The sequence below is a fragment of the Bacillus sp. 7705b genome (assembly GCF_002289525.1).
GTDB classification, from domain to species: domain Bacteria; phylum Bacillota; class Bacilli; order Bacillales; family Bacillaceae; genus Bacillus; species Bacillus halotolerans.
In genome coordinates, this window is sequence record NZ_NSDH01000020.1 from 1 (window position 1) to 55,421 (window position 55,421).

The following is a 55,421-nucleotide window of genomic DNA, read 5'->3' on the forward strand; positions in this document are numbered from 1 at the left end:
TCGTCTCCGGACTGAACTTCTCAGCTAGTGCAGTCATTTTAGATGTAATGGATTCTGTGTATGATTCTAATTTTGAGGTGATCGATTCGGGTGTAAAATGTTCAAATTCCTTCAAAAAGGTATTTTTTAATTCCTCAATTGCATTGCTGATACCGGCTGTACCTTCACTGATAAACGAATCTAAAAGGCCTCCGCCTCCTGATTCTGCGGCTCCTCCAGATCCTGGATTCAACCCGTTGCAGCAACAGCCTGCATTTTCTGCCGGTGTTTTTTCTTCGGGACCGAACACTTTATCCAATAAAGCATAAAACTTATCATCAAGTATTTTTTCTGGATTAAACTTTTCAAATTTTTGGGTAACACGATCAATAACGGCTTCTTTATATTCAGTTACTTTTTCATCTAGCTTTTCTTTGATCTTCTTTTTGCCTTCTTCAACGAGGTTTCCCCAGAAGGAATCGCCTTCTTTTCCCTCTCCCTTTTTGCTCTCTGCTTTCTTAGCTGATGGGGGAGCTGTTTTCTCAGCTGTCTTTAGTTTCCCAAAGCTATCCATTTTCTTCTGAAGTTCATCCAGCTTTTTTGATACCTGATCATTCAAAGTGAGCTGAATTTGATTATCTTTTTGTGTAAGTGCATCAATGCCTGCTGAAATGCGGCCGACTGTTTTCATGACGTGATCAATCACACGTATCGTAACAGTGTAACCATTTTGAAGTGCGGTTTCCATATAACGCTGTATTTTTTGCACAGCCGGAGAAACTTGATCTTCTGCACTCAGCATAATCGTAAAACCTTTAAAACCCGCAACAAGCTCTCTTAATCGTTCAAACTTTTCTGTCGCTTGATCATTAGCGCCAATTTTAATAGATACCGATGACGGCAATCCCTGCAATTGAGTTTGAACCTTCTGAATGACAGTGCTGGCGTTATCCTCAGCTGAAATGGAAATCATTTGGGCACCAAGCTTTTTCTTTATAGATTTTTGTATGCGGTCAATTGTCCTTAACACCGTTTTGCTTTCTTTTCGTATATCTATAGAGCTATTTCGCTGCGCCATTTTTCTATACTTTTCAAGCGCTCTAAACCCATTTTGTATCTTTCTTAACTTTTTGCTTACACGGTCTTCCATTTCAAATCTTGCTGTCAGCTTTGCCAATTACGATGCCCCTCCTTTCTTTGCTTGTTTTTCAAGGATATCCAGCTTATACCCAATCAGCCCATACAACAGCGCCTTAAAGTTTCTGGGCGCTTCATACAGTTCTAATAAATCTGATGGAGAATAATGAAGCTCGTGCATCGCATAATAGAGATACACGGCTTCTTTATGCCCATCTTTTATTAGTTTTTTGCTTCTTCTTCCAGGTCTTCTAATTCATCTTCGAATCCATTAATCTCAATCGCTTTGTTGAGCCAGTTTGCGTATTCGCCTCCTACAGACAGGACACGTTTCGCTACTTCTACCGGGTCGGCCGTTTTGTAAGCTTCTCGAAGATCTTTTGAACGGAAGTCCGGATAGACTGTCGATTCCACTGCGATTCGGGCATAAAAGCGCTGGCTGTCTAAATCTTTTACACGGCCTCTGCCTTTTACATTTTTATAAGTTGTTGTTTCTTTCTCCAGTTCGTCAATGCGCTCTGTCGTGATCGCTTTGAAAATAAATGGTACGATATTTCCTTTTTTATCAACAAAACGTTTAGAGATCGGCACTTTGATTTCTTCGGCTTCGATTGTTTTTCCCGGCATAAAAAAGGAAAGATCATATACGTTTTCGTTCTTCTCGCTCATGTAAAAAACTCCCTTATCTTTAAATTGATTTCATCATTTACAAACAGACCTTTCTCAGAAAGGTCTGTTTATGGCTTGTTCAGTTTTGATTAAAACGTGTCAGAAAGCTTTTCAGGCACGTCGAAGTCTTCAAATGTAAACGGAACTTCTTCCTCTAATGCTTCTGAATCGACATCGAGGCTGGCGATTTTTGCGGAGTCGAAGTTTACGTCGTAAAGCGTGACTCTTTCTGTTCCTCTTCCGGAAGATTTATCATCTAACACAGCCTGCAGGGTGAAATAAGGATCGCTGCCTTTTTTGACGTAATCCATCATAAGTATCACAAATTTTGATGTGACTTTGTAAAACGTCGCTGTGCCTGTTCCGTTTGCGCCTGTTGTTTTATGGCCTGTCATGCGGCGGCCCATAATATTTACTTCAGACTTGTTTTTCTCCACATTTGCTTCAAATGTTTTGATATGCGCCATTTCTTCGCCATCGAGAAATAAGCGTCCTTCTTTACCTGAAATCGTGTTTTGTGCTTTTAATGCCATATTAGTTTACCTCCACATTAAAGTAGAATTTTTCTGCCGCGTCGACAGGCTGTACAGCAAGGTCAATCAAGAAGCCGTCACGGTCTTCATTCATTGAAATTGTGATATCTTGATCAGAATCAAAACCGGTAATACCGCCCGCATCCTGAAGCGTTGTCATGTATTGCGTAATCATCGTTTTCACATACTGAAGCCCGTCTTCAGAGGCCGGGATGTCGCTTCCGCTTCCCTTTCTTGATTTGATTAATGCTTTCAGCTCGCGTGTTAAATCGTTATTGACTGCGTCGAGTACACGGACGATTTTGTTTTTCGCAAACTTCTTGTTTTTCTCAGCCGTAAACGTGACAAGTGAGTTAATGTCTTTTTCTACGCTTACCGATTTATCGCGGGCGTCAAATGTGAATAAAAATTCGCCTTTGGCTAAGCGTTCCACAATCGCGTCGTGGTCAAGGCGGTTTAAGACATCAACGGCACCTTCATACTCCACAAATGTGAGAGATTGGTTAAAGGTTGCTCCCGCACTTGCGCCGGCTACCCACGCCGTCGCTTTGTCCGGTGTCACTTCTGTTCCGTCTTCCAGCAGCACACCTTCTGTCACGTTGATGATGCCTTCATAGTCACCGCTGTAGTTGGCTGTTACCCCTTGGACTTTTTGCCCTTGCCCGTCACGCAGACGCTTAATGAATGCGGCAAAGGTCGCCTTCAGCTGATCTCCTTCTGCAACCGGCAAAGCGATGACATCAAAGCTCTCTGTTTCAGCCGCAGCCAAGAAATCAGTATAGTCTGAGTTGACCGGCGCTTTATCTGTACCGCCGGATAAACGGATACCCGCAGATGCGTTCAGCGTCTCGGCAGCCGTGTCTCCCTCTGATCCAGTCAGCGGAATTGAAGAGGAAAGATCTCCTGTTCCGGTAAATGTCACATAGCCGTTTGCTGTTAATTCTTCAGCTTTTTTGACAGTCTGTTTATCCACTTCTGATTCATCCATATACGTTGTGACATCAAATGACGCTGCATCCAGTACATTTTCATTAATGCGGATGATGATGTCATTCCCTTTTGATCCGCCGTATAGAGCAGTCGCTTTAACGCCTTCGGCAATATCAGCAGATGCTCTGACGCCTTCAGTGAGGCGGTACATCAATACCGTTTTCGCGTTTTTCTTCGCTTCACGCAACAGTAATAAAGATGGATCGTCGATGCTGAGACCCACTTTTTTGTTTAAATCCTCCACGCTTGAAATGGAGACGAATGTTTTCGCTTCGCCCCAGCTTGATGCGACCGGAAGTGCGACCGTCCCCCGTTCACCAAGTGACACCCGTTCCTGTGCCGTCGTTTTAAAATTGAAATAAATGCCTGCACGGTCCTTTTCTTTTCCTGCTGTAAATGTTCCGCCATTCATTATTGCATGACCTCCTTAGTTAAAAATGTTTGTATCAATTGACTTGCCTCTGATTTCGTCAGGCGTGTTTTGTCCACGCCAAATAAAGCCCCCTGAAGGATCTCCGGCTTAACGCCGAACAGTTCCTTTGCGTGCTTGATCAAATCCGCTGTATCAAAAAGAGCTTCCCGGCTCTCTGTATGTACAGCCTTCGCTTGTTTCTGCTTTGCCACCGCTATTTCACCCCGCTGTTCATATCGATATCCTGTAAGACAGGCTGTTCTGTTTTGTGATAATAATATCGGCTGCTCCACCTGATCACCATGGCCGCCTCGCCCCTGTCTCCCACCCTCGTCTCAATTCGGGTGATGCGAAGCATATCTCCTGTCTCGTCACCGGATTCACTGAGCAGCGGAACTATATTTCTCGCTTCTCTGATGGCATCCGCGAGCCTGTCCGCTTCATCCAGCGCCTGCACGGAGTCAAGATGAAACAGCTTCACATTGAGACTGTAGGTTTTTTTAAATGTGGAGACTGTATCTGTTTCTTCAAAAACAGATGGCGCAGAGACATATAAAGACGGCACTTGAAACTGATCAGGCAGCTCGCTTTCATAAATGGGAACAGACCACTGGCTGTACAAAAAAGCCATGATCGATCCTGTTTCGCTGTTCATCCCGTCCCTCCTTTACATCTTTTTCAGCCACTGGCGCAATTTATGTTCCATTGATTTTGCAAACAGCTGTTCATATAGAAGCAGTGCATGCTCCCAATAGCTCGTGCCGGGTATCCATTTTTTCTTGAGTGCCATGCCTGTGGAAGAAGCCGGATCATAGATAAACCGTGAGCCTTGAAAATGCCCCGGCACCCATCTCACATCGTCCGCTTTCGACGTCCAGTGGCCGTCATTGAGAAAAGAAGCATATTCAAGCTGTGTCCCGACCTCAAGTGAGAGTCCGCCGCTTTGTACCTTCCAGAGGTTGTCCTCTGAGCCTTTCTGAAAGGAGCTGAGCAGTTTTTCTGTATCTATCGTTTGCGTGCTGATGAGTTCAGATTGTACGATCTCCAGAAAATCTTGCCCGCACTCTTCAAGCCACCGGGATGCCTCGCGGGAAAAACCGCCGGATGCCGCTTCTTTTAACGATGCGTTCAGCTTTTTAAGTCCCGCTATCTTCATAGACTTTCATCTCTGACAGCGATGACTTCCCAATGATGGTGTCTGATCTTTTTTGGCAGCTTCAGAATATAGCTGTTGTGTTGCCAAATGATTTTGTCGTTCATCCGGATATCCGCAGAGAATGGAAAATGGACAAGCAAGCTGTGATACACGGTTTGATCAGGCTCCTCCTGAATCAGCTGCTGCGTTTTTTCTGTAAAGTAGCAAGGGACATTTTCTTCATCAGGTGTATTCGGATATGAAAAGACCGGCTGAAGCTTGTCCGCCGGAATTCCGAATCGTCCCGCCGGCGGCGGCTGCGCTGTTTCATGATAAATATCACAGCGATGGATCAGCATCTGCTGATAACTCATAACGACCGCACCTTCAATCTGGCAGACTCCGGAACATAGTCCGGTGCGATAAACTCTTCCAGTAAATGATATACATCGGGCTTTTGAATGCCGGCTTCACCGGAAACCGTGTAGGAGTAATCCCCCATTTTCTCAGACTGATAGCTTGATGCGGCTGATTCGTCGCTGTTTACTAGCGCAAAGTATTGGGCGAGCTTCAGCAAAGCTAATCTCGCCTTTTCAGGGAGCGGGTCGTAGATGCTGTCTGTAAAGCTGTGCCCTGTAATGAGGGCCGCTTCCGATTCCGCCTCGATGATATCCTGCGCCAGCAGTTCTTCCGGCCTGTTTTTCACCTGGTCATAGACCGAATAGGCGGCAACGTCCGTCGGTTCGATGAGCATATAAGCTGGCCACCCCATTTCGATTATTCTTTTACGTTAATTAATTTAGCGCAGGCATCCTCTTCCTCGAACTTGCTGTCCAGCTTCGCCGTTAAGACAATGATGAACTTACGGGAGCGGATATCCTTGTCGACTTCAATTCGAATATTGCGTGAGAAGCCGAGAATGATATTTTTCGGATGTGTCAGAATGATATCGGACGCATCATATTGCGCGTCTCCCTCTCCGACTGCGTACGGCTGGATATTGGATACCCCTTTTACCGGTACGCCGAATGCTGTGGACAAGCCGCCCTGAACAGCCTGGTCCCCAAGATTTGTCTGGCGGTCCGCCACACGGTCCTTCCATTCAACTTCTAAGCCGTGCGATGTATAGAATCTGAATTCCTGAGGGATGCGCAAATATTTTGGCGGAACAGCCTTTAAGCCTTTTTTAAATGTCGCTCTGGACAGTTCTTCACCATTCATATCGACGATGTGGGACACTGCTTGTTTACGGATGCCGTCCAGCTGCGCCAGGTATGGATCTGCTGATGCAGTATCTCCGTTTACGATCAGCTCTTCAATATCAACTGCCGCCCGCTCTGCTAAAATTTGCATGATCGTTTGCTGCAGTCCGCCTTTTTCAATATTGTTTTCGAGCGTGTCGTACGTAATGTTAATTTCCGCAATGACTTCCTTTGTGTTCAGCTGGACAGTGCTTGTCGTCGGAACCGTCAGTTCGTCTGCTGTCAGCGCCTTTCCTTCTTGAGCCGCGCGCAAAATACGCTGGCCGAAACCGATTTTCTCAAATTTTTGCGAATCGTTTTCCATTTGAATCACACGGGATTCACTGAAAATCGTCGGCGTGTTTTGCACCATGCGGATAAAAGCTGATGCTTGTGCAGGGTTCATGAGCCCGCCGCTTTTTAAAGCAGAAAGCGACATTTCCGCTTTCCGAATGATCTCTTGATTTCTCAATTGATTTCCTCCTCTTTGACTGGTTTACAGCAGTCCGCTCCAGATTGATTTTTTGACTTGCTCTGTATTGCCGGCCGCATCGTCCGCCGTCTGTTTAGAGGCTCCCCGAGCTTTTTCCAGGGCCTCAATGCGTTCGATCAGCGGGGCAATCATGTCCTCAACGAGCTTCTTCAGGCGCTCGTCATCTCCCGTCTGCTCCGGTTTTTCCTCTGTTTCTGTGTTTTTTTCAATTGTCTCCAGCCGTTTGAGCAACGGATACAGCGCATGCTCGATTGATTCCCTCATGTCTTCTTTCCTCATTTCTTCAGTCTCCTTTCCTGTTTTGTCGGCCAGCAGCTGCTTAAACACGCTTAGAAATCCGGCTTTTTCAACCGATTCTTCTTCATATACATCAGCAGTGCCCGCCATGCTGTAGCCGGTGATGATGCCGGCTTTGATTTGTTCCCACACCTCATCTGACGCTCTTGTCACAAGCACCCACGAGCCCTTTGTAATCCGTTTTGTTCCGATGATAAAATCATCGGGCGCCACATAGGATTCAACGACCACACCTGTGCCGCCTTCAAAGCTGTGATTGATATCAATCTCCCGCGCGTCTGCAAGAAAGCCATGCGCCGCTTTTTCAATTTCTTCTGCGGTCATATAGTCGCCGTGGGCATCTGGAACATCAGGCTCATACACAATTCCGTATACGAGCTTTTGTTCATCCTGCTCGCTTTTCGTAAACAGCCGAACTTTTTTTTCAAATGACGGAGGTTCGGCTGACTTCGTAAAGAAAAATTCTGTCTGGTTTGCCGCCTTGTCCACATAGCTGACAAAGCTGATTTTGGCATTTTTCAATTCCCGCGCCACCTGCTTGATTCACCTCCCTTCAGGACGTTTTGATATCTTCGATGCTGTCCTTCAGCTCCTGCATAAGTGCTGTCAGATTTGTCTTTTCAGCATCCTGTCCGGCAGGGCGTTTGTAAATGTCCTCCGGCCACTCCTCAAGCGTTTTGCCGAGCACCCGTCCGGCAAGGTCTCGCAAATCATTCGGCGAAACGGCTCCAGCTGTAATAAAAGGACCGAGCACTTTCGCAATCTCAAGCGGATCACGAAAGTCCGGTCCTTTTAATGTCAGCCTCACATCATGAAGATTCAGCTCCGGCAAAAGCAGTGTGTTCAATTTGTTGACAAGCGTTTTCCGCTCTGGCTGAAACACCTGCTCCTCCGTAATTTTTCTCGCTGTATCAGCCGTAGCCCGGTTGTATTCCTGAGCTTCTCCCGTATAAAGCGGCGGCAGACGGAAAGCAGAGCGCAGCTTATTTCTGCTTTTTTCATCATATTCAAGAAACAAGGCGTCGTTTTGCAGGATTTCCGCAAGGGATTTGATTTCCACAGAAACCGGCGTGATATCTTCACCGCCGTGAAGGTCCTTCTCCTTCGCGATGCCTTCCGCCTCAATCAGAAGAAATTTATGGGCATTTTCCACACCTTCAAGGTCATTCATATACTCCTGCAGTTCCCGGTAAGAAGCTTCAGACAGCATCCCGTTTTCCACCGTAATCGCAGCGGGTACGTGACGCCCCTGCTTAAAATACATAAAATTGAGCTCTTCCGCTTTCCGGGCGCCGTATAAATTGACGATATTGCCTACCCAGCGGGGCACGCCGTATACGCCGCTTCCGATTTTAAGATGGATCACTTCGTTTGCTTGGTGCTTTTCAGCCAGTGTGCTGACATATTCGCCCGTGCGCATGTCCAGTTTTCGAGGATCGCCGTATTCTTTGAAAAATACTTTTTTTCCATTGATCATCTGCACAAATTTCCGAAACCGTTTTTGCCTTTTGATTCTCTTCACTTTTCCGTTTTCTTCATACATAAAAGATACTTCGACAGGCTCGCCGGCTCCGCATACGCGCATATATTTCACATCCAAATATTCAATGCCGGCCGGTTTTCCCATCCCGTCGCGAAGTACTTCCATAAAGCCGTTTCCGGTTTTTTCCCTGTCTTCAATGGCATAGCCTAAAATCATTTCAGCAGATTCATCAAAGTGAAGGCATTTGTAAAAGGCTTCAAGTCTGGCCCAGTCTTTTTCTGCTTTTTTCTTTTTCTCCTGGTCGACATCCGTGGCGTTGACATCAAACGTGTACTCCACATCAAAACCAAAACCAGTAATATTCACTCTGTACGCATCAATGCATTGCTGAAGAATGGTTGAGTATTCAGCAATTGTTTTGAGCTCGGTGATATTGTAGGGCGGAGCGATGATATCCTCTCCGTACAAATCAGAAAAGTCGTCTTCATAAATTTGCTTTGTCTGAGGAGCAGATGTATTGGCTTTTAAAACCGTTGCTCTGACTGTTTGATTGTGCGGCATTTATGACCTCCTCCTTTCTCGGTTCGGACGGATTCGTTTTTGCGCTGTTTCCTTCACATCTGCGACCTCATAATCATCGAGCGCATACCAAATAGCAGAAAGCGTATGCGGGTCAATCGTGAATTCATCCTCAATCAGCGTACCGTTTTTATCTTTGGCATACGTCAGTGTCTTGAGCTCATAGATGACATTTTCACAGCGGTCCGAACAGAAAATTTTTTTGAAGCGTTTGACCTTTTTGGTGTATTGAAGCCTGGAGCCGGGAAACTTCCTGGCGCCGACCATCCGAAAACCCTGCTGGCGGAAATATTGAATGCTTTTCGGCTCAGCGGAGTCGGCTTTGATCATTTCCTGTGTTTCAACCAATTCCCGCAGCTCCTCAGCCGTCTTGTCATCTGTCATTTTGTTTTTATAATACTCCCAATAAATGTAGAGATATTTCTTATCAGGATCGACGGCGAGACGGACGACAGCATTGTAGGATTCTTCAAAACCAAAATCCATGCCTGTGCGAAGGATCGGCTGGCTGATGGCGGCAATACGTTCTTCGATACGGTCGTGCGGGAGCACCTCAAACTGCGGCAGCACCCTGATCCCATTGACGCCGAACCTGCCTTTACGGGCAATTCGGTATAAGTCAGGATCATATTCCTTCAGTCCGTCAAGCTGCTTGATATAGCTTTCGGGGAGGAAGAGGTTGTCGTTTGCTGTGGAATGATGGTAATACGTATCTCTCCTGACAAGTGTCCGCTTTTCGTAAAGCTCGCTGTCATCCAGCACAAACCGCTGATTGCGTTCATCCCGAAAAAAATGCCGGTACGTCCAATTGGAGGTGCCGACGGGATTGGTGGTGCAAATCATGTGCAGCTTCAGCTCAGGGTGGCGCAGACGGCCGATTAATTCCTTAAAGCCTTCATACTTCACCTCAGAGCACTCTTCAATCCATATTAATGAAATGTTGTGAACAGATTTCAGCTTCGCCGGGTTGTCCATTCCTTTAAACATGATTCGGCTGCCGTTTTGAAACCGCAGCTGAAGCGGGGAAGAAAGTGCTGCGGCTGCCTTCGTAAGACCAAGCTCTTCCATCACCTCTTCAAATAAAGCGAAGGTCGAATCCCGGTGGGTATCGAACACCTCGCGTACGACGAGCGCCGTCCGCTTTTCCTTCAACAGCTTTAACACGATTTTCAGCGCCGTATGATAGCTTTTTGATGAGCCGTAGCCGCCGACGAGAAACTGGTACGTCTGCTCCCAATTGAACACGTAATCTTCAAAATGAGGATTGATTTCTTTTACAATCATGCCTTGTCCTCTTTTCGTTTGATCATGATTTCAATTGGCTCGCGGCCGTCATCAGTTTTTTCCGCTTTTTGTTTCGCGAGCTTTAACTTCTCATTTTCTATTTTTTGTTTAAATTGATCCGGAAACAAATCAAAGTATAATGATAGCTTTTCAAGTGCTTTCATCTTATCGGCAAGCTTAATGGCGATGCCTTCCTTGCCGAGCTTTGCCTCCGTGACAATGGTGCCGTCAACGAGACCGGAGTCTTTGACGTCGACAAAGCTGATTTCCTTCATGATCGGGTTATCATCTTCATCAAACAGCGGTCCCGACTTTCCGACGGCCTGCACCTCTTTTTTGCCAAAGGTCACATAATCCGTGATATCGGCGAACGCGATTTTGACATATACCTGCAAAACGTCCATCGCTTCAATAAACACTTCATTCACCATTTCTTTTTTTATCCGCCTGATTTCAGCGGCAACCTTTTCATTCTTTAACAACCGGCAGCCCGTCACATGGGCGCTGTCCGGAGAATAGCCCGCCTTGATCGCTGATTGTGTCGCATTGAAGCTTTTTACGTAGTACAGGCAGAACAGCCGCTGCCGTTCATTTAATTCATCGTTTTCTATGCGGCGCTGCTTATGTCCGTTTTCAGAAAACAAGGCTTCTTTCCATCCGTCCTGTTTTTTCCAGATGCCGATTGTTTTCGCCGAAACGCCGATTGTGTCTGCAATGGCCCTGTTTGTGATATTTCCCTGATGGTGCTGATAGATTGCTAATGCTTGTTCTCTCTGTTGTGTTTTCATGCTACGGCATCACCGCCACCTCCAGCATGGATTTCTATTCATAAAAGCGGCTGGTTATGCCGTCCGCTTATGTGTCATGCTCTTTTCACTTATAGGTGGCAAACGTATGACAAGCATTCAGGCAAGCGATCGGTTTATTTCCTCCTGCTGTCTTTGCATCTTTAATAAAGCCCGTTTGATTGTTGTCTGCACAGTTGATTTTTTGACGCCAAGAAGATCGGCAATGCGTTCATAAGAAAAGCATTCCACCTTGTGCAGCAAAAACATTTCTTTCTCCCTGTCCGTTAAAAGGGATAAAGCTTCTCGGATTCTCTCCCTGTCTTCCTCAGATACCTGTCCGTCCGGCTCAAACATCATATCGCAAGAAAATGATTCTATGATTCTTGGATCTTTGATCATCAGCCGCTGATACGCATCACGCCGGTCAATCGCCCGTCTGATGCCGGGCTGTCTTCCTTTTTCAAGCCATTCTGTTACATATTCAAGGTCTGTGATGATGTTTCTGATAATCTTTTTATCCTTCATGTCCTCAGCTGAGAGCACTGATTCATCTGCTTCAGCGAGCGGTTTATATTGTGTTCTTGTTTGTTTTAATGTGCGTTTATATTCAAATAATAAGTCTTGCATTCTATGATTCCTCCTCATTTGTGCAATAAAAAAGCGGACACCAATCAACGCACAAATGCTGTGCATGTTGATCAGTGTCCGCAGGCTTTCCGTCTTGGACGTATTCTTTTTTCGCTTTAATTTAATTTGTAGCCGATTTCAAATTCTACGCGGGCAAGGTCTCCCTTTCTCGTTTCAACAAGCGTTTTCCCGTGCTCCGGAGCTTCTGTGATCCAGGCTTCTTGCTTTATGCCGTCGACTATAATAACGCGGATTTTCCCATCCTCAAGCTGGCTGTCGAGCGTGATGGAATCAATATTTACGAGTTTTTTAGGGTTGATCATATGTAATTTCCTTCCTTTCGGGTTCAGCGCTTTTGTTGGCTGCTTCTAATACCTTTATGATGTGCTCCTTTGAATGAGCGGAATTCCCGTTCAGAAAATCCAGCGCCGCTTTAGCCGCTTCCTTCAGCTCAGGTGCGGCTGCCATCAAGTTGGCATTGCTTATTTGCGAAAAAGAGCTGAGGTCAAATACAGCGGCGATCAGCCGGCCGTTTGAATAAGGGAATCTCTCTTTTTCTTCTTCACTGTAAGCAGAATAGATATAAATTGGCTTCTCATCCCCGCATGCGACAGCACGCCACGGCGCAGGACTCATTTCAAATTGTTTTGTTTCCGGCATCTGCTTCACTTCCCGTCATCCTTGTACCATTGTTCGATGTTTTTTTCTGTCCGCTTCGCCCGAAACAGCAACGCGAACAGAGCAGCCAGCTGTTTAATCACGGGCATTCAGCCCCGCTTTTCCGGCTGTCAGCATTTGTTCCAGCTTTTGAATAACCGGCGTTAAATCATTGCCCGACCGGCAGTTCGGACATGGATGAAAAACCGCTCCGATCCCGGTATGTTCAACAATTACTTTCTTTGTCTTACAGAGCTTGCACATTATCTGATGCCCTCCAATCTATGATTCAGGTCATACGCTGTTCCTTTGATAATCACTAAATAATCACTGCACATTTCATAGATTCTCGTGCCGATCGCTTCATCAACCCGGACGAGCGTTTCAATCGTAAGCTCGCTTGAAAGCAGAATCGGTTTATGATTTAAGTAGCGGTAGTTCAAAACGGAATACATTTGTTCCAGCTGCCAATCAGTGGCGCGCGGTTTGCCGTTTACCGGTTTAAAGAGATCATCAATGAACAGCACGTCTGCCTGCTTTATTCGGTTCAGCTTGGCTTCCAAAAGATCAAAATCATTTTTTAAATCAGTAAAACCTTCGACGAACGGAAAATAAATGACCGGCACATGGCGCTTTCTCATCAGGTCATTGGCCGCAGCGGTAAGAAGATGTGTTTTCCCGGAACCGGGCTGACCCAAAAGGGCGATACTGTTTTTCCGGCTGTCCTTGATTTGTTCATAATCCGCCACAAACTCTCTGGCGCATTCAAACGCGTCCTTGACGGCCTGCGGCTTCCCTTGGGTGCGGAATTCATGAAAGCCAAGCTGTCTGAAGGCAGGAGTAATTTCACTGGCGCCAAGCAGCCGTTTCACTTTTCGTTCTGCCATACAGCTGCACATTGTCCATACTTCCAGACCGTCTTGCCGGCTGAGATATCCTCCCTGATCCTTGCATCGCTGGCAATCATACCGGCTTGCGTCTGATTCGGCCGGTTTGTCCGCCAGTAATGGACGTCTCCCTTTTCTCAACTCGTCTAAAATCTGCTCGATTGTATGTTTTGTCATTACTTTCATTCCTCTCATGGTGTATTGCGGCGGTCTTTTTGGCTTGCTGCGCGAAAAATCGGTCTTCGATGAATTTCGAACAGTAGCGAAAGGCCTTTATCGTTTCTGAAGCAGCGGTTCGCCGGTTTTCAAAAGCTTGAAAACATTCCTCAAGCCATTTGATTGTTTGCGTTACGGGAACGCCGATGGCGACAATACGGGCGATGGCTTGATAATCTCTGGAGGAAGGATACACGGTGCGTCCTTCTTGAGCCGACCGTAATTGTGTAAACCGCTTTGCAATGTGATCCACTGCATCATCAGCAGCAGTATATGTTTTTGTTTTATCTATATTAGAGCGATCTTCTTTGTCCTGTGCCAGCGGCGAAAATGACCGCTCATTATCGCTGCGGTGTGCAGTTTTGTCCGATCTGAAGCTGAATTTTTTAGAGTGCTTCACAGAAATCATGAGTCCGTATGGCGCGCGGGCAGCCTTTATGTATCCATGTCTTTCAAGAAGCTCCAGCCATCTTCTGACTGTTTTTTCACTTACACCGAATACGGCCGCCATCTCTCTTGCTTTTAATGGCTTATGGCCGAGCACAATTCCCCAGCTCACGCCGTCCTTTTCATTTTCTTTTGTCGTTGAGCTGATAAACCAGAGAAACAGCCACAGGGCCGAGCCTATTTTGTCATAATGTTCTGAATTCAACAGCCCTGAATACATGGGAAAAGGATAGCTTTTATCCATTTTCATTGCGTTTCACCTCTTCTTTTAACAACAAGTACGCTTGAAATTGTTCTCGATTTTCAAATTGGAATACCGGAAGGCCGCATGCCGTAAAAGAAATGGAGCCGCCGGATTGTCCGAGATGGCGCTGATCTATCGGATGTTCACTAAAAACGATTTGAATCGGATGCATGTGATCACTCCCCCGATTTGTTTTCGATACAATTCGTATCAACTGTTACCAAGTATAAACGATACGTTCCGTATCATCAAGTTATTTTTGATACTTTTTTTATCATAACTTTATTTTGATACAGATTGTATCTATAATCATAAGTAACTTAGGGAGTTTAAAAAAGAGAGGTCATAGTATGATAGGCGGCAGATTGAAGAGTCTCAGAGGGAAAAGGACACAGGAAGAAATCGCATCTCACATCGGTGTATCGCGCGCACGATATTCTCATTATGAAAACGGGCGAAGCGAACCTGATTACGACACACTGCAAAAGCTGGCTGATTACTTCCAAGTGACAACGGATTACTTATTAACAGGAAAAGAAAAAAAATCTGATGATGATATGTTTTCTGATCCGGACTTGCAGCTCGCATACCGGGATATGCAGGATTTTTCCCCTGAAAGCAAACAGCAGGCCATCGAATTTATCAACTATTTAAAAGAAAAAGAGAAAAACCGGAAACCGAAAAACAAATAAATATTTCTCTGTTCTCTAAAACATATAAAAAATAGACCGATATAAAGAAAAAGTGTTTATTTTTTAAAGAAAAGGGAAAGATTTCAACACACTTTTTAGTCCTAAACGGGCTTTTCTTTCTCGCTACAAACAGAACGTATGTTCGAAAGGGAGTATTCAATTGGGCGATTACTTATCACATCTGGAGGAATACGTAAAAAATTTATACAGCCGGCTGGGCATCACCTCTCCCCATCACATTGACATGCTGAAAATCGCAAACGATCTTGATATATGGGTTCATTTCGAGGATATGGGAAGCATGATGGTGAAATACGACGGCATGTACAGTATCATATTGAACCAAAGAAAGTCCCAGGAAGAGCAATGGGAGGATTTTGGCCATGAACTGTGCCACGTATTAAAGCATGCAGGCAATCATTTTCAGATGAACAAGCTCTTCAGGGAGCTGCAGGAATTTCAGGCGAACCAATTTATGTACCACTTCTGTGTGCCAACCTTTATGCTGTTGCAGATGGAACTGCCGCAATGGAGAAGTCAGGCTCTTGCAACCATTGCGACGGTATTCCGGGTGACAAAGGACTTTGCTGAGAAAAGACTTGAAATGTTTGAACGGCGTAAAGCAGGTATTCAATTTCAGAAGCGGCTTGCTTATTTATTATCTGATAAGCGGCCAAAAGCGGAATATGAGGAAGATCAGCCCCCATTACAGGTAGCGGAAGCAAAAGCACTGTACAATATCAGAAGGCGCGGCTGACATGAAAACGGTCTGGGGACATATGTCCTCAGACCGCAGAGAAACTAGCATTTTGACATGGGAGGCATCGTATCATGCAACCACTTCGGTGCCGGTTTAAGATGAGGTTCCGGACCAAATGCAATCGGAGCCGGTATATATCTGAATTCTCCCCGGCCGTCAAATGATTCGCCATGAGCCCACCTTCCCTGTGAGCTTTCATCCCCTCTGGAAAAGTTAAACAGATCATAGGATACTTCCTGCTTTTCTAGCTCACGCGGAAATGTCGTGGGAACGACAATATCCCGTTCTCTTTCTTCCAGCTCTTTAATCGCTGCATACCACATATTTTGATGATAAGTATCCCTTGCAATCAAAAATGACAGCATATCTCTTACCCCGGGATCATCAGTCATGGCGTAAAGCCGTGTCACCTGAAGGCGCCCCTGGGCTTCCGCATTTAAGTTTGCACGGAAATCCGCCAGCAGATTTCCGCTTGAGATAATGTATTTTGCATTCCACGGATAACCCTCACTATCTGATGCCATCGCACCTAAGCCGGACACAATAGCGTGCTGAGGATTCATCCCTGACATCACTGCTGCAATAGCGGGATTGCTTTTATAAGCATTTTCCTGTACATCAGCGGGGGCATCATCCAGAAGCCTGGAAATCATCGTAGCCAACATTTCCACATGTCCGATCTCTTCCGTCCCCACATCACATAGCAAATCTTTATACTTGGCATCCGCCCTGCAGTTAAAACCCTGAAACAAATATTGCATCATCACACTAATTTCACCAAATTGGCCGCCCAGCACCTCTTGGAGCTTTTTCGCATAAACAGGATCCGGATGGGAAGGCTTTGCCTGATACTGAAGCTCTTTAATATGATAAAACATCGTTTATTCCTCCCTGCGCATTCAAACAATCACAGCATATGAAGGAATAGGCAGTTATTGCAGGTCCTGCTTGCTTCTTCCATAAAAACCAAGCTTAACGGCATTCACATATCGAGAAAAAAGATTGTTTTCTATGTATTGTCCCTTACGGCAGCCAAAATTGTGAAACAGCGCGCTCCGCTGCGCCGTACTCAATTCCAGCTGCAGCCCCATCTCCCTTTTCGTCCGATTGACGATATTTTGCGGATGAACACCTGCCAGCCGGTCTTTTTCACTGACCAGTTCCGCACTGAAACCTGCCTCATTCAGCAACTCGCAAATGGCTTCTGCTTTTATCCGATCCGCGCCCCCGACCAATGTATGCGGCTTTTTCAGATCATGATAGCCGTGAAATGCCAGCGCGAATCGGTGGGCGTTTACTTTTTCTATGGCAAGCGGTTCATCAAAACGAGTGCTTGTCAGGTGGAGCGAACGGTTGTTGCGCTGCTTCAATCCTTCAAAGATATAAATGGAACTTTGATCAGCAAATGCCCGCACCAGTTCGCTGACGCCCGGCTCAATTCTTCCGCCGTGAGGGCCGATGACAATATGCTCGCTCCCGCTGTTCTCTTCATAAATAATCCGGTATTCCGATTCAGACGCAGAAAGAGATAAAAAACTGTCATACATATCTTTCATGTTAAGCGCTCTCCTTTATCAGTCAGCACCAGTTTACTCTACTCATCTATGAATGAAAACCTTTTTATCGTATTTCCATATCAGGAGATATATGAAGGGATTTATCGATATCTTGCTGGAATGTGTCAACTCTTTCAACAGCTGAGGCGATAGAAAAGTAAGCACTTATTTTACTAGAAAGAAAAACTGCGGCGTTTAAATGGGGGCCTTATGCGGTCGATCTACAGGTGGATTAAGTATAAATGTTATAAATCATTCTTTTAAAAGGCTTATGTAAGCTGGCACGCTATCCATTTTTATCAGTTTGTTTTTGAAAACAGCCTTTTTTTGATAACGAATACATTTGACCATACCATCTCTTTTTTAATCCATATAATAAAACTGATCAAACATTAAAGGAGGCGTTAGTATGGGTTATTATAAAAAATATAAAGAAGAGTATTACACTTACAAAAAGAAGTACTACAAGAAGTATTACGACCACGATAAAAAGTATTATGATGATCATGAGAAAGATTATGATTGCGACAAAAAATACTATGACCATGACAAAAAATATTATGACCACGGCAAAAAGTGTTATGATCATGACAAGCATGACTATGATTACAAAGTAGAATATAAAAAGTATTACTAAACCTTTAACGTTCTATTTCTTTTCCCCGGTGATCACCGGGTCTTTTTATTTTCTATTTTATTGCTCGAAGGTTTTTTGCTTTTCTAGATTTCTTGTTAACTTTATGCCTAGCAAATTGTTCATAACTCTTAACATCCTATTGTGGCACGGCGCTCTCCTGCTGTGCCAAATCAGTCAAAAGGTTCTTGCTGCCGTTTGTATGTAAGGGAAAAAAGGAAGCTCCATCCAAGTGAAGCTTCCTTTTTTCATTATAGTTTTTGTTCAATTTTAGCTTTCGTTTTCGGCCCATAAATGCCGTCTGCCGTTAATCCGCTGACAGATTGAAAGCGTTTGACAGCATTTGCTGTTTTTGGCCCATATACACCGTCCACCCCATGATTCTTCGCCCCTTTATCAGGATAAAAATAAAGAGCTGCCAGCGCGGTCTGAACCTGCTTTACTTTTGTGCCTTTTGTCAGCGGGCTCGTTACTTTGATTACCCCCGATGGCAGCGGATAAGAGGATGCGGCATGGCTTTTAGAGGAAGAGGCAGTCCCGGAAAGCTTGATCTCCTGTCCGACTTTAATGTAATTTGGATCAGTGATGTGATTTAAGCTTTGCAGAGTTTTCACACTGATACCGTGTGATGCTGCAATGCCGGACAGCGTATCTCCTTTTTTCACATGATACACTTGCGCAGAAGGAGAAACCTTTTTCGCTGAGGCGCTGCCGTTTAATTCCGCTTCAATTGCCGCCTTGACTTGCTCCCAGCGCCCCTCTGATAAAATGCGGTGCGGGCAGTATTTTCCGTTCCAGTCTTGGTGCTTTCTGACTCGATCAATTCCCCAGCCCCGCTCCTTCAAAAGCTGTGCCACAAAAGAGATCGCCAATGCCTCGGCTGCCTCGTACTTTGGGCCTCCCGATTTGCTGTAGCAAATTTCAACGCCAATCGACTTGCGGTTGCCTGTACCGTTTGTGCCGTCACCAGTATGCCAAGCGTTACGGTTAAGCGGCAATCCTTGAATCACCTCTTTATCGTCAACCGCGAAATGAAAGCTTGTAGAGCTGGTGTTCCCGATCATGTAGCTAATTTCGTTGGCAGCGGACGCGTCGTTTGCCGTGTTGTGAATGGTAATATATTCAGCGGACATCGCATTCGGGCATTTCAGCGCATACTTTTCCTCAGAAACCAAATTTTTCTTCACTTGAATGCTCACCTATCATCTCTCCTTTTTCTTTTTTCATCAATAGGTGGCATTCGTAGGACGAAAAGCACCGCTATATGGATAATTGTGCTAAGCTAAAGTTCAAAAGGAGGAGACATTCTTGAATACGTACTTAATGCTGACTACGAGAACAGATCAATTCAATCAGAAGCATGCAGCTGGACACTATGAATTTTTGGACCGTCTGCAGGTAGAAAAACGCTTAAAAATGTTCGGGCCTTTCAGCGACGCCACAGGCGGAGCCTACGTCATCAAAGCGGGCTCACTGGAAGAGGCGCGCGAAATCGGACAAGCTGATCCATTGGTGTTCAGCGGGTCCTCTGAGCTGACCATTAAGGAATGGAAGCTGAAATAAAAAAGACCCTTCCGCAACCGGAGGGTCTTTTTTTGTCATCATCATGTTTGATTGCGTGCCGCGATATGAAATGTTTTTCCCTCTGTATCTGCTGTTTCTCCTGCATGGACCATCACCTGAGTAAAGCTGAACCCGACCGCAACGAGCAACAAACCTGTCATCCATTTAGATTTCATATAAACAATCTCCTCTCTGGATTTGTTTTTGTGCGTGCACCATTTTCTCATAAAAGGAAAGTGCTTTTTCAGGCTGTCCATTCTCTATATAGTATTGGGCAGCATCATGCGCCAGCTCTTCAATGTAAGGATACAGCATATGCTCTTCAAGAAATTGAAAGGTGTGTGAGACTGATTCTGTGTCAATGTTTTTTCCGTATAACGCATGTAAAAATTGAAAAAGCTCCACGAATAATTCATCACTATACTGACGAGCGATTTCCAATCCTTGACGATATTGCTTTTGCGCTTCGGCATCATTTTTTTGTTTATACAGAACTTGTGTTAATGAGTAGATAGAATGCGGAAGATTATCGAACTTTTCCGACTTGCAAATAGAAACAGATTTCTCAAAGTATTCGGCTGCCTTCTGCAGTTCACCCATTTTCTCGTAACAGTTTCCGAGATTGTAAAGGGCCGAACTGATCAGGCGGGGATTGCCTTCTTTCTTTGCAAGATCTAAAGCCAGTTCTAAATGGGGCAATGCTCTTTCTGGATACTGCATATCATCATAATTACCTGCAATAACGAATTCACATTGGATTCTGCGGACAGTGTACGTTTCATACATCTGATACGTTTCTAACGCCTGAACGGCATAGCTCATAGAGACATAAGTCTGCTTTAAATTGTAAAAGATCTCAGCCATTTTAAAAGCAAATTCAGCTTTTTCAATGTCGTCTGACACAAGGGCAAGGTTCTTTTCTGCCCTCTTATAGTACATCATGGCACTGACAAACATTTTCTGCTTAAATTCATACATCCCGCGAAAAAAGTTAAAGTAGTATTCGAGCAGTCCTGTCAGCTTGTACTGATTCCCCTCGATGTCTTCTAATAATTCTGAAAACTCTAGCTGCGAGGTGTCCTCTCCCAAAGGCTTAATGTAATCCAGCATAACACGGTGCCTAAATTCCATTAAAGAATAATACAGCAGCAAATCTTGATCTTCTTCCATATCCTCGATTTCTCTTTCTACTTCGAGCTTGACCCGTTCGGCTTCAGCTACGTGAAACTGCCGGATATGGGTATACCATTCATTAATTTTAAGCCCGACATAAGAGGACGGAATAGTCTGCTTCATCCTCAATTAATCCCCCCTTTTATATACCCGAGATATGTCATATTTTATCATATTTACAAGAAAAAGAAGAACGCAAAAAGACCGCAATTGTCGAATTTCGGCTAACCGCAAAAAAATACAATCACTTCTCAGCATATTGCTTGTTAATTTATGCCCATTGATATAGGATTTCATTGCACCATTTATTTTTACATATGGAGGAGATTCTATTGAGCCAATCCACTCAAATTGTGAGTCACTTTTTGTCACATCGCAATGTGACGATTGAGCTGACAGAAAAAATCAGCAAAAATCATTACAGCTACAAACCGACGGAAACATCAATGTCAGCAGAAGAGCTTGTCAAGCACATCCTGACGACTTTCCATCTGTTCGCAAATGTCATTAAAGAAGGCAATGCCTCACCTTTTCAAAACCAGCAGGAAGAAACGGAAACAGATCTCAATGTTTTGGCTAAAACGTTTACAGAAAAAACGGCTGCCATCCTTGAGCAGCTCACTGAGGAACACCTTGACAGAGAAATTGACCTGACAGCCACTTTCGGAAGAAAAGTCACTGGCAGCGCATTGCTTCAGCTTGCGATGGAGCATGAAATTCACCATAAAGGCAACCTGTTTGTTTATGTAAGGGAAATGGGCCATACGGAGCTGCCGTTTTATCAGCAGCGCATGTAACCTAAAAAAAGATACCTGATCTAAAGGTATCTTTTTTATTGCCTTCAGTTCACTAACGTATCCAATATACCCCGATTCCCAGTGACAGCCAGTATTTGCATATAGCTGACTGGTTGACCTCATTCAGCCAAATACCGACCGGAATTACCTGTTTTAACCAGTCAAACTCAATCCCATCTCGTCCTGACACTCATTATAGGGCAAATGAATAAAGATATTGAGCATACAAAAATCAAAGAAACATCCGTACAAATATTCAAAAAATTTAATTGATTAAAGCGACCTAATCATATATAATCTGATAAAAATAGTCGGGTTTTCAGGAGGCCTTTATCATGAGTGTTAGCATCATTTTGATGGGTTTGTTAGTCGGTGTCTTAGTCGGATTGACAGGTGTAGGCGGAGCTGCGCTTTTAACTCCTCTTTTAATAGTGCTTGGAATCAATCCTTCCATTGCAGTCGGTACGGACCTTGTCTATAACTCGATCACCAAGCTGTTTGGTGTTGCGTCCCATTGGCGGCAGAAAACAATCAATTTTAAATTGGTAAAATACTTAGCCATCGGCAGTATTCCGAGTGCTTCTATAGCCATTGGCATACTTCATTTGTTCCCCGCCTTCCACCAGCATCAGGAAGAGATTATTAAACACGCTCTTGGTTATGTGTTGACCCTAGTTGCCATTTCGATCATCGTCCGCCTGTTTCTGGACAAAAAACTTCGCCCGAACCGCTGGCAGCTGATGCCGCTAGAAGACAAGCGGATGCTTACGATTCTTATCGGGGTCGTGTTTGGATTTATCGTTGGCTTAACGTCGATCGGTTCCGGCTCGTTGTTTGCGATTGCTATGCTGTACTTATTTAAAATGAAAACATCCGACATTGTCGGAACAGATATTGCACATGCTTTTCTGCTCGTTACTGCGGCAGGTATTTTAAACGCAAGCTTCGGGAGCGTTGATTATTTGTTAGCGGCCAATTTGCTTATCGGTTCCATTCCGGGGGTGCTGGTTGGCAGTCATCTTTCACCTAGATTTTCACCCCGTCCGCTGCAATTTATTATGGCATCCATTATCTTAATCAGCGGTTTGAAGCTGATTTAACCAAGAAGGCTATCCTGAACAGGATAGCCTTTCTTGGTTTATAGCGTCACACCCGATTTAAAAATGGCAAGCTCTCTGAAGTCGTTTTTTTCGTGATTCACGAGCTCTCCGCTTGCAACCTTCGTGATATAATCGATAAACTCACGAAGCACAAATTCCTCATGAACATCATCCTCTGCTAAGAGACCTGCGTTAAAATCAATCCAGTGCGGCTTCGTCTCGTACAGCTGTGTATTCGTCGCCACCTTTACCGTTGGAACAAAAGTGCCGAACGGCGTGCCTCGTCCTGTTGTAAACAGAACAATGTGGCAGCCGGCAGCAGCCAATGCGGAGGAGGCGATTAAATCATTGCCGGGCGCGCTCAATAGCGTCAGTCCGTTTGTCTTAAGCACTTCACCGTATTTTAATACATCCGAGACAGGAGAAATCCCCGCCTTTTGCGTGCAGCCCAGCGATTTATCCTCAAGGGTGGAAATGCCGCCTGCTTTGTTGCCTGGCGAAGGGTTTTCGTACACCGGCTGATCATGCTTTATAAAATATTGTTTAAAATCATTGATTAAATCGACAATTTTATGGAATACCTCTTCATTGGCAGCCCGCTGCATCAGCAGCGTTTCCGCACCGAACATCTCCGGCACCTCCGTCAGCACCGTGCTGCCTCCCTGCGCAATGATATAATCAGAAAATCGTCCGAGCAATGGGTTCGCTGTGATGCCGGAAAAACCGTCAGACCCCCCGCATTTCAACCCTATTTTCAGTTCAGAAAGCGGGATGTCTTCCCGTTTATCCCCTTTGGCCGCTTCATGGATGTCCTTCAGCAATGCGACACCTGCCTCCATTTCGTCTGTCACCGACTGGGATTCGAGAAACTTCACCCGATCCTTGTTGACATCCTGAAGCGCTTTTTTCATTGCTGCCAGCTCGTTATTTTCACAGCCGAGCCCCAGCACCAAGACACCGCCGGCATTTGGATGGCGAATGGTGTTCAGCAGGATTTGCCTAGTATTTTCGTGATCATCGCCAAGCTGTGAGCATCCGTATTGATGTTTTAGCACTAATACGTTGTCAAATGGGGCAATATCCCCCGTTTCTCTGACAAACCGCTGAAGCATTTTTTCGGCTATTCCATTGACACAGCCGACGGTTGGCACGATCCACAATTCATTGCGAACACCGGCATTGTCGTTTTCTCTTCTATATCCTTTAAATGTCCGCTCCTCATGTGTGTATGGATTTTGTTCAAATCTCGGTGTATAACTGTACGTTTGGATATCAGATAAATTTGTTTTTGTATTATGAACATGAATATGCTCCCCAATAAAAATATCTTTTAACGCATGCCCGATCGGAAACCCGTATTTGATGATGCTGCCGTTTTCCTTTATATGCTGCAATGCAATCTTATGGCCTCTTTTAATATCATCTTTTACTTCAATCGACACGCCGTCCGCGTTCAGTTGCTCTCCCTTCTGAATATCACGCAGAGCAAGCAAGACATTATCCTGTCTATGAATTTTTATAAATGATTTCACAGCACTTTCCCCCTTTGCAGACAGCATTGTTCAAGAGCACGCTCCATTCCCAGTTCTTGAATATCATTCAAGTAATCAGCGACTCTCTCAGTCAGCTTCGGAATTTCATTCAGATTTGCTCCCCACAGCCATTGTTCTCCTAATAAGGCTGAAGCGATACGGAGCATATCTCCGGTCTCCTGATTCCAAACCTCTTGGAAAAATTGAAGAACAGCCGGGTCATCCTGCATTTCCTTATTTCGATAAACATACAGAAGCGCGCTGAATGAAAACACTAAACGTGCAGGAAGCTGACCCTTTTGTTCAACATATTCCTGAAGGGTCGGCAGGTTTCTCGTTTTGAACTTTGACACTGAATTCAGTGCAATGCTTTCCACATAATGTTTGATGTACGGGTTTTTAAAGCGATTCAGCACATCCTCCGCATATTGAGCAAGCCCTTCCATTTTCAAAACAGGAAGTATTTCATCATGAATCAGCTCCTCAACAAAGCGCCCCACTGCCGGATGTTCAACTGAATCACGCACCGTTTTCAAACCGTATAAAGAAGCCACTGGCGTCATTGCCGTATGCGCGCCATTTAAAATTCTCACTTTTTTCGTCCGGTATGGGGTCAGATCGCTGACAATCTTTGTATGAAGACCGGCTGCCGCAAAGGGCAATTCTTCTCCAATCCAATTCGGCCCTTCAATCACCCATAAATAATACTGTTCTCCCACAACAACCAGTTCATCTTGATAGCCTAATTCCGCAGTGATCTCATTAATGCTGTCTACAGGAAAACCGGGAACAATGCGGTCTACTAAACTATTACAAAACGTGTTGGCGTTCTGAATCCATTGCGTAAACCCCTCTTCCAGCTCCCATAGATCAGCATAATGCAGAATCACTTCCTTCAGCTTTTGCCCGTTATTCTCAATCAGCTCACACGGAATCAAGACACACCCTTTTGTCTCGTCTCCAGCAAAAGCCTGGTAGCGAAAGTACAGAAAAGCTGTTAATTTCCCTGGAAATGTTTTTTGCGGCCTATCCTCTAAGCGGTCTTCTTTCTCACAAACAATACCAGCTTCGGTCGTATTAGAAATGATAAAACGCAGTGCTTCGCTTGAAGCCAACTTTTTGAACTCGTCATAGTCGGAAAACAGATCAATCCCGCGGCTGATTGAATTGATAATCATCTTTTCGTTTACCGCTTCTCCATCCTTCATTCCCTGTAAAAAAAGAGTATACAAGCCATCCTGGTCATTTAATCTTTTGATTTTCTCTGAACCTCTCGGCTGTATAACCGCGACACTTCCATTGAAATCAGTATGCCGATTCAATTGTTCAATTTGCCAATCGACAAACGCCCGCAGAAAATTTCCTTCTCCAAATTGGAGAATCCTTTCCGGATACTGTGTATAGCTTTCGTACAATTTTTTATTCAGCTTTTGCACCGTCATTGCCTCCCTTTCGGATTTATGCACACGTTAACATTTTTCTGTATAAAGAATGCCCGCTGGAAAAACGGGACATCATGTCGTGATATCTTTTACTGAATCACGCACCATAAACTCTGTGTTTTCAAAGATTTTTTCTGCCTTCGTATCAGGTGTGCTGATCAGCTTCAATAATTTTTTTGCACCGAGCACGCTGATTTTTTCAACAGGACGTTTCACTGTAGAAAGCCTTGGCGTGATATATTGCGAAAAACCAATATCATCAAATCCGATGACAGATATATCATCAGGCACGCGCATCCCCTTGGCAAATATGGCATTCATTGCTCCGATCGCCATGTCATCATTCGAACAAAAGACAGCGGTTGGAGTGTTCGGAAGCGCCAGCAGGCGTTCCATCGCCTGAAAGCCGCTCTCCATATCGTATTGCCCTTTTACACTGTATTCATGTTTGATCGGTATATGATGGCGAATCAGCGCTGCTAAGTAGCCTTCCTTTCGCTGCTGAGAGGATTTAAATCCTTCGATTCCCTCAATGATGGCGATGTCTTGATGTCCGTTTTTAATCAAGTATTCTACAGCTTCCTGAGAACCTTCCTTGTCATTGGACAATATGTTGGTAATGCCCCTGTCATCGACATCCCGGTTCAGCACGACGAGCGGGATCTTTTTTTCCCGAATATGATAAATAAAAGAATTATCAATATCACTTTGACTCATTAAAATAATGCCGTCATATCTCATTGGTGTTACAGAGTCATAGCTTTTCAGATCATCAATGCCGCGCACATACAGATTGTACTCCTCGCTGATTGCCTGGTTTACGCCTTTTATGGTATCAGCGAAAAAACTGTGTGAGGTTCCGTTTGTGATGCTTGTAAAGAAAAGCCCGATCGTATGGGATTTTTGCATTGCAAGGCTTTTTGCATTCACATTCGGTGTATAGTTGAGCTGTGAGGCAAGCTCCAATATTTTTTTCTTTGTGTGTTCTTTAATATAAGGGCTGTTATTGAGTGCTCTGGAAACGGTTGTGTGGGATACGTTTGCAAGTTTTGCGATATCTTTAATGGTTACCATCTATTTCCCTTCCTTATCATACCGGCTGCGATTCGTTATTACATATTGTATCATCAAACACACCGCCTCTCCCACCATATTTCCAGATTAATAAGAAACCGTATCATCAGCATGCGTTCCTGCTGCGCTGCCGATGATCGGCCGCACAAAACGGATGACAGCCAGTGAAGCGAAGACGGCCAGCCCTCCGGCAAGTAAAAATGCGCCAGAAAAAGTACCCGTCCGGTCAACAATAAAGCCGGTTAAAGCGGGACCGATGATGCCTGCGGTGTTGGCGAGAAAATGCATGAATCCGCCAACAGAACCGACATTCTTTTGGTCGACTACATCCTGAATAACAGCCCAGTAGATCGCGCCCGTCAAATATAAAAAGAAGACAGACAGAGCCACGAGCGTAACAGCGCTTACAGTTGTGGTGACAAGCCCAGCTAAACCAATCAATACCGCGGAAGAAAACAAACACGTGACGAGCACGACTTTACGCGAAAACAGCACGCCTTTCCGGACTGTTTTTTTGTATACATAGTCCGAAACAAATCCCCCGGCTGCCAGGCCGATAAATCCTAAAATCCACGGAATGACTGTGATGACACTCATTGACCCAACACTTAATCCCCGCTCCTCGACAAGATAGCTCGGAAACCACGTCAAAAAGAAGAAGAGGATGTAGTTGTAAGCGAAAAAAGCAAACGCCGTGAACAAGACTGTTTTTTGTTTCAGATAAAAGGTCAGCGGAATTTTCTCCTCAGGAGCGGCTTCAACTTTCATCGCAGGTGCATTGCCCATTGGCTCAGCCGGCTTTTCTTTTACGCATTTTAACCAGAGAAAAGCCCAAATCAATCCGATGATCATGATGAGAACGAAGGAAACCTTCCAGCTGAATGCAACGGCGATCATGCCGACAATTGGTCCGGAAATGGCTCCGCCAAGGGGCGTTCCGCTATTTGTGACTCCGACAACAGACGCCCGCTGAGTCGGCGGAAACCAGTTATTGACCATTTTATTGATGGTCGCCGAAAGCGGCCCTTCCCCCATTCCAAACAAAATTCGTATGATCAGCAGGCTGACAAAGCCAAAAGCCAATGCAACTGCTCCGCTGAACAGCGACCAAACGACCATGGCCACAAATAAGGTCAATTTTGCTCCATAGCGGTCGGATGCCACACCGCCAAGAAAATTGAAAACGGCATATCCAATCGAAAAACTGCTGAAAATCAAGCCCATTTGTGTAGCGGACAGTGTGAGATCATCCTGAATGAATGGAGCTGCAATGGACAATGCCGAACGGTCCAGATAGTTAATCACACCAGCCAGGAACAAAAAAAGGATGACTGGAAGCTTATCTTTAGAAAACATCTCAACCTCACCCCTATGTTGGTTCAGTATCTGTATCTGCTTTCGTCACACTCCTGAATAAGCCATAAAACCTCCATCGACAGGAACGGTGATGCCGGTGACAAAGCCTGAATAGGAATCATCCGCCAGCCAAAGAAGCGTGCCAAGCAGGTCCTCCGGTTTTCCAAATCGCTTCATCGGTGTTCCCGCAATAATCTTTTTAGAGCGGTCTGTAAAGCTTCCATCCTTATTGATCAGCAGATCGTGATTTTGTTTTGTCAGAAAAAAGCCTGGTGCGATTGCGTTAACCCTCAGTCCGGTTTCCGCAAAATGCACAGCCAGCCACATTGTAAAATTATTGATTGATGCTTTGGCCGCACTGTACGCCGGAACCTTCGTCATAGGTGAATAAGCGCTCATTGATGAGATATTCACAATGGCTGGTGAGTCTGCCTTCAGCAGTTCCTTTCCAAATACTTGGGTAGCCAGAAATGCCCCAGTGAAGTTGGTTGAAAAAACAGTTGAAAATCCGTTTTCATCCATGTCAAAGAATGATTGCCCTTCTCCTTCTGCTTCATATGTCTCCACATCAGTAATCGCAGCGGGATGATTTCCTCCTGCTCCATTGATTAAGAGATGAACAGCGCCAAATCGGTCAAGGATATCAGTCTTCGCCTTCTCTAGCGACGTCCTGTCCAGCACATCAGCAGAAACGGAACATGCCGTGCCGCCAGCTTTCGTAATTTCCCTCACAACCTCTTGTCCTGTTTCAGCTGACCGGTTCAGTATCGCCACCTTCATGCCATGGCGGGCAAGCTCCCGGGCCATTGCCGAGCAGAGCACACCGCTGCCCCCTGTGATAACAGCAACTTTACCTGCCAGTCGATGATGAAGAGGAATCATAATTCCACCTCTTTTTTCGCCATTGATTCGTACGCGTCCCACAGTCCGTTCAAATACATGATGCCTAAAGCGCGATCGTATAAGCCGTAGCCCGGACGGCATTGCTCTCCCCAAATATGGCGACCGTGATCCGGCCTGACATATCCGTTGTAATCCTGCTTGTGCAGTTCTGCCATGACCCCATGAATATTAATCGAACCGTCCTTTGTCAGATGAGACGTTTCAATAAAATCCCCATTTTCAAAGATCTTCACATTGCGGATGTGTGAAAATGGAGCAAGCCCGGCATATGTTTTAGCAATTTCCACCATGTCATTGGCGGGATTGGCCCCCATGGAACCGGTACATAAGGTGATGCAGTTAGAAGGTGAGTCTGATATGGCCCGCAGCTTCTCATAGCTTGCCTCTCCAGTGATAATACGCGGCAATCCGAAAATCGGCCAAGGCGGGTCATCCGGATGAATGGCCATTTGAATGCCATGCGCTTCAGCAACCGGCAGAATTCCCTTCAAAAAAAATGATAAATTGTTCCACAGCTGCTCTTCATCGACCGTCCTGTAGGCCTCAAACAGTTCTTTGATCCGAGCCATTTTTTCAGGCTCCCACCCTGGGAGTGTCAGGTCAGACGCTTCTTCCACCGTCCGAATCAGCTCTTGAGGCTCCAGGCTCTCCACTTTGGCTTTTTCAAAAAACAGAGCGGTTGAGCCGTCTTCCAGCGGACGGAACATGTCGGTGCGTGTCCAGTCGAAAATCGGCATAAAATTGTAGCAAATCACTTTCACGCCAAAAGCAGACAGATTACGGATGGTCTGCTTATAATTTTCAATGTACCGGCCGCGTTCTTCGCTGCCCAGTTTAATCGCTTCATGAACGTTCACGCTTTCGACAACCTCCGCATGAAAACCATGGGATTGTATATATTCCGTCTCGGCTTTGATTTCCTCTATTTCCCACACTTCCCCGGCAGGTTTGTGATGGAGAGCCCAGACAATGCCTTTCACCCCGGGAATTTGTTTCACGTGTTCAAGTGTGACTGTATCGTTGCCTCGTCCATACCATCGAAATGTAATATTCATCCTACACCTCCGGATTGAGCCTTTTAATCAAATGTGATCACTGCCTTCCGCACCTGATCGGGATGCTCCTTGATAAATTGAAACGCGTGATGGACATCTTCAACTGAAAACGTATGGGTGACGAGCCCGTTATGCTCTAACCGGCCTTCATTCAGCAGCTTTACAACTTTTGGAAACTGATTTGTCTGGAGTCTTGAGCCGGTAATCGTGACTTCTTTTTTTGTAATGGGGAGCTGAGGAATTTGTGACGCTCTCTCATCAAATCCAAGCACCACCACACGCCCTGCCGGAGAAACAACATCAACGGAAAGCTCAAAAGTCGCAGGGAGACAGACAGCATCAATGACTACATTGGCTCCTTCATTGCCCGTCCATTCCCGAACCCGCTCAGCCGCATGTTCTGTTTGAACATTCACAACAGCGTCGGCACCGTTTTCTGTAGCAAATGTCAGCCGCTCATTATTTAAGTCGGTTATCATGACGGAAGCACCCGCTAGCTTTGCCATTTTTAACACACAGATGCCGATAGGCCCCGCCCCCTGAATCAGAACGCGATCACCCTTTTCCACCTGTCCCCGCCAAACAGCCTGGGCACCTATTGTATAAGGCTCGGCCATAACTGCCTCCTCCCAAGGCAGCTCTTTTGAAACCGCGTGAAGCTGCTTTTCAGGAAGCACAACATATTCCCGCATCCCGCCGTCTTCATGAACGCCAAACACAGAAAGCTTCGCACAAACATTTGGCCGGCCTTTACGGCAGGCATAACAGTTTCCGCAATAAGAAATCGGTTCAATCACAACATGGTCTCCGGCTTTCAGGCCTTTAACATTTGCACCAACCTCCCCCACTTCTCCCGTTACCTCGTGTCCGATTACTCTCGGAAGTGTCGCAAGCGGATTCGTGCCATGATAAATATGCATGTCAGAACCGCAAATTCCGACTCGTTTTACTTTGACGAGCACCTCATCAGCCTTTGAAAGAACAGGCTTTTCCATGTCTGCTGTCACCAAATCATACGCTTTTCGCACTTGAACCGCTTTCATTTTCTCACCTGCTTTTTAAAAATTCATACACGCTCCGAGCAATTGAAATTCCGTGTTTCCTGTTTCTTTCCTCATGCAGCTGCTCCAATTCGCCAGGCACATACACTCGCTCGACTCCTCTAGCCGAAGGTGATTGCTGCAGTTCATCAAGCATGGCGTCCATCTGCTCTAAAAACGTATCTTGTCCGGTAAAATAGGACGGATGGATCGCGCAAACATAATGTCCAAGCTTCCTATTTTGATTAAGATCGCCATACATTTTAGCGATATGCGGACCAAAAGCCGCCCCAGCCAGCAAACCCGAAAACACATCCACCACAACAGATAGCCCGTAGCCTTTAGGACCCCCGAACGTTGAAAGTGAGACGACCTTGTGAGGGTCTGTTACCGTCTCTCCGTTTTCATCGACTCCCCATCCTTCTGGTATTTCTCTGCCCTCTTCACGCGCCTGCAGAATCTTTCCAAATGCCACTTTTGACGTCGCCATATCTAGGATAAACGGTTTTTTATGCTTTGCCGGCACACCGTAAGCAATTGGATTCGTGCCTAAAAAAGGAGACCTCCCGCCAAACGGGACTACAATACTGTCAGTATGAGACATAGCGATTCCGATCAGTTTTTCCTCAGCCGCTTTTTGCACAAAATAACTTAACGCTCCGCAATGGCTGCTGTTTGTCGCGGTGACCATGCCAACACCATTTTTCTTTGCCATTTCAATGGCATGAGCCATCGCCTTATCGGCAATCACATGGCCGAACCCGTCATCACCGTCCAGCACTCCTGTCACCGGCCCCGTTTCTTTAAAAATGGGACACGCTTTTGGATTGATGCCTCCAGCCCTCAACCTGTTCACATAATGTTCTGTTCGCAAAACACCATGAGAATTCACATTGCGTAAATCGGCGTGTATGAGCACGTCTGCTACTTTTTCGGCATCTCGTTCATTCAAATTGGCGCCGATCAGCTTTTGCTGAACCAGTTCCTTCGCTTCTTCAGCGGAAATCGTTACCGTATTCAATTCAATAAAGAGCCTCCTTTCTTTCAGTTTCATCACTTAGCGAAAACCCTTACAAATTATTATTACTTGCGAACTATTCAAAATATTCTTTATATGATTGTTTGATCAGTTTCTATGCTGAAGCTCTTCGACAATCTGTGCATGTTGCTGATCTGTCAGTTTATAAAGAAAACCGATAATGACCATAGCTAATGCCAAAGCAATGGCGGGATACAGAAGAAGAAGCGCTTTAATGCCGAGCAGCGCCTGTGCCGTCTGGGCTACGTTCGGCATATATCCGACAAGCCCCAATCCGATCCCGGAGAGAAAACCAGACAATGACTGAGCAAGCTTTCGCGAGAAGTTAAAGAGGGAATATGTCGTTGCTTCTTTCCGCTCACCGGATTTCCACTCGCCGTAGTCAATGATATCTGAGACAAGCGCCCACGTAATGCCATTGGGAATACTGATCCCAATAAACGCGATGCTTGCAAGGATGGTAAACACATATACATTTGAAGGAAGCATAAAGTTGATCAGATCCGCGGCAACACTGATGCCGAAACCGATCATTGCGGTTTGTTTCTTTCCAAACATCTTGACGAGCTTTGGCAGAAACACGACGCCCAAAAAGGAAGATCCAATAATGATAAAGTTCATATAAGCCATCAGTTCGACATTGCCTAGGTTATATTGTGCGAAGTATACGAGCATTGCGGATTTAATGTTGTATGCGGAAATCGAAAAAATGGTCATCAGGACAAGGGTTAACAGCGGTTTGTTCGTTATAAACGTTTTGACGACAGATGAAAATGTTAATTTCTCTTTTGGCGCTTCCGCAATAACAATACGTTCCTTGCAGTTGCGATAGCAAATATAAAACCAAAGCACACCGAGAACAGCAAACAATCCCATGACCACCGGATAGCCTACCTTCGGGTTATCAAACTTGACGAGCAGCGGCATGACGGCCACGCTCGTGATAAACAAAGCCCCGAGTGAACCGATTTGGCGAAAAGTAGAGATAGATGTCCGGTCTTCGGTATTTTGAGTCATCGCCGCTCCCAATGAACCGTACGGAATGTTTACAAATGAATAGCCCACGCCCCACAGTATATAGGATGCATACGCATAAATCAGCTTGCCTGTCGTTGATACATTCGGGGACAGAAAAATAAGAACAGTAAGCACCGCAAGAACAATGCTGCCGATTAATAAATAAGGCCTGAATTTCCCCCGCCTGCCGATGTTTTTGCGATAATCAATTGATGAGCCGACAATGGGGTCTGTTACAGCCGCAAAGAGCTTGCTGACTAAAAAAATACTTCCCGCCATTGCGGCCGGAATTCCCGCCACATCAGTAAAATACTTTAATAAATAGATTTGGCCTAAATCAAACATAAAACCGTTCCCAAAATCACCAAAACCATAGGAAATTTTCTCCTTCAGCGAAAGCCTCTTCTCCGTTTCAATCGACACAACCTTATTTTCCAGTTCTGCTCGCATCTTCCACCTCTGTGTCTTAAGAATTTTCGATGAGATGTCCGCTCAGTATGACGCTGGCTATTCTGAGCGGAACTTATTTTATACGTTTGCCTTTTCTTCTTGAAATTGAAAATATTGTTTCGCATTGTGATAGCAAATGCCTTGTACGATACCGCCAAGAAGCTCCATATCTTTCGGCACTTCACCGTTTTCAGCCCATTCGCCGATCAGATTGCAGACAATGCGTCTGAAGTATTCATGGCGTGTATACGACAAAAAGCTTCTGGAATCAGTCAGCATGCCGATAAAACGGCTGAAAAGCCCGACGTTTGACAACGCTTTCATTTGATCGAGCATCCCACCCTTGGAATCGTTAAACCACCATGCTGTGCCAAATTGTATTTTCCCAGGCGTGATGCCGTCTTGAAAGCTATTTATCATGCTGGCAATGACATAGTTATCATTTGGGTTGAGCGAATATAAAATCGTTTTCGGCAGCTGGTTTTTCATTTCGACTGAATTCAGCAGCCTGTACAAAGGCTTCGCAATTTCTTCGTCATTCATAGAATCATAGCCTGTATCCGGCCCCAATTTCTTCATCATTTTCGTATTCGTATTTCTGAGTGCATTGATATGAAACTGCATCGCCCAGTCAAGCTCAGCATACAATCCGCAAAGAAATTGAAGCGTATATGTCTTGAATTTCTTCTCGTCTTCGTAAGAAACCTGTTCCCCGTTTAATCTTGAGGTAAAAATGAGGCCCGCTTCCTCTTTGTCCGTTTCGGCAAACACCATTGAATCAATCGCATGATCAGATACTCTGCCTCCGACTGAATGGAAGAAACGCACTCGTTCTTCAAGAGCCTTCAAAAACTCATCATAGGTTGTAATCGAAAGTGACGCAGCCTTTTCAAGCGCCTGCACCCAATCCGGGAAGCCTTCGCGATTGATTTCCAGCCCTTTATCCGGCCGAAATCCCGGCAGCACACTGACAGGAAAATCTTTGTCCTCTTTTAATAATAGGTGGTACTCGAGGGAATCGACAGGGTCATCGGTTGTGCATACTACTTTTACATTTGATTTCACAATGAAATCCCTTGCCCCGAAGCCTTCTCCTTGCAGCAGTTCATTCGTCCGTTTCCAAATATTTGGCGCCGATTGCTCATTTAATATCTCGTAAATCCCAAAAAATCTCTGCAGCTCTAAATGGGTCCAATTGTAGAGCGGATTGCCAATCGCCATCGGTACTGTTCTCGCCCATGCCATGAACTTCTCCTCATCAGCTGCATCGCCTGTAATGTATGTTTCTTCAATTCCATTGGCTCTCATGATGCGCCATTTGTAATGGTCTCCATACAGCCAGGCTTCTGTCATGTTTTGAAATCTCTTATTTTCATAGATTTCTTTCGGACTCAAATGGCAGTGATAATCAATAATCGGCATGTCTTTCGCATAATGGTGATAGAGGTTGACAGCGGTTTCATTTTTCAGCAAAAAGTTTTCTCCCATAAAGGGTTCCATGTCCTCACCGTCTTTCATTCTATTTCAAAATGTTAACGTTAACATTTTGATTTGTTTTTATTTTACCTTTATATTCCTCTGGGATCAATCTCTTTTTAAAATTTAAATGTTAACGTTAGCAAATAAGCGCAAAAAAGACATTGCCGTAAAGCTGCCTGAAAAGACCTCTTTTTGGCAATGTCCGATTTTACAAGAAAGGATTAGTAAGCCAGGCTGAATAGTCCTTTAATGTGTGTTAAGTAGCGTACGTTACTTGCTTCTTTCATCAAGGAAGCAGGAAGACCTTTAAGCGGTGTAGAATTAGCACCAATGATGGCTACCGCATCTTTGCGTCCAAGGCTTGCAAGTGTACCAGAGTTTACTGGCTGGAATGTTTCAAGTGTTTTTCCTTCTAAGTAAGCGAATAGGTTGTAACCGATCAGTTCACCCATTTGCCATGCGATTTGTGCAGTTGGCGGGTATGGACGGCCGTCTGCCGCAAAGTAAACTGCGCTGTCACCGGCAACAAATACATCTTCATGAGATGTAGATTGAAGGAAATCGTTAACTGTCGCACGGCCGCGGTTCACTTCAAGACCTGATTCGCCGACTAAAGGATTTCCTTGTACGCCGCCAGTCCAAACAAATGTGTTGGCAACAACTTTTGATCCGTCTTTTAGATCAATCACGTTTCCTTCTACATTTGTAACAGGAAGGCCTGTTAAGAACTCAACGCCGCGTTTTTCAAGGCTTTTAGTCGCGCGTTCGATAAGATCATCCGGAAGAACAGGAAGGATTTTCGGACCTGCTTCAACCAATTTCAATTTGATTTCTTTGTGGTCTACGCCGTATTTTTTCGCAAGGTTCGGCATGATGTCAGCAAGCTCACCGACAAGCTCAACGCCTGTTAAGCCGCCTCCGCCGATAAGGATTGTTGCATCCGCTTCGTTTTTCGTTTTAGAGTACTCACGCACACGGTCTTCAACGTGGTTGAAAACTTTGTTAGCATCAGCAGCAGATTTAAGAACCATGCTGTTTTCTTCAAGTCCTGGGATGCCGAAGTAAGCAGTGACAGAACCAAGGCCTACTACTAGCGCATCGTAAGTTAATGCAGAACCGTCAGCAAGCGCAACCTCTTTTTTATCAACAGAGAAAGAGCTGACTTCCGCGATTTTAAGATCAATGTCTTTGCCTTTGAAAAGTTTTTCTAACGGCATTGCAACCGCTTTTTCAGACACGTTGCCTGCTGCAAGACGGTGTAATTCCGTAATGATTTGGTGAGTTGGGTATTTGTTTACCACTGTCACGCGTGCTTGTTCTTTTGTGTAATGTTTGCGAACTGTTAAAGCAGAAAGAACACCGCCATAACCAGCGCCTAAAATGACAATATGTTTTGACATCGTATATCCTCCGTCCTTTATATCAATTTGAATCTGAGATTATTTTTGTTTTTCGTTCATGATTTCAAGGTAGCTGTTAGCAAAACGGAACAGCTTTTGAGCTTGAGGATCTTTCAGCATGCGCAACAGGCCGAAAAGTCCAATCGTTTCGTTGCTAGCATCCGCGCGGTCTTTCGCTTCGATTGCAGTCGCAGCCACTTCTTTTGCTGTTTCTTTTACAGGCTCAAGAATTTCAGTGATTGCACCGACTGTATCGCTTTTCAATACTTCGTCAGTCGCAACAGACTGAGCGAAATCGTAAGACTTCGTTAAAATATTCACTAACTCAGTCAGCTTTGGAAGCTGGTCAACTAAAACAGTCAGTGATTCTTGAACTTCTGGCTTTAACAGCTGATCAATAAGATCTTGCTGGCTTTGGCTGACAGACGCATTTGTTTGATCGATTGTTTCTGGCATATCCAATTCTCCTTTACTATAAGCAGTATGCTGATTTTTTGGAAAGGGTAGTGCCTCTCCCTGATCTCATGTTTGAAAGCATGAGAAGAAGGATTGTGAATTCGTGCACAATCATTCGCAAAAATAAATGTTTACTACCCAGTTTTTCATCTTGCCATATTCAGTATTATTTTTATCTCAAAAATAAACCATTGAATAAGTCAAAATCCTTTACTCTCTCTGAAAATAGCAAACATAAAAAACTCCAATTTGATTACCTTCTATATGATAACACTTTTTGAACAAAATTTGAACGTGAATTGCTTCGATTATGAAATTAATTTATATGGTGCCCGTGTCATAACATTTCTTCAGCACTAGTTATTGACAATCCATCAATTTTCTCCCCTACGCGTTACCCATATGTCTAATAGAGGTTCTCTTTTTCCTGTAACTGGATCCAATGCCGGAAGTACTGCTTGCTCTATATTCTCTAGCGCAGCCGCTCTTTCATCCGGCTTTCCCGTCTTCATATCATACCGAGAACCGTCTGGATAAGCGCCGATCACGGTAAAATCGGGGCTCGCGCTTAGCTTTTTATGGCCGACACCGGCTGGGATGACCGCTGCGTCGCCCGTTTTGATAGGAACAGCAGCTCCTTTTTCTCCCCCAAATTGAATAACAGCCTCCCCTCGGACTGCGATTAGGACTTCATGCGTGTTGCTGTGATAATGATGGTACGGAAAAACACTGCCCGACCAGCTGTTTAGCCAGCCATGCCGATTGACGATCCGCTCTGCCTGTTCAGCACGTCCCATAAAAACATTTTTATAGATAACGAGCGGAAAATCAGGGTGATTTGGAACCCTGCCGTCATCCTGAAAAAAGTACGTTTCTGTTTCCATCATTTTCACCTCCCTATTTCTGTCTTCCACATATATTGATCCGTAAAACATCATTATTTTCTCACAATTCCGTTGATCTGTATCATCCCGGGTAGTATAGTATAAAAAAATAATGCCAGAATGAGGGATTTGATGAAAGCGATCATAATCGGAATATTGGCTTCTCTCTTTTTCGCCGTTACCTTTATTTTAAACAGGGCGATGGAATTATCCGGAGGCAGCTGGCTTTGGAGCGCCTCGTTACGCTTTATTTTTATGGTTCCGTTTTTATGTCTGATTGTCATAATGAAAGGGAAGTTCGTTCCTCTTTTACAAGAGATGCGGAAAAAGCCGTTTTTTTGGATAAAGTGGAGCTTTGTCGGCTTTGTTCTTTTTTATGCGCCGATCACGTTTGCCGCCGCATTCGGGCCGGGCTGGCTCATAGCCGGAACATGGCAAATTACCATTGTAGCCGGTGTGCTGCTGTCTCCATTTTTCCATGAGAAAAAAGACACGCCTGGAGGCACTTTGCTCGTTCGGCAAAAGATTCCCCTTGTTTCGCTGGGCACTTCCGTCGTCATTCTGATTGGGGCAGCGCTGATTCAGCTCCAGCATGCAGAATCGCTTTCCGGAAAAATGCTGCTCTTCAGCGTGCTGCCGGTTGTCATTGCGGCTTTCGCCTATCCGCTGGGAAACCGGAGAATGCTTGAGCAATACGGAGGCAGGCTTGATACGTTCCAGCGTGTGCTGGGAATGACCCTTGCAAGCCTTCCATTCTGGCTTGTATTGGCAGCTTACGGCTGGTGGTCAGATGGCCTCCCGACCGCGGGACAAACCGTTCAATCCTTTATCGTTGCCGTCAGCTCAGGCATCATTGCGACCGTTTTATTTTTCTGGGCAACGGATATGGTAAGAGATAATCCGCAAAAGCTTGCTGCTGTTGAAGCAACACAATCCGGGGAAGTGATATTCGCTTTGCTTGGTGAAATAATCCTGCTGTCAGGTGTTTTCCCTTCCATTTTATCGTTTGCCGGATTAATGATCATTATTGCCGGAATGGTGTTACATACCTTCGCTTCCCAACAAAAACCTAAAGAGAAAACTCAGTCAAATCTGACTGCTTAGCAGCTTCTGGAGAATGGGCGAAAGCCCGTTCTCCTTTCTTTTTAACGCCTTCCAAAAGAGACCTGTTTCACGTTATATTTATGTATAGTCTAAGCCCACTTAACTGAAAGGTGATATTTTAATGGAAGCAAACAATCAAAAAGACGATATACCAGCAATCTCATTCACATCTGTGCGAAAAAGCTATGAACAAGAGGGACAAACCTATGATGTATTAACGGATGTCACCGGAGACATTCAACAGGGTGCAATCGTGGCACTTTTGGGCCCTTCCGGTTCAGGAAAAAGCACACTGCTGTCAATGTGTAATTTGATGAAAACACCGGATCACGGTGAAGTGAAGATTTACGGAAAGGAAGTCAGAGACTGGAATGTGAATGAACTGAGGCGGACGGCCTCCCTTGCCTTTCAATCCGCCCCCGTCCTTGACGGAACGGTGCGTGACAATCTGAATCTGGTACAAAAGCTCCACCAAACCCAGCTTTACTCTCCTGAAGAGCTCGCTTCACTGACAGGCCTGTCTCCAGAGCTGTTAGACAGAAGCGCCAAGGATTTATCAGGCGGACAGCGGCAAAGGCTTTCACTTGCCAGAACACTCGCAAACCCTTCCTCCATCCTATTATTGGATGAAATTACATCTGCCCTGGACCCTGTTACTGCTCTGGAGATTGAAGAGCTGATCAAAAGGCAGCAGCAAGAGAAAAAACTGACGGTGATGTGGGTGACCCATAACATGGAGCAGGCGAAACGAGTAGCCGATACCATTTGGTTTATAGCTGATGGCCGGCTGTTGGAAATCGCGGAGACAGACACATTTTTCTCGCGTCCTCAGCATGAAGCAGCCCGTGAATTTTTGAAGGGAGGCACACGGTAATGGATTACCTTTCTCTCTCATTCACCATGATCTTTGTGCTGATTGCCTTGTTTTTATCAAAATCCTTTAAAGCCGGCGTTGAAAAAGATATGATGATCGCAACGATCCGGGCGGCGGTACAGCTGCTTGTGATCGGTTATGTGCTGTCGCTGATATTTCATGGGGATCACCCTGTGTTTATCCTGCTGATGGTGCTGTTAATGCTGGCGGTGGCGGCGCAAAACGTCGTCAAACGAAAGAAAATGAGAATCGGTTCTTTTTGGAGGGTGTTTGTGGCGTTAGCGATTGTAGAAATCGTCACCCAAGGCATTCTTCTGGCACTTCACATCATCCCGCTTACCGCACGGTATGTCATCCCCATCAGCGGAATGGTCATCGGAAATTCAATGGTGCTCGCGAGCCTGTTTTTAAACCGGCTCAGCTCCGAGGTCGGGGTGCGCAAGGAAGAAATTCAATTGATTTTGTCGCTTGGCGGCACACCAAAACAATCCATACAGCATATCCTGACTTCCGCCATGAAAATGAGTATGATCCCAACGCTCGAAAGCCAGAAAACATTAGGGCTCGTCCAGCTTCCCGGCATGATGACCGGCCAGATCTTAGCTAGCGCCGATCCGATTCAGGCGGTTCGCTTTCAGCTTTTGATTGTTTTTACAACGATGGCGTCCGCCGCGCTGACTTGTGTCATACTCAGCGTGCTGACATACCCGTCATTATTTACCGCGCATCAGCAGCTGAAGCAAAATGGTTAACATTATGACAGCGATTTCGGGATTTACAGATCACATAAAAGCCGCTTCTCAACAGAAAAGCGGCTTTTGTGCTGGTTATTCCCCAGCCATTTCTTCATAATACCGTGAAAGTTCAATAATCATCGCGCCCATCCGCTCAATCTCCGGAGCAAGCAGCCTTGTGATGCCTTCTTCCCGCAGCGCTTCAGCAGTCACTTTTCCGACAGCCGCTGCGATGGCACGCTCTTCGAATACAGCCTTCACTTCATTGATAAAGCCGCGCTCCTTGGCAAATTGAAACAGAGAACGAACCTGAATCGCCGTGGTAAAACAAACAGCATCCAATTCACCATTCAGCAGTTCACGGCATAACTGTTCTACCGTTTCCTCCTCTGGCGGGATATGCTGATAAGGGAGAATCGGCAAAACTGAAGCTCCTTTTTCCTCCAAAAATGCTATGAGGGCAGGTGCATTTTCTCCGTGAAGCTGCACCATTACTTTTTTTCCTGAAAAGTCGTAAGGCTCCAAGGACCGGATCAATCCGCTGGTTGTCCCATCTTCATCAGAAGCCTCTGCGGTGATTCCAAGCTTTTTTAACGCAGACAATGTTTTGTACCCTCGGCACGCCGCTTTAGCCTGGCGAATCGCCAGCAGAAACTCGTCCTTTACTCCGATTTTCTCTGCCATCTTCACAAGCGTCTCCGTACCGATGCCTGTCGTAAAGATCACCCAGTCGGCTTTTTCTTCCGCAAATTTGCGCAGCTCCGGCTCCACCTGCTCCTCTGCCAAGTACACCGTTCCTTGGAGAGGCCGGACGACAGGAATTCCGCCCTGTTTTTCAATGATTGTGCTGATTTCTTCCGTTTTCCGAGAACCGCCGATCGCGACGCGTTTTCCATGTAAACCTTTACCCATATCCGTTCCTCTCCTCTTTGCCAGCTTAGGCTTTATATGTATATAACCTTTAATAAAGCTATTGTGTCGCAAACCAAGGGAGAAATCAAGATGAACCAAATGCCTCTCATTACCCGTTGAATACACCGGATGCATGCTGTAATATAAACAACAGACACGCTTTAACGGAGGATCGACCATGGAAACAAAAGAAGAATACGAAACAAAAGGCTACGACACATCGGTTATTTATGAATTCAACGAATATCCCGACGTCCATAGCGGACGCTGTGATAATTGTGACTATACGCTTTTTAAAAGCTCCGTAAAAGGCGGAAAGTTTTTGAGAGAATGCCGGAGATGCGGGATGAAAAAGAATATTTAATAGATGGTGTTCGCAGGGCAGGGGTTAGCCTCTGCACCCGAGAACAAGCTGGAGAAAGCGGGATTCATTATTTTATTTTTGCTACAGTCTCCAGCCCTTTGTATATCATTCCCACCGTCTCTTCCGGCGTCATCTCTGACGAATCCAGCCACAGGCATAGACGCGGTGTTTCTGACTGCAAGACGGCATCGAGAGATTCAATGCTGATATCTCCATATCCTTTTTTCTTGCGTGCTGATTCTCTTGCGGCTATTATGTCAGCTCGGGGTGCCAACACGATCACATACAAATGGACGATAACTGATCAACTTCACCATTTCTTCTAACATAGGTCCGATGATCACATCCTGCACCACCGTATGAAACCCCGCTTCAGCATACATATCTGATACGTTAGCCGCCAGCCGGTAGCGAAGACGCAACTGTTCCAGCGCCTCAGCTGAAGGAGTGTCTGACATTTGCATTTCGCCGTTTACAATAAATACATCTCCCCTGACATGAACGCTCTTGTCTAAACGCTCAGAAAGAAGCTGGGCAACTGTGGACTTTCCCGCTGCCATCACCCCTGTAATCAGATAGACGGCGTTTTCTTTACTCATTGCATCCCCTTTTTAAAAGAAGAAAAACCGAAATCTCAGCAGATTTCGGGTGCAAATATGTTATTGCGGAACGACAGACTTTTTTATGAAGGCTTCAATTTCCGCGGCTGCCTTCTCCGCTCCGCCTGCTTCTTTTACGTCTTTCTGCATGTCTTTTACGCGGCTGAGCATTTCTTTATCTCCGGATACGTCCTGAACTGCCTTCTGCAAACGGGAGACGCTGACCTCTTCTTTCGGCAAATAGACGCCGAGGCCTAATTCATCAACACGCCGGGCAGTGAGCTCCTGCTCATACATTTGCGGAATCACAACAAGCGGTACCCCCGCATTCATTGCCTCCATCGTACTGTTCATTCCCCCGTGAGAAACAAACAGATCGGCTTTCGCTAAGATATCCAACTGCGGAACGCGCTGGCGTACTGTAAAGTTGTCAGGAATGTCACCTAGACTGTCAGGTTCAATTGATATCCCTGTTGACATCACAACATGCCAGTCGGAATTCCGAAATGCATCTATACACATACGATAAAATTCCGGCCATGCGTTAAAAGCGGTTCCCAATGAAATCAGCATGAGCGGACGATTGCCTGTTTCCGGCAGCAGGCTCTCTTGTTCACCTCGTTTTCCAAGTGAAGGGCCGACAAAGCAGAATCGCTCATCAAAGGTTTCGTTTTTAATCTGAAAAGACTTCGGCATAAAGACAATATTTAACGCTTCCGGTATAGCCAAGTGTTCAAATGAGACAGCCGGTAAGTTTTCTTTCTCAAGGTAAACCTGGAAATCGGCCTCCGCTTGTTTGAGTTGCTTGAGCATCTCCTCACTTCCAAGCTGGAAGGATTCATTTTGCGCATAGGAAGAACAGAGCCTGATGGCCGGCACATTCAGCTTATCAGCAAACAATTTTCCCGCAAATGCGATAAAATCATAAACGATAAGATCAGGCTGGTCATTTTGATATAATTCTTCAAGCTGAGGCAAGATTTCGAGCGATTCTTTTAAAATGCTAATCGGTGTTTCATTTTTCTCTATCATTTCCTTAATGCGTTCCGGTTCCACGTTAATCGTAGTTTGATATAAAAGCGGGCTTGCCCCGGCTTGCTTCACCGCAGGCGCGAATTCCTCAGTCGTCGCATAAGTAACACGGTGCCCTTTTTCACAAAGCTTCTCCACTAACGCAAGAGTTGGATTCACATGTCCGTATGCCGGGATATTAATAATTGAGATATGATGCTGTCTCATCATTTCAGCCTCCAATTTTCATATTATATGTTGACGCGAAAACTCTTTAGTCCGTAAATCACGCTATTTTCAATCGGGGTGATACTGACCGGCTCCATACGAGAAAACGTTTGAGTCAATGCCGTTAACGCGATGGCTGCTTCAAGCCGTGCAAGCGGAGCCCCAAGACAAAAATGAATGCCGTGGCCAAACGCAATATGCGGATTGGGATGGCGGTGAATATCAAACATGTGCGCCCTGTCAAACTTCGCTTCATCACGATTTGCAGACGCCACAAACGCTAACACCATGTCGCCTTCTTTCATCTGATGGCCACCAATCTCCGTATCCCTCTTGGCAATTCGCCGCAAAACAGGTGCAGGCGCCCTGAAACGCAGAGCTTCTTCCACCGCCTGAGGCATCAGCTCTGGATGCCGCCGCAATTCGTCATAAACGCCCGGCGTGTCTAAAATGCTGTACATCGCGTTTGAAATCAAGTTCGTTGTCGTTTCATTTCCCGCCACCAGCAGTAATGTACAAAACGGAATCAGCTCTTCTCCGGAAAGCTTCTCACCGGTTTCTTCCGCTTTAATTAAAATGGAGATGATGTCCTGTTCCGGTTTCTTCCGTTTTTCTTCTATGATGCCGGCAAAAAACGCGGCTAGCTCTTCCTCGCACTTGTTCCGCTCTTTCAGAAAGGCTTTCTCCGCTTCCTCACTTCCATCTCTTGGTGTGCTCACCAAAATATCAGACCATGTCTTAAACGCATCCATATGCTCTGAAGGAACGCCTAAAAGCTCAGATATCACAATGACAGGAAGCGGATATGAGAAATCCTGGACCAAATCAAACTCGCTTCGTCCATGAAAACGATGTATCAGATCATCTGCGATGTCTTGAATTCTTGGTTCCCACTGCTTCATGACACGCGGTGTAAACGCTCTATTGACAACAGAACGGATTTGCGTGTGTCTTGGCGGGTCCATATTAATGATCGAATTCCCGATAGAACTTGTCTGCTCCGGCATATAACTGGAGAAAAGCTCTTTATCCCCAATCACTTTTTTGACATCATCATAAAGAAAAACACTCCATACTTGATTGTCTTCATCATAGGTAACAGGAGCTTCCTTTCTCATCGATTCGTACCACGGAAACGGATGATAAGCATCCTGTTTATTTTTTCCGTTCATCAGTGCACGCTGCAAAGCTTGTCGCCGATTTACCACATTCATGCGTTTCCCCTCCCCATGAAAGAAAAGATTCAGCAATTGACGAACTTCACCACCTCCTGCTATCGAAAAAGAGAGGGACATCCATTTTGTCGTCTGAAACAGCAGGCAGGTCTTCAAGATGCCGGTGCAGGCATCATATAATCCCCCTCGAATGTTGTTCATCTTACCATAATCTTTCAATTTTTTTCTATTACGCACACCCGATTTGGTTCACAACGTGACCTTAGGCATGCTCATCGATTTTAGAAACGCAATCAATAGCTTATGAAAATCTCACACGTCGCCCTCATCCGCAACGTAAGCACTACTCTAAAAGATGACTTTTCCATTATGTAAAGCATGCTGAAGATATGATTAAATAGAAAGTAAAATGGTGAAGGAGAGAACAAATGACAGCACAGATCAACCGTAAAAAACTAGTTGTCGGCATCGTACTTTCACTTGCATTTGTATTGTTTGTGTTCTCTTTTTCTGAGAGACATTCAAAACCGCTCGTTGAGGGAAAAAAACAGGAAAACTGGCATACTGTCGTCGACAAAGCCTCTGTCGATATATATGGAAGCCGTTTAGTGGAAGAAAGCAAACTAAAACAAAAGCTCGGCCATAAACAAGCCGATTCGGTACTAACCCTTTTGAAGCTAGCCAGCGAAAAACATATTGCCCTGTAAAAACAAAAAAGAGCCTCCGGCTCTTTTTTGTTTAATCCAATACAGTTTTTTTATCCGGATGACGCTGAAAGTCAAAAAGCATACTGAGCTGTGACTGTGTGTTTCGTTTTGGAGAAAGCGGAGGGAGCTTGTCTTCCGGAAAAAAAGCGGCATGGTTCGTCTCAATACCGGTTTTCTGCTGCCCGCCCGTTATGCTGCATTCAATGAAGATCTTATAGTAATGATAAGGCTGAGGGGGGTGAGGATGCTTATGGCTGTCCAGCACGGCCAGTAATCGAGAAGGCACTGTATCGTAACCCGACTCTTCTTTGATTTCCATGATCACATTTTCAGCGGGTGATAAACCAATTTCACAAAACCCGCCTGGGAGTGACCACAGCTCGTCATGCTTCTCCCGGACAAGCAATATGCGATTCTCTCGAAATACCGCGCCGCGAACATCCGCCTTCGGTGTCGGATAGCCTTTCTCGCCTTTCCATAAATCAGTGATGACTTCAATGTCCTTCTCCGAGTAATCCGCCATCATCTCTGCGCTGAGCTTCATCAGCTCTTCGTACCTTTCCCTGTCATACACATCCTTGGAAAAAGCAAGCCCCGCCTGTGCGATCGCCTGAATCCGCTGGGCCTGTTCCAGCCATTTGGTTTGCATAATTGATCACCTCACTACCATTTTATACTATCAATCTCTTTTAAATAAAAAAGCATGCTCCGATTTTCCGGTGACATGCTCAAAAGATACCTTAATTCAGTTTTACGAAATATGTAATATCCTCTGTTTCAAAATTTAAAAATGATGGACTATATGACAGATTAAGGTTTTTTTCTCCTTTTGGAATCACGAAACTGACTGTGCCTGTTACCTTTTTACCCGAGGCTAACTTTCCTGATTTAAGGCTTGTTTTCAGGTCAGCAGTAGATACTATGTTTGCTCTGATTGATTGATCTTTGCCATCTTTCAATTCAAAACCGCCACTCGTATAATTGAAAGACTTGTCGCTTGTATTTTCGATCGTTACCTCAGCTATTAAAAATTCTTCATTATTATTTATTGTTTTTTCTTTCTCGCCAATTTTTGTCTTATACTCGCCTTGTTCTGCCGTTGTATATACTTTATTGACCGAGAAATTTGTGCTGGAAGCTTTAAAAGTTTCGCCTACTTTATACACCTTTTCATCCGTTTTGGTTTCTTTTTCCTCTGTTTTCTTTTCCGTTGCTGTTGCTTCTTTCTTTTCTGTCTTTTGCTCAGCTGACGCATCACTGGACTGGCTGCACGCAGAAAGCGCAAATCCAATCGTTAGCACAAACAAAATGAATAATGCTTTTTTCATTGCCGTTCCTCCATCTAAAGTAATCATTTTCTATTATAATCACGCTTTTCCTTTTCTTAACAGGGAATAAAGTAACAAATTACTCTATCAAATCCATTCATAGTATTGGTCAGCTAATGACATAGATATTTATCCTTTACTGGAAAAAATACTGGAAAGGCCGGTGATGGCATATCATTTTCCAAAACAAAAGCTTCTTTGTCTTGTTTCTAATTCGGATATTTCCTCCTAGTTCTAAAGACCCATATCGACAAAAACCCGAGCTGGCATTAGCCGGCTCGGGCGGGTGTCAATCTCGCTTATCCATTCCCCTTTTCTTTCGGGGTTCCTGATGATGCTTTTGATGTTCCGGAGGCTGAGTTGTGCGTTCCAGCTCCTTTGTATCTTGTCCCATTCCTTTTAAAAAGGAGAACAGCAGCGTAACCGCTTTGTTGATTTCCGGGTCTTTAAGCGAACGGATGATATCAAAATAACCTGTTTTCTCTTCGCTGTTCTTCTGTTCTACCGCGTTCGCCACACCGGCATTCACTTTCAAAATGAGCGGCTCCAGCTGTTTGACATCCAGCATGCCGAGTGTTCCAAACAGGAGAAGCAGGTTTTTAAGCATATTGGCCGTTTCCTCTGTATCTGCCTTTTTCACTAGGATGTCAAGGACTTTATCACCTTGGCCAAAAAGACCGCGGAGCAAAGGCAGCACGCCCCGTTCGTTCATGTGCCCAAGCATTTGCATCGTCTCCATAATGGCTTCTTTGTTGTCGACTAAGGCATCTTCGATTTCTTCCAAATCACGTTTGCGCTGATCTTCTTCGGTCACCTGTACTTTCTGAATGCGTTTAATCGCTTTAGCCATTGTGCCCAATCCCCCTTTTCACAGCATCGCCAGGGAAGATGTAATCCTTCCGCGCCCATTTCTTATGAACCTGCACACCGATTTGCGGCTGCGGATTTCCGTTGCGGTGATTGATTTTAGGCAGCGGATTGATTCCATCCTGCTTCAATATTTCCATCTTTGCTGATGTTTCTTTGTACGCAGGCGTGTCGGTATCCTTGTCCGCGTGGCTGCCTGTTAACAGGTTGATCGCCGCTTCCCCAGAATCGTTCATTGGCAAATACACTTCCTTCCCTTTGACACGATCAGTGATCAGGCATTTCACCTTCACATTTCCAAAAGGCGACGTGAGTCTGACAAGGGTCCCGTCCTGGATTCCCCGTTCTGCCGCAAGCTCTGGAGAAATTTCTAAAAATACATGCGGCGTTTTTTCAGAAATGCCTTTTGATTTATACGTCAGGTTTCCTTCATGGAAATGCTCCAAGAGTCTGCCGTTATTTACATGGATGTCATATTCCTCACCGAACTCCTCAGGCTCAGTCCATTGAACCGGATAAAGAATCGCTTTGCCGTCCTGAAAAGGAAAGCGTTCTGTAAAGAGTAAAGGTGAATCCTTCCCATCAGCACTTACAGGCCATTGCAGGGAGTTGTAGCCCTCAAGACGTTCATAGGTTACTCCTGCATAAATTGGTGACAGCATTGCAGCTTCTTCCATAATATCGGAAGGATGCTCATAATTCCAATTGGCCCCAAGCTTATTCGCTACCTCCATAATAATCTGCCAGTCCGGCTTTGATTCACCCATAGGTTCAAATACCTGGTATAAACGCTGAATACGGCGTTCAGTGTTTGTAAAGGTTCCTTCTTTTTCAAGGCTCGGGCTCGCAGGAAGAACAACATCTGCAAATTCTGCCGTCCGAGATAGGAAAATGTCCTGCACAACAAAGAAATCAAGTTTTTCATATGCGGCGTGTACATGATTGATATTAGAATCGACAAGGCCCATTTCTTCCCCTTTTACATACATCGCTTTCAGCTGGCCGGAATGGATTTTTTCAATCATTTCATGGTTGGTCATGCCCGGCTCCTTCGGCAGCTGCACACCCCAGGCTTGTTCGTATTTCTTGCGGACTTGTTCATCCTTCACTTTTTCATAGCCCGGCAGGCTGTCTGGCATGCTTCCGAAGTCACTTGCTCCCTGTACGTTGTTATGGCCGCGTAATGGATAAGAACCCGCACCCGGTTTTCCGTAGTTTCCTGTGACAAGCAGCAAATTTGAAATCGCAGTGCTTGTATCGCTGCCTCCAATGTGCTGTGTCACGCCCATGGCCCACAACGCGCACACACTGTCAGCCTCATGAATCATTTCAGCCATTTGAATCAGGGTTTGTTTATCAATTCCGGTTTTCTCCTCTGCATATTCAAGTGTGTACGGCGCAAGGCTTTTCACGTATTTATCCCGGCCGTTGACCCTTTCCTGCAAAAAGCGTTCATCGGCCTTGCCGTTTTCAATCAGATATTTGGAGATGGCATTCAGCCAGACGATATCTGATCCGGCACGCGGCTGAACAAATAGATCAGAACGCTCAGCCATTTCGTGTTTTCTGATATCAGCCACGATAACCTTCTGCCCTCTCAGCTTGTGAGCCCGTTTAATGCGGGTAGACAATACCGGATGCGACTCTGATGTGTTCGAACCGATAATTAAAACAAGATCTGCCTGGGCGATATCTGTAATCGATCCTGAGTCACCGCCGTATCCGACTGTCCGGAACAGGCCGGCAGTAGCCGGAGACTGGCAATAGCGCGAGCAGTTATCCACATTATTTGTGCCGATAACCCCTCTGGCCAGCTTTTGCATCAGGTAGGATTCTTCATTCGTACATTTAGACGACGTGATAAAAGCAAGTGAGTCAGGGCCACATTCTTCTTTCAATTCAGTGAACTTGCTTGCGATCAGTGTTAAGGCTTCCTCCCACTCTGCTTCCCGGAAATGGTCGCCTTCGCGGATGAGCGGTTTTGTCAGACGCTCCTCACTGTTTACAAAATCCCAGCCGAACTTGCCTTTTACACAAGTGGAAATGCCATTGGCAGGCGCCTCCTCCTGCGGCTCCACTTTCAGAATATCTCTGCCCTTAGTCCAAACATCAAAACTGCAGCCGACACCGCAATAGGTGCAGACGGTTTTGGTTTTTTTGATTCGTTCATCACGCATGGCAGATTCCATGTCAGAAATGGCGAGAATCGAGCCGTATCCTGTCTCTACGCCTTTCGTAATCTCGATCATCGGGCGCAGTGATTCGTTATTGATGCCTGTTAAATATCCGGCTTCCCCTTCCATTCCTTTTTCCATCATCGCGTTGCACGGACATACGGTTGAGCAATGGCCGCACGACACACATGACGACTCGTTAATCGGCACGTCATGATCCCAAATGACGCGCGGGCGTTCCCGCTCCCAGTCAATCGTCAGTGTTTCTGTCACCTGTACGTCTTGGCATGCTTCGACACAGCGGCCGCACAAAATACATTGATCAGGATCATACCGGTAAAACGGATGGGATTCATCCTTATGATAAGGTTTTTGATCAAACGGGATGCTTTGGTGATTGATTTTCATTTCCTTCACCGTATTATGTATTTCGCATCCTCCATTGTTGTAATCGCAAACTGTACAGTAAAGCTCATGATTATATAAGATTTTATCCATCCCGATGACCTGTGCCTTTTTCACGTCAGACGAAAGCGTATCAATGACATCGCCATCCTTTATTTCAGAAGAGCACGATCTCTTCAGCTCACCATTGATGCTGACGATACACGTATCACATGTTTCTATCGGCCCAAGGCTCGGATGATAGCATACTTGCGGCACTTCGATTGAACTGTTATTCAAAAGCTGCAGCACCGTCTGGTCTCCGGCTGTCTCCATCTCAACGCCGTTTATGGTTACTTTTTTTGTGTCCGCCATCTCCATTCCCCTTTCTTGCGTTTATATACCGAATTACCCATTTCAGTTCCCTTGCATGTGCTGATTAAAACATACAGAGCGCATACAAATGTTTTAATGCACGAACACCGGGAAACGTCATGATAGACAAAAAGGGAGGGATAACCATGAAGAAAACCATTTCCGCATTAACAGCGGCGGCAGCACTGTCAGGCACTGTTTTTGGCTTCGGGACGGCAATTCCGGCAAAAGCTGCCGCTCAGGCAAATCCGCCTGCTGAAGAAACAACCTCATCATCCGCTGAGCTTGTAAAAAATCTTTATAACACCGCTTTTACAGGTGAAATGCCGCAGCAGGTACAAGGTCTTACGATTAACAAAAGCACAAAAGGGGATGTCCATGCCAAGATGGGAGAACCGGAAAGACCGGCTGGAGGAAACAATATGTTTGATCTATACAGCTGGAATATGGGAAATCCCGGCTACGGCTTTTCCTATAACAAAGACATGACCATTTCAGAAATCCGTTACTTTGGAACCGGAGTAGAACGCCGTCTGAATCTTGGAGGGGTTACACCGGATGTGCTGAGCGATCAAATTGGCCCCGCCGACCGAATTTTAACCGTCCCATTCACGGATGAAATCGACTATATCTATGATACAGGCCCTTATGAGCTCCATTTCGTCATTGGAAAAGACCAGACAGCCGACCATGTCAATCTAAGAGCAAGATAAAAGCACTTGCGGCTCCAGCCGCTTTTTTTATGGACAAAGTGAGGATGGATTCCTTACAATACATAGGAGGAAAAATGCGGGAAGAGGTATCAATCATTAATGAGAAGGAACCGGTTCATATATGCGGCCTTTACAATCCTCATCATTGGGTTGGGACTGGGGTCAAGAGCATTCTCCAGTTTTCTCCCGGATATCGTCAATGCCTATCTCGGAGATGCACTGTGGGCCGCAATGATTTTTACGGGCTGCGGCTTTCTGTTTCAGACGATGAAAACCATCACAACAGGCATTATCAGCCTTTTATTTTGCGTTATTATCGAATGCAGCCAGCTGTACCATGCTGAGTGGATCGACCGGATCAGGGGCACTTCGCTCGGCGGCCTCGTGCTGGGGTACGGATTTTTATGGAGCGATATCATAGCTTATACGATGGGAATTGTCACCTGCACACTCATAGAGCTGATCCATCAAAACATCAAAAAGCGCCGCTGACGTGACGCTTTTTCTTATGTCGAGAACAGCCCGCACTGAGACAGAATCGTCTCTGTATCCAAGAGTGTGGCCTCCTTTATATCGACCCGGTGTTTATTCATAAAAGACTGAACAGCGTGATATCCAACCGCATATCCGGCAAAAGCAGATAATCCCGCCGGCTCAAAGCCTTGCGCTTTCGCTATTTGATCTCCAAACATGTAACGGCTCACCTCCGAAAAGCCTTTTACATCAATCACCTCTTTTATGACTTCAATGGAATATTGCAAATCGTCCCGATCAAAGCGAGTAACCCAAGGACCTAATTGTTCTTCGCCAAAGAGCTCCCGCGCAAATGACTCAGCCAGCCCTTCAATGACAAGATAATCCCCGACTGACACAGAACCTCGGTGAAAATCAAAATACGAAAACCGCAGATTATGGTGAAATTCATGGGCAATCATCGATGAAATCCTAAGAAGGTTATAGCTGTTCGGATACATCCAAACGTGAATAAAGCCTGGAATTCCCCCAAACCCGCAATACCCTTTTTGCAGCTTCAGCTTGCTTGGATCAGCAATGTAAAGCCCGAACCTCATTTCTTCCGCATTTACTCGCAGCTTTTCACGCTCGGCAAAATGTATACACTGCTGCAGCGCAGATTCAGCAGTCTCGGCAATATGCAATTGCTGCAGTTTTCTTAATGCTGTCTGTCCGGTTTCAGCATTACACACATCCAAATAACCAAGCATCTTTACAGCCATGATCACATCATATCCATTTGGTGTCTTCGCTTTTAGGGGAACCTGTATGGCGCTCCACATTTTTTCAAACGGTCCCATCATCGTATACCGAAACTCGTCCTCTCTTTCGTGTTCTTCCATCGAAAACAGCTTTTCATATTGCTGAAAGGTCTGTTCTATTACGATATTCATCCTAATCCCTCCTCACGAAAAATATACGGTATGCCGCAGCGTAAAGGTCAACAGAAAAAATTAAGCCTTTCTGCCCTATAAAATCAAAGCCGGCCGCCGATAGGTAAGGCATAGGAGGTGTAGCAATGGATATTCCTGCATTATCAGTTGCCATGCATCAAGCAAATCTGGCCCAAAATGTTGATATCGCTTTAACGAAAAAGATGCTGGACACTGCCCAGCAAAATGCTGACCAAACCCTTAAGCTGATTCAGCACCCGACACTCGGACAAAAAATTGACCTGAAAGCTTAGCTTCACACCCCAGGCGGCCAAGAACTCCATCCTCCCGGCCGCCTTTATTTTTCACAAAAAAGCATGCATGTTTTGGCCTTTCCTCCGTATGATTTATTGTTTGTCATTTTAAGGAGGTTAGGAAGAAATGAAAAGAATGGTTAAAAAGGTGTCTTTGGTGTTGTTCGCATTCGTATTTATTTTTGCCATAAAGGGAGCACCCGCTCATGCGGAAACACATGCCTACGATGGAAAAAGCCCTTATTACAATGATTGTGCGTCCAGCGCCGCCACAAAAAAATCTTCTAACTTAGTGAACGCAAACAATCAAGTCATTGGAGTCGTCGAGCTCAAGTTCAGTAGTACATGCAAAACGGCATGGGCAAAAATAACGATGAACAACACCTTGACAACAGGCTATGAAGCAAACGCGGAAATAACCCGGAACACAGACAAAAAGAGATATAACTGTGACTCTGCAGGCGGCAATGGCAAAGCGGTGGCAGGCCAAAAATCTTGTTATACGCCTATGGTCTATGACTTAGACCCGAGAACCTCCTACGCTTTCGGTAAATATTCAGGCCCCAACCTGAATGTATGGGCAACCACAGGCTCTTATTAAACAGAAAAAAGGCTGTCCAACGGGCATTTCCCGCGACAGCCTTTCCACATTTATTTAGCTTCCCTTTGTTTTTTTACCTCTTCAAGCTGAGTGACCGTCACCAATTGATAGCCTTGATCGGTCAGTCTTTTGATAATCTCATCGGCCGCATCAGCAGAAGTGCCGTAAATGTCATGTATTAAAATCGTCTTTCCGTCAGCCGCGTGGCTCATGACTCGGTTGACAATTGTATTTTTATTTCGGTCTTTCCAATCTTCCGGATCAATGTCCCATAACGCGACATCCATTTTCAGCTTGCTGCGCAGTTCATCATTAATGCCGCCATATGGAGGACGCACAAGCGTCGGACGATAACCGCTTATTTTTTCAATCATGTCCTGCGTGTCATTGATCTGCTTTACAGCCTCTTTCACTGAAAGCCTTGTGAGAAGCGGATGGCTCCATGAGTGGTTCCCCACTTCATTTCCTTCTTTCAGCATTCTTTTTAACGTTTCCGGATAATATTGAACCCTGCTGCCCAGCACAAAAAACGTTGCATGCCCTTCATATTTCTTCAAGGAGTCCAGAATCTGATTTGTTGTCGCAGGATTCGGGCCGTCGTCGAAAGTAAGCGCAATGACTTTTTTATTCGGATCAACTGTTTCTTCTTTAGGTAATGAAATGACTTCGTGCTTCGGTTTTTGTTCTTTGATTTTATTTTTGTTTTTCGCTTTATCAATATATTGTTCTTTCAATATATCTTTTAAAAGATTTTTCTTAATCGCAATCGACTGCTCTCCAAGATAGCCCGCAGCGACTTGATATGTATCAAAATAAAACTCGATATAATCTTCCTTGACGGCAAAACGGCTGAAATTTTCTTTTGCCGGTGCAGTTCCTTCTTTTAACAATTCGTCATCCGCTGCAATGTCCTTATTCTTTTTAAGCTCATGATAAGCGATCAGCGAAAGCTTTTGTAAATAATCAGAGTCCTTTTTGAAAATATCATCAATAGAAAGAAATGCTTCCTTGCTAAAATCAAAGTTAAATGTTTTTTTTACGGTTTGTCCATGCGCGCCGCCTATGTATTTATATTCATTAAAGACCACTGCCGCTGTCTGCTTGGCATAATGAACAATTTCATAATCGATGTTGAGTTCATTGCGCTTTTTTGTATGCTCCTGGTCAGCATCTTTCGTTTCCTTCTGAAATTGGCGAACCTCTTTCTCTGCGAAACTCTTTAATGCCGCATCCATTTTTTTATTTTTAAAAACAGGGTAGTTGACCGCGTAATTGAAGGTTTTCCCGTCATTCACAAGCGTTGCGATCTCCACATCTCCATACTGAGAATCGGTTTTCACTTGATTCATGACCGTTTCTTTTTTTGATGTATTATGGCAAAAGCCAATAAGCCCTGCCGCACAAACAACTGCCACTAATACTTGAAACCATTTGATTCTTTTCGCCAACAACACAAATTCCTTCTTTCGTAATCACTTCGATTTATATTTCATCAAAAGATTCAGATGATGTTCTTTATGCATGTTAGTACCCAACCAGAAATATTTTTGTAACATTAAAGTAACATTTATTTCACTTTTGTAATAATAGGAGATTTAGAAGTTCTTGTCAATCCCTTTCTGAGGATTTACTCAATTAAAAAAACAATTTGGTCGATGGACATACACCCATTTCTCATATCAGGAATAAGGTAAACAGAATAAAAAATGCTAGGGAGGTAACCCTCTTGGAATTTCCTGTTAATTACGATCAGTTTGAGCCAGTTTCACCTTTTGACGAAAGACAGCCATATTACTACCCGCGTCCGCGCCCTAGACCGCCATTTTATCCGCCTTATTATTACCCAAGACCGTTTTATCCGTTTTATCCGCGTCCGCCTTACTACTACCCGCGCCCTCCTTACTACCCTTGGTACGGATACGGCGGCGGATACGGCGGCGGATATGGAGGATACAACAGATAGCAGGCGGTGTTTACCGAGAATGGGGGCAGTCCAGCTCCCCTTTTTTTGTATAAAAATTGACAATATCATGACAAATACAGGAAATAATTGTGATCTGGCTGGCCTCTTG

65 protein-coding genes and 2 pseudogenes are annotated in these 55,421 nt (G+C 45.1%); 16 read left to right on the forward strand and 51 right to left on the reverse strand.

Translation table 11 applies throughout. The features are described from left to right. The 22 genes and pseudogenes from CJU60_RS08305 to CJU60_RS08410 form a co-directional block, all read right to left on the reverse strand. Nucleotides 1-1,156, reverse strand: a pseudogene (locus CJU60_RS08305) (transglycosylase SLT domain-containing protein); the annotation flags it as partial. Further along, a complete protein-coding gene (locus CJU60_RS08310) occupies nt 1,157-1,297 on the reverse strand; it encodes a hypothetical protein (RefSeq protein ID WP_095713546.1) in 141 nt (46 codons plus the stop codon). Between the two features lie 41 nt (nt 1,298-1,338). Next, the gene (locus CJU60_RS08315; RefSeq protein ID WP_014663652.1) at nt 1,339-1,785 is read right to left on the reverse strand and encodes a phage tail assembly chaperone; all 447 of its coding nucleotides are present in this window, start codon (nt 1,783-1,785) and stop codon (nt 1,339-1,341) included. Nucleotides 1,786-1,874: 89 nt separating this feature from the next. Continuing rightward, nucleotides 1,875-2,318: a phage tail tube protein gene (locus CJU60_RS08320; protein WP_003220592.1), complete on the reverse strand. Its 444-nt coding sequence runs from the start codon at nt 2,316-2,318 to the stop codon at nt 1,875-1,877. 1 nt (nt 2,319) lies between these two features. Further along, nucleotides 2,320-3,720 carry a phage tail sheath family protein gene (locus CJU60_RS08325; protein ID WP_095713496.1) on the reverse strand — a complete coding sequence of 467 codons (1,401 nt, stop codon included), beginning with the start codon at nt 3,718-3,720 and terminating at the stop codon, nt 2,320-2,322. After that, nucleotides 3,720-3,932 (reverse strand): YqzN/YkzM domain-containing protein, encoded by a 213-nt coding sequence (locus tag CJU60_RS08330; protein ID WP_059336109.1) that lies wholly within the window; start codon nt 3,930-3,932, stop codon nt 3,720-3,722. The genes CJU60_RS08325 and CJU60_RS08330 overlap by 1 nt, the downstream gene beginning before the upstream one ends. A 2-nt stretch (nt 3,933-3,934) precedes the next feature. Further along, nucleotides 3,935-4,375: a phage tail terminator family protein gene (locus CJU60_RS08335; protein WP_095713497.1), complete on the reverse strand. Its 441-nt coding sequence runs from the start codon at nt 4,373-4,375 to the stop codon at nt 3,935-3,937. Between the two features lie 12 nt (nt 4,376-4,387). Continuing rightward, nucleotides 4,388-4,876, reverse strand: a complete 489-nt coding sequence (locus tag CJU60_RS08340; RefSeq protein ID WP_095713498.1) for an HK97 gp10 family phage protein — start codon at nt 4,874-4,876, stop codon at nt 4,388-4,390. Beyond that, nucleotides 4,873-5,229 carry a YqbH/XkdH family protein gene (locus tag CJU60_RS08345; RefSeq protein WP_095713499.1) on the reverse strand — a complete coding sequence of 119 codons (357 nt, stop codon included), beginning with the start codon at nt 5,227-5,229 and terminating at the stop codon, nt 4,873-4,875. Before CJU60_RS08345 ends, CJU60_RS08340 begins: the two co-directional genes overlap by 4 nt. Further along, complete coding sequence (gene yqbG / locus CJU60_RS08350) at nt 5,226-5,609, reverse strand: protein YqbG (RefSeq protein ID WP_059336112.1); 384 nt, start codon at nt 5,607-5,609, stop codon at nt 5,226-5,228. The genes CJU60_RS08345 and yqbG overlap by 4 nt, the downstream gene beginning before the upstream one ends. 23 nt (nt 5,610-5,632) lie before the next feature. Further along, nucleotides 5,633-6,571: pseudogene (locus tag CJU60_RS08355) on the reverse strand (phage major capsid protein); the annotation flags it as partial. A 21-nt stretch (nt 6,572-6,592) separates the two neighbouring features. Continuing rightward, on the reverse strand, nt 6,593-7,420 hold the full coding sequence (locus tag CJU60_RS08360) for an XkdF-like putative serine protease domain-containing protein (protein WP_095713500.1): 828 nt from the start codon (nt 7,418-7,420) through the stop codon (nt 6,593-6,595). Nucleotides 7,421-7,439: 19 nt separating this feature from the next. Continuing rightward, nucleotides 7,440-8,930 carry a phage portal protein gene (locus tag CJU60_RS08365; protein WP_095713501.1) on the reverse strand — a complete coding sequence of 497 codons (1,491 nt, stop codon included), beginning with the start codon at nt 8,928-8,930 and terminating at the stop codon, nt 7,440-7,442. Next, complete coding sequence (locus CJU60_RS08370) at nt 8,931-10,232, reverse strand: PBSX family phage terminase large subunit (RefSeq protein WP_095713502.1); 1,302 nt, start codon at nt 10,230-10,232, stop codon at nt 8,931-8,933. Next, nucleotides 10,229-11,020 (reverse strand): terminase small subunit, encoded by a 792-nt coding sequence (locus CJU60_RS08375; RefSeq protein ID WP_024121062.1) that lies wholly within the window; start codon nt 11,018-11,020, stop codon nt 10,229-10,231. The genes CJU60_RS08370 and CJU60_RS08375 overlap by 4 nt, the downstream gene beginning before the upstream one ends. Before the next feature lie 117 nt (nt 11,021-11,137). Beyond that, nucleotides 11,138-11,647, reverse strand: coding sequence for a sigma-70 family RNA polymerase sigma factor (locus CJU60_RS08380; RefSeq protein WP_024121061.1), 510 nt, complete (start codon nt 11,645-11,647; stop codon nt 11,138-11,140). Nucleotides 11,648-11,763: 116 nt separating this feature from the next. Beyond that, nucleotides 11,764-11,970 carry an XtrA/YqaO family protein gene (locus CJU60_RS08385; protein ID WP_024121060.1) on the reverse strand — a complete coding sequence of 69 codons (207 nt, stop codon included), beginning with the start codon at nt 11,968-11,970 and terminating at the stop codon, nt 11,764-11,766. Further along, nucleotides 11,957-12,307 (reverse strand): phage portal protein, encoded by a 351-nt coding sequence (locus tag CJU60_RS08390; RefSeq protein WP_483294927.1) that lies wholly within the window; start codon nt 12,305-12,307, stop codon nt 11,957-11,959. Before CJU60_RS08390 ends, CJU60_RS08385 begins: the two co-directional genes overlap by 14 nt. 93 nt (nt 12,308-12,400) lie before the next feature. Further along, nucleotides 12,401-12,568, reverse strand: a complete 168-nt coding sequence (locus CJU60_RS08395) for a hypothetical protein (protein ID WP_024121058.1) — start codon at nt 12,566-12,568, stop codon at nt 12,401-12,403. Next, a complete protein-coding gene (locus CJU60_RS08400; RefSeq protein WP_081638281.1) occupies nt 12,568-13,368 on the reverse strand; it encodes an ATP-binding protein in 801 nt (266 codons plus the stop codon). The genes CJU60_RS08395 and CJU60_RS08400 overlap by 1 nt, the downstream gene beginning before the upstream one ends. Beyond that, a complete protein-coding gene (locus tag CJU60_RS08405; RefSeq protein WP_095713504.1) occupies nt 13,268-14,104 on the reverse strand; it encodes a phage portal protein in 837 nt (278 codons plus the stop codon). Before CJU60_RS08405 ends, CJU60_RS08400 begins: the two co-directional genes overlap by 101 nt. Beyond that, the gene (locus CJU60_RS08410; RefSeq protein ID WP_095713505.1) at nt 14,091-14,270 is read right to left on the reverse strand and encodes a hypothetical protein; all 180 of its coding nucleotides are present in this window, start codon (nt 14,268-14,270) and stop codon (nt 14,091-14,093) included. Before CJU60_RS08410 ends, CJU60_RS08405 begins: the two co-directional genes overlap by 14 nt. Before the next feature lie 178 nt (nt 14,271-14,448). Between CJU60_RS08410 and xre the strand changes: the two genes are divergently transcribed. Both xre and CJU60_RS08420 read left to right on the forward strand, forming a co-directional pair. Further along, nucleotides 14,449-14,790, forward strand: coding sequence for an HTH-type transcriptional regulator Xre (gene xre / locus CJU60_RS08415; RefSeq protein WP_024121054.1), 342 nt, complete (start codon nt 14,449-14,451; stop codon nt 14,788-14,790). 160 nt (nt 14,791-14,950) lie between these two features. Beyond that, nucleotides 14,951-15,547 carry an ImmA/IrrE family metallo-endopeptidase gene (locus CJU60_RS08420; RefSeq protein WP_095713506.1) on the forward strand — a complete coding sequence of 199 codons (597 nt, stop codon included), beginning with the start codon at nt 14,951-14,953 and terminating at the stop codon, nt 15,545-15,547. Nucleotides 15,548-15,591: 44 nt separating this feature from the next. On the opposite strand, the gene CJU60_RS08425 is transcribed toward CJU60_RS08420, so the two are convergent. Further along, entirely contained in the window at nt 15,592-16,428 is an 837-nt protein-coding gene (locus CJU60_RS08425; protein ID WP_024121052.1) for a manganese catalase, read from the reverse strand. A 54-nt stretch (nt 16,429-16,482) separates the two neighbouring features. Further along, nucleotides 16,483-17,106, reverse strand: coding sequence for a poly-gamma-glutamate hydrolase family protein (locus CJU60_RS08430; protein ID WP_024121051.1), 624 nt, complete (start codon nt 17,104-17,106; stop codon nt 16,483-16,485). 409 nt (nt 17,107-17,515) lie between these two features. Between CJU60_RS08430 and CJU60_RS08435 the strand changes: the two genes are divergently transcribed. Then, nucleotides 17,516-17,743 carry a hypothetical protein gene (locus CJU60_RS08435; RefSeq protein WP_024121050.1) on the forward strand — a complete coding sequence of 76 codons (228 nt, stop codon included), beginning with the start codon at nt 17,516-17,518 and terminating at the stop codon, nt 17,741-17,743. A gap of 248 nt (nt 17,744-17,991) precedes the next feature. Here CJU60_RS08435 and CJU60_RS08440 read toward each other — a convergent pair whose 3' ends face one another. Further along, on the reverse strand, nt 17,992-18,939 hold the full coding sequence (locus CJU60_RS08440) for an N-acetylmuramoyl-L-alanine amidase (RefSeq protein WP_095713507.1): 948 nt from the start codon (nt 18,937-18,939) through the stop codon (nt 17,992-17,994). Nucleotides 18,940-19,048: 109 nt separating this feature from the next. Between CJU60_RS08440 and CJU60_RS08445 the strand changes: the two genes are divergently transcribed. Next, on the forward strand, nt 19,049-19,303 hold the full coding sequence (locus CJU60_RS08445) for a YciI family protein (protein WP_095713508.1): 255 nt from the start codon (nt 19,049-19,051) through the stop codon (nt 19,301-19,303). A gap of 41 nt (nt 19,304-19,344) precedes the next feature. Here the strand turns inward: CJU60_RS08445 and phrA are convergent, their stop codons facing one another. Together phrA and rapA are read right to left on the reverse strand one after the other, a co-directional pair. Continuing rightward, the gene (gene phrA / locus CJU60_RS08450; RefSeq protein ID WP_024121047.1) at nt 19,345-19,479 is read right to left on the reverse strand and encodes a phosphatase RapA inhibitor PhrA; all 135 of its coding nucleotides are present in this window, start codon (nt 19,477-19,479) and stop codon (nt 19,345-19,347) included. Continuing rightward, on the reverse strand, nt 19,469-20,605 hold the full coding sequence (gene rapA / locus CJU60_RS08455) for a response regulator aspartate phosphatase RapA (RefSeq protein ID WP_081638280.1): 1,137 nt from the start codon (nt 20,603-20,605) through the stop codon (nt 19,469-19,471). The genes phrA and rapA overlap by 11 nt, the downstream gene beginning before the upstream one ends. Before the next feature lie 203 nt (nt 20,606-20,808). On the opposite strand from rapA, the gene CJU60_RS08460 reads away from it, so the two are divergent. Both CJU60_RS08460 and CJU60_RS08465 read left to right on the forward strand, forming a co-directional pair. Next, on the forward strand, nt 20,809-21,273 hold the full coding sequence (locus CJU60_RS08460; RefSeq protein WP_024121045.1) for a DinB family protein: 465 nt from the start codon (nt 20,809-20,811) through the stop codon (nt 21,271-21,273). Between the two features lie 335 nt (nt 21,274-21,608). Beyond that, nucleotides 21,609-22,373 carry a sulfite exporter TauE/SafE family protein gene (locus CJU60_RS08465; RefSeq protein WP_044156273.1) on the forward strand — a complete coding sequence of 255 codons (765 nt, stop codon included), beginning with the start codon at nt 21,609-21,611 and terminating at the stop codon, nt 22,371-22,373. Nucleotides 22,374-22,411: 38 nt separating this feature from the next. Here the strand turns inward: CJU60_RS08465 and CJU60_RS08470 are convergent, their stop codons facing one another. From CJU60_RS08470 to CJU60_RS08530, 13 genes are all read right to left on the reverse strand, one after another. After that, a complete protein-coding gene (locus CJU60_RS08470; RefSeq protein ID WP_095713509.1) occupies nt 22,412-23,905 on the reverse strand; it encodes a UxaA family hydrolase in 1,494 nt (497 codons plus the stop codon). After that, nucleotides 23,902-25,341: a tagaturonate reductase gene (locus CJU60_RS08475; protein ID WP_095713510.1), complete on the reverse strand. Its 1,440-nt coding sequence runs from the start codon at nt 25,339-25,341 to the stop codon at nt 23,902-23,904. The genes CJU60_RS08470 and CJU60_RS08475 overlap by 4 nt, the downstream gene beginning before the upstream one ends. 78 nt (nt 25,342-25,419) lie before the next feature. Then, nucleotides 25,420-26,421 carry a LacI family DNA-binding transcriptional regulator gene (locus tag CJU60_RS08480; protein WP_024121041.1) on the reverse strand — a complete coding sequence of 334 codons (1,002 nt, stop codon included), beginning with the start codon at nt 26,419-26,421 and terminating at the stop codon, nt 25,420-25,422. 87 nt (nt 26,422-26,508) lie between these two features. Next, nucleotides 26,509-27,777, reverse strand: a complete 1,269-nt coding sequence (locus CJU60_RS08485; RefSeq protein WP_095713511.1) for an MFS transporter — start codon at nt 27,775-27,777, stop codon at nt 26,509-26,511. Between the two features lie 45 nt (nt 27,778-27,822). Next, nucleotides 27,823-28,659 carry an SDR family oxidoreductase gene (locus tag CJU60_RS08490; RefSeq protein WP_095713512.1) on the reverse strand — a complete coding sequence of 279 codons (837 nt, stop codon included), beginning with the start codon at nt 28,657-28,659 and terminating at the stop codon, nt 27,823-27,825. Continuing rightward, entirely contained in the window at nt 28,656-29,735 is a 1,080-nt protein-coding gene (uxuA, locus tag CJU60_RS08495; RefSeq protein WP_095713513.1) for a mannonate dehydratase, read from the reverse strand. The genes CJU60_RS08490 and uxuA overlap by 4 nt, the downstream gene beginning before the upstream one ends. A 23-nt stretch (nt 29,736-29,758) precedes the next feature. Further along, nucleotides 29,759-30,778 (reverse strand): zinc-binding alcohol dehydrogenase family protein, encoded by a 1,020-nt coding sequence (locus CJU60_RS08500; RefSeq protein ID WP_095713514.1) that lies wholly within the window; start codon nt 30,776-30,778, stop codon nt 29,759-29,761. A 4-nt stretch (nt 30,779-30,782) separates the two neighbouring features. Beyond that, nucleotides 30,783-31,796, reverse strand: a complete 1,014-nt coding sequence (allD, locus tag CJU60_RS08505; protein WP_095713515.1) for an ureidoglycolate dehydrogenase — start codon at nt 31,794-31,796, stop codon at nt 30,783-30,785. A 105-nt stretch (nt 31,797-31,901) separates the two neighbouring features. Beyond that, entirely contained in the window at nt 31,902-33,281 is a 1,380-nt protein-coding gene (locus tag CJU60_RS08510; protein ID WP_095713516.1) for an MFS transporter, read from the reverse strand. Between the two features lie 78 nt (nt 33,282-33,359). Beyond that, nucleotides 33,360-34,781, reverse strand: a complete 1,422-nt coding sequence (gene uxaC / locus CJU60_RS08515; RefSeq protein ID WP_024121034.1) for a glucuronate isomerase — start codon at nt 34,779-34,781, stop codon at nt 33,360-33,362. A gap of 200 nt (nt 34,782-34,981) precedes the next feature. Continuing rightward, entirely contained in the window at nt 34,982-36,160 is a 1,179-nt protein-coding gene (locus CJU60_RS08520; RefSeq protein WP_024121033.1) for an NAD(P)/FAD-dependent oxidoreductase, read from the reverse strand. 39 nt (nt 36,161-36,199) lie between these two features. Then, nucleotides 36,200-36,616: a helical membrane plugin domain-containing protein gene (locus CJU60_RS08525; RefSeq protein ID WP_010333866.1), complete on the reverse strand. Its 417-nt coding sequence runs from the start codon at nt 36,614-36,616 to the stop codon at nt 36,200-36,202. Nucleotides 36,617-36,990: 374 nt separating this feature from the next. Further along, complete coding sequence (locus CJU60_RS08530) at nt 36,991-37,503, reverse strand: cupin domain-containing protein (RefSeq protein ID WP_373271218.1); 513 nt, start codon at nt 37,501-37,503, stop codon at nt 36,991-36,993. Nucleotides 37,504-37,632: 129 nt separating this feature from the next. Here CJU60_RS08530 and CJU60_RS08535 point away from each other — a divergent pair, with 129 nt between their 5' ends. The 3 genes from CJU60_RS08535 (at nt 37,633) to CJU60_RS08545 (ending at nt 40,230) form a co-directional block, all read left to right on the forward strand. Then, nucleotides 37,633-38,604, forward strand: coding sequence for a DMT family transporter (locus CJU60_RS08535; protein ID WP_095713517.1), 972 nt, complete (start codon nt 37,633-37,635; stop codon nt 38,602-38,604). Between the two features lie 121 nt (nt 38,605-38,725). Further along, a complete protein-coding gene (locus CJU60_RS08540) occupies nt 38,726-39,478 on the forward strand; it encodes an ABC transporter ATP-binding protein (protein WP_095713518.1) in 753 nt (250 codons plus the stop codon). Then, nucleotides 39,478-40,230, forward strand: a complete 753-nt coding sequence (locus CJU60_RS08545; protein ID WP_095713519.1) for an ABC transporter permease — start codon at nt 39,478-39,480, stop codon at nt 40,228-40,230. Before CJU60_RS08540 ends, CJU60_RS08545 begins: the two co-directional genes overlap by 1 nt. Nucleotides 40,231-40,305: 75 nt before the next feature. Here the strand turns inward: CJU60_RS08545 and CJU60_RS08550 are convergent, their stop codons facing one another. Beyond that, entirely contained in the window at nt 40,306-41,124 is an 819-nt protein-coding gene (locus CJU60_RS08550; RefSeq protein ID WP_095713520.1) for a uroporphyrinogen-III synthase, read from the reverse strand. Between the two features lie 178 nt (nt 41,125-41,302). Between CJU60_RS08550 and CJU60_RS08555 the strand changes: the two genes are divergently transcribed. Continuing rightward, nucleotides 41,303-41,488 (forward strand): DUF8096 family protein, encoded by a 186-nt coding sequence (locus CJU60_RS08555; RefSeq protein ID WP_010333860.1) that lies wholly within the window; start codon nt 41,303-41,305, stop codon nt 41,486-41,488. A gap of 67 nt (nt 41,489-41,555) precedes the next feature. Here CJU60_RS08555 and CJU60_RS22055 read toward each other — a convergent pair whose 3' ends face one another. From CJU60_RS22055 to yjiB, 4 genes are read right to left on the reverse strand one after another with little or no spacing between them, the layout of a single operon-like run. Continuing rightward, the gene (locus CJU60_RS22055) at nt 41,556-41,762 is read right to left on the reverse strand and encodes a hypothetical protein (protein ID WP_369679546.1); all 207 of its coding nucleotides are present in this window, start codon (nt 41,760-41,762) and stop codon (nt 41,556-41,558) included. Then, nucleotides 41,746-42,087, reverse strand: coding sequence for a nucleoside/nucleotide kinase family protein (locus CJU60_RS22060; RefSeq protein WP_369679547.1), 342 nt, complete (start codon nt 42,085-42,087; stop codon nt 41,746-41,748). Before CJU60_RS22060 ends, CJU60_RS22055 begins: the two co-directional genes overlap by 17 nt. A 60-nt stretch (nt 42,088-42,147) precedes the next feature. Next, a complete protein-coding gene (locus CJU60_RS08565) occupies nt 42,148-43,326 on the reverse strand; it encodes a macrolide family glycosyltransferase (protein WP_095713521.1) in 1,179 nt (392 codons plus the stop codon). A gap of 23 nt (nt 43,327-43,349) precedes the next feature. Continuing rightward, a complete protein-coding gene (gene yjiB, locus CJU60_RS08570; protein WP_095713522.1) occupies nt 43,350-44,540 on the reverse strand; it encodes a monooxygenase YjiB in 1,191 nt (396 codons plus the stop codon). A gap of 389 nt (nt 44,541-44,929) precedes the next feature. Here yjiB and CJU60_RS08575 point away from each other — a divergent pair, with 389 nt between their 5' ends. Further along, nucleotides 44,930-45,208, forward strand: coding sequence for a hypothetical protein (locus tag CJU60_RS08575; protein ID WP_024121023.1), 279 nt, complete (start codon nt 44,930-44,932; stop codon nt 45,206-45,208). A 31-nt stretch (nt 45,209-45,239) separates the two neighbouring features. On the opposite strand, the gene CJU60_RS08580 is transcribed toward CJU60_RS08575, so the two are convergent. The 4 genes from CJU60_RS08580 to fdhF all read right to left on the reverse strand — a co-directional run bounded on the left by CJU60_RS08580 (nt 45,240) and on the right by fdhF (nt 50,336). After that, nucleotides 45,240-45,857: an NUDIX hydrolase gene (locus tag CJU60_RS08580; protein WP_095713523.1), complete on the reverse strand. Its 618-nt coding sequence runs from the start codon at nt 45,855-45,857 to the stop codon at nt 45,240-45,242. A 91-nt stretch (nt 45,858-45,948) separates the two neighbouring features. Then, the gene (locus CJU60_RS08585) at nt 45,949-46,536 is read right to left on the reverse strand and encodes a DUF4352 domain-containing protein (protein ID WP_095713524.1); all 588 of its coding nucleotides are present in this window, start codon (nt 46,534-46,536) and stop codon (nt 45,949-45,951) included. A gap of 289 nt (nt 46,537-46,825) precedes the next feature. Next, nucleotides 46,826-47,386: a helical membrane plugin domain-containing protein gene (locus tag CJU60_RS08590; protein ID WP_095713525.1), complete on the reverse strand. Its 561-nt coding sequence runs from the start codon at nt 47,384-47,386 to the stop codon at nt 46,826-46,828. After that, nucleotides 47,379-50,336: a formate dehydrogenase subunit alpha gene (gene fdhF / locus CJU60_RS08595; protein WP_095713526.1), complete on the reverse strand. Its 2,958-nt coding sequence runs from the start codon at nt 50,334-50,336 to the stop codon at nt 47,379-47,381. The genes CJU60_RS08590 and fdhF overlap by 8 nt, the downstream gene beginning before the upstream one ends. Nucleotides 50,337-50,482: 146 nt before the next feature. Here fdhF and CJU60_RS08600 point away from each other — a divergent pair, with 146 nt between their 5' ends. Next, on the forward strand, nt 50,483-51,049 hold the full coding sequence (locus tag CJU60_RS08600; RefSeq protein ID WP_095713527.1) for a YjgB family protein: 567 nt from the start codon (nt 50,483-50,485) through the stop codon (nt 51,047-51,049). Nucleotides 51,050-51,148: 99 nt separating this feature from the next. Then, nucleotides 51,149-51,541 carry a ribosomal maturation YjgA family protein gene (locus CJU60_RS08605; protein ID WP_095713528.1) on the forward strand — a complete coding sequence of 131 codons (393 nt, stop codon included), beginning with the start codon at nt 51,149-51,151 and terminating at the stop codon, nt 51,539-51,541. Between the two features lie 14 nt (nt 51,542-51,555). Here CJU60_RS08605 and CJU60_RS08610 read toward each other — a convergent pair whose 3' ends face one another. Beyond that, nucleotides 51,556-52,455: a DUF2268 domain-containing putative Zn-dependent protease gene (locus CJU60_RS08610; protein ID WP_095713529.1), complete on the reverse strand. Its 900-nt coding sequence runs from the start codon at nt 52,453-52,455 to the stop codon at nt 51,556-51,558. Nucleotides 52,456-52,580: 125 nt separating this feature from the next. Here CJU60_RS08610 and CJU60_RS08615 point away from each other — a divergent pair, with 125 nt between their 5' ends. Together CJU60_RS08615 and CJU60_RS08620 are read left to right on the forward strand one after the other, a co-directional pair. After that, the gene (locus tag CJU60_RS08615; protein WP_010333849.1) at nt 52,581-52,748 is read left to right on the forward strand and encodes a YjfB family protein; all 168 of its coding nucleotides are present in this window, start codon (nt 52,581-52,583) and stop codon (nt 52,746-52,748) included. A gap of 127 nt (nt 52,749-52,875) precedes the next feature. Beyond that, complete coding sequence (locus tag CJU60_RS08620; RefSeq protein WP_059336143.1) at nt 52,876-53,349, forward strand: YjfA family protein; 474 nt, start codon at nt 52,876-52,878, stop codon at nt 53,347-53,349. A 50-nt stretch (nt 53,350-53,399) separates the two neighbouring features. Here the strand turns inward: CJU60_RS08620 and CJU60_RS08625 are convergent, their stop codons facing one another. Beyond that, nucleotides 53,400-54,800: a polysaccharide deacetylase family protein gene (locus CJU60_RS08625; RefSeq protein WP_095713530.1), complete on the reverse strand. Its 1,401-nt coding sequence runs from the start codon at nt 54,798-54,800 to the stop codon at nt 53,400-53,402. Between the two features lie 275 nt (nt 54,801-55,075). On the opposite strand from CJU60_RS08625, the gene CJU60_RS08630 reads away from it, so the two are divergent. Next, nucleotides 55,076-55,312 (forward strand): spore coat protein, encoded by a 237-nt coding sequence (locus CJU60_RS08630; RefSeq protein WP_141243771.1) that lies wholly within the window; start codon nt 55,076-55,078, stop codon nt 55,310-55,312. The last annotated feature ends 109 nt before the right edge of the window (nt 55,313-55,421 follow it).

Coding starts and splice junctions, on each gene's coding strand:
- CJU60_RS08310 (WP_095713546.1), bottom strand. CDS start 1,297: ATGCACGAGCTTCATTATTCTCCATCAGATTTATTAGAACTGTATGAA.
- CJU60_RS08315 (WP_014663652.1), bottom strand. CDS start 1,785: ATGAGCGAGAAGAACGAAAACGTATATGATCTTTCCTTTTTTATGCCG.
- CJU60_RS08320 (WP_003220592.1), bottom strand. CDS start 2,318: ATGGCATTAAAAGCACAAAACACGATTTCAGGTAAAGAAGGACGCTTA.
- CJU60_RS08325 (WP_095713496.1), bottom strand. CDS start 3,720: ATGAATGGCGGAACATTTACAGCAGGAAAAGAAAAGGACCGTGCAGGC.
- CJU60_RS08335 (WP_095713497.1), bottom strand. CDS start 4,375: ATGAACAGCGAAACAGGATCGATCATGGCTTTTTTGTACAGCCAGTGG.
- CJU60_RS08340 (WP_095713498.1), bottom strand. CDS start 4,876: ATGAAGATAGCGGGACTTAAAAAGCTGAACGCATCGTTAAAAGAAGCG.
- CJU60_RS08345 (WP_095713499.1), bottom strand. CDS start 5,229: ATGAGTTATCAGCAGATGCTGATCCATCGCTGTGATATTTATCATGAA.
- yqbG (WP_059336112.1), bottom strand. CDS start 5,609: ATGCTCATCGAACCGACGGACGTTGCCGCCTATTCGGTCTATGACCAG.
- CJU60_RS08365 (WP_095713501.1), bottom strand. CDS start 8,930: ATGCCGCACAATCAAACAGTCAGAGCAACGGTTTTAAAAGCCAATACA.
- CJU60_RS08370 (WP_095713502.1), bottom strand. CDS start 10,232: ATGATTGTAAAAGAAATCAATCCTCATTTTGAAGATTACGTGTTCAAT.
- CJU60_RS08375 (WP_024121062.1), bottom strand. CDS start 11,020: ATGAAAACACAACAGAGAGAACAAGCATTAGCAATCTATCAGCACCAT.
- CJU60_RS08380 (WP_024121061.1), bottom strand. CDS start 11,647: ATGCAAGACTTATTATTTGAATATAAACGCACATTAAAACAAACAAGA.
- CJU60_RS08385 (WP_024121060.1), bottom strand. CDS start 11,970: ATGATCAACCCTAAAAAACTCGTAAATATTGATTCCATCACGCTCGAC.
- CJU60_RS08390 (WP_483294927.1), bottom strand. CDS start 12,307: ATGCCGGAAACAAAACAATTTGAAATGAGTCCTGCGCCGTGGCGTGCT.
- CJU60_RS08395 (WP_024121058.1), bottom strand. CDS start 12,568: ATGTGCAAGCTCTGTAAGACAAAGAAAGTAATTGTTGAACATACCGGG.
- CJU60_RS08400 (WP_081638281.1), bottom strand. CDS start 13,368: ATGACAAAACATACAATCGAGCAGATTTTAGACGAGTTGAGAAAAGGG.
- CJU60_RS08405 (WP_095713504.1), bottom strand. CDS start 14,104: ATGAAAATGGATAAAAGCTATCCTTTTCCCATGTATTCAGGGCTGTTG.
- CJU60_RS08410 (WP_095713505.1), bottom strand. CDS start 14,270: ATGCATCCGATTCAAATCGTTTTTAGTGAACATCCGATAGATCAGCGC.
- xre (WP_024121054.1), top strand. CDS start 14,449: ATGATAGGCGGCAGATTGAAGAGTCTCAGAGGGAAAAGGACACAGGAA.
- CJU60_RS08425 (WP_024121052.1), bottom strand. CDS start 16,428: ATGTTTTATCATATTAAAGAGCTTCAGTATCAGGCAAAGCCTTCCCAT.
- CJU60_RS08430 (WP_024121051.1), bottom strand. CDS start 17,106: ATGAAAGATATGTATGACAGTTTTTTATCTCTTTCTGCGTCTGAATCG.
- CJU60_RS08435 (WP_024121050.1), top strand. CDS start 17,516: ATGGGTTATTATAAAAAATATAAAGAAGAGTATTACACTTACAAAAAG.
- phrA (WP_024121047.1), bottom strand. CDS start 19,479: ATGAAATCTAAATGGATGACAGGTTTGTTGCTCGTTGCGGTCGGGTTC.
- CJU60_RS08465 (WP_044156273.1), top strand. CDS start 21,609: ATGAGTGTTAGCATCATTTTGATGGGTTTGTTAGTCGGTGTCTTAGTC.
- CJU60_RS08480 (WP_024121041.1), bottom strand. CDS start 26,421: ATGGTAACCATTAAAGATATCGCAAAACTTGCAAACGTATCCCACACA.
- CJU60_RS08485 (WP_095713511.1), bottom strand. CDS start 27,777: ATGTTTTCTAAAGATAAGCTTCCAGTCATCCTTTTTTTGTTCCTGGCT.
- CJU60_RS08490 (WP_095713512.1), bottom strand. CDS start 28,659: ATGATTCCTCTTCATCATCGACTGGCAGGTAAAGTTGCTGTTATCACA.
- uxuA (WP_095713513.1), bottom strand. CDS start 29,735: ATGAATATTACATTTCGATGGTATGGACGAGGCAACGATACAGTCACA.
- CJU60_RS08500 (WP_095713514.1), bottom strand. CDS start 30,778: ATGAAAGCGGTTCAAGTGCGAAAAGCGTATGATTTGGTGACAGCAGAC.
- CJU60_RS08510 (WP_095713516.1), bottom strand. CDS start 33,281: ATGCGAGCAGAACTGGAAAATAAGGTTGTGTCGATTGAAACGGAGAAG.
- uxaC (WP_024121034.1), bottom strand. CDS start 34,781: ATGGAACCCTTTATGGGAGAAAACTTTTTGCTGAAAAATGAAACCGCT.
- CJU60_RS08520 (WP_024121033.1), bottom strand. CDS start 36,160: ATGTCAAAACATATTGTCATTTTAGGCGCTGGTTATGGCGGTGTTCTT.
- CJU60_RS08525 (WP_010333866.1), bottom strand. CDS start 36,616: ATGCCAGAAACAATCGATCAAACAAATGCGTCTGTCAGCCAAAGCCAG.
- CJU60_RS08530 (WP_373271218.1), bottom strand. CDS start 37,503: ATGATGGAAACAGAAACGTACTTTTTTCAGGATGACGGCAGGGTTCCA.
- CJU60_RS08535 (WP_095713517.1), top strand. CDS start 37,633: ATGAAAGCGATCATAATCGGAATATTGGCTTCTCTCTTTTTCGCCGTT.
- CJU60_RS08540 (WP_095713518.1), top strand. CDS start 38,726: ATGGAAGCAAACAATCAAAAAGACGATATACCAGCAATCTCATTCACA.
- CJU60_RS08545 (WP_095713519.1), top strand. CDS start 39,478: ATGGATTACCTTTCTCTCTCATTCACCATGATCTTTGTGCTGATTGCC.
- CJU60_RS08550 (WP_095713520.1), bottom strand. CDS start 41,124: ATGGGTAAAGGTTTACATGGAAAACGCGTCGCGATCGGCGGTTCTCGG.
- CJU60_RS08555 (WP_010333860.1), top strand. CDS start 41,303: ATGGAAACAAAAGAAGAATACGAAACAAAAGGCTACGACACATCGGTT.
- CJU60_RS22060 (WP_369679547.1), bottom strand. CDS start 42,087: ATGAGTAAAGAAAACGCCGTCTATCTGATTACAGGGGTGATGGCAGCG.
- CJU60_RS08565 (WP_095713521.1), bottom strand. CDS start 43,326: ATGAGACAGCATCATATCTCAATTATTAATATCCCGGCATACGGACAT.
- yjiB (WP_095713522.1), bottom strand. CDS start 44,540: ATGAATGTGGTAAATCGGCGACAAGCTTTGCAGCGTGCACTGATGAAC.
- CJU60_RS08575 (WP_024121023.1), top strand. CDS start 44,930: ATGACAGCACAGATCAACCGTAAAAAACTAGTTGTCGGCATCGTACTT.
- CJU60_RS08580 (WP_095713523.1), bottom strand. CDS start 45,857: ATGCAAACCAAATGGCTGGAACAGGCCCAGCGGATTCAGGCGATCGCA.
- CJU60_RS08585 (WP_095713524.1), bottom strand. CDS start 46,536: ATGAAAAAAGCATTATTCATTTTGTTTGTGCTAACGATTGGATTTGCG.
- CJU60_RS08590 (WP_095713525.1), bottom strand. CDS start 47,386: ATGGCTAAAGCGATTAAACGCATTCAGAAAGTACAGGTGACCGAAGAA.
- fdhF (WP_095713526.1), bottom strand. CDS start 50,336: ATGGCGGACACAAAAAAAGTAACCATAAACGGCGTTGAGATGGAGACA.
- CJU60_RS08600 (WP_095713527.1), top strand. CDS start 50,483: ATGAAGAAAACCATTTCCGCATTAACAGCGGCGGCAGCACTGTCAGGC.
- CJU60_RS08605 (WP_095713528.1), top strand. CDS start 51,149: ATGAGAAGGAACCGGTTCATATATGCGGCCTTTACAATCCTCATCATT.
- CJU60_RS08610 (WP_095713529.1), bottom strand. CDS start 52,455: ATGAATATCGTAATAGAACAGACCTTTCAGCAATATGAAAAGCTGTTT.
- CJU60_RS08615 (WP_010333849.1), top strand. CDS start 52,581: ATGGATATTCCTGCATTATCAGTTGCCATGCATCAAGCAAATCTGGCC.
- CJU60_RS08620 (WP_059336143.1), top strand. CDS start 52,876: ATGAAAAGAATGGTTAAAAAGGTGTCTTTGGTGTTGTTCGCATTCGTA.